Annotated in this window: 53 protein-coding genes and 1 riboswitch (1 of these 54 cut by a window edge); of the genes, 39 read left to right on the forward strand and 14 right to left on the reverse strand. The window is 69.8% G+C overall.

The genetic code is table 11. The annotated features are described in order from the left end of the window. Positions 1–225 precede the first annotated feature (225 nt). From Aple_RS23835 to Aple_RS23865, 7 genes are all read left to right on the forward strand, one after another. On the forward strand, positions 226–1542 hold the full coding sequence (locus Aple_RS23835; RefSeq protein WP_155346905.1) for an NYN domain-containing protein: 1317 nt from the start codon (positions 226–228) through the stop codon (positions 1540–1542). Between the two features lie 111 nt (positions 1543–1653). Continuing rightward, entirely contained in the window at positions 1654–2616 is a 963-nt protein-coding gene (locus Aple_RS23840; RefSeq protein ID WP_155346906.1) for a C40 family peptidase, read from the forward strand. Positions 2617–3005: 389 nt separating this feature from the next. After that, positions 3006–3168, forward strand: a riboswitch (cyclic di-AMP (ydaO/yuaA leader). Positions 3169–3274: 106 nt separating this feature from the next. Beyond that, complete coding sequence (locus Aple_RS23845; protein WP_246264734.1) at positions 3275–3790, forward strand: C40 family peptidase; 516 nt, start codon at positions 3275–3277, stop codon at positions 3788–3790. Between the two features lie 670 nt (positions 3791–4460). Next, positions 4461–4901, forward strand: coding sequence for a hypothetical protein (locus Aple_RS23850; protein WP_155346907.1), 441 nt, complete (start codon positions 4461–4463; stop codon positions 4899–4901). Between the two features lie 202 nt (positions 4902–5103). Next, positions 5104–5934, forward strand: a complete 831-nt coding sequence (locus tag Aple_RS23855; RefSeq protein ID WP_155346908.1) for a peptidase MA family metallohydrolase — start codon at positions 5104–5106, stop codon at positions 5932–5934. A gap of 264 nt (positions 5935–6198) precedes the next feature. Continuing rightward, complete coding sequence (locus Aple_RS23860; protein ID WP_246264735.1) at positions 6199–7452, forward strand: M48 family metallopeptidase; 1254 nt, start codon at positions 6199–6201, stop codon at positions 7450–7452. Positions 7453–7483: 31 nt separating this feature from the next. Continuing rightward, positions 7484–8608, forward strand: a complete 1125-nt coding sequence (locus tag Aple_RS23865; RefSeq protein ID WP_155346909.1) for a glycosyltransferase family 4 protein — start codon at positions 7484–7486, stop codon at positions 8606–8608. A gap of 2 nt (positions 8609–8610) precedes the next feature. Here the strand turns inward: Aple_RS23865 and Aple_RS23870 are convergent, their stop codons facing one another. After that, on the reverse strand, positions 8611–10359 hold the full coding sequence (locus tag Aple_RS23870) for an AMP-dependent synthetase/ligase (protein ID WP_155346910.1): 1749 nt from the start codon (positions 10357–10359) through the stop codon (positions 8611–8613). A gap of 195 nt (positions 10360–10554) precedes the next feature. Between Aple_RS23870 and Aple_RS23875 the strand changes: the two genes are divergently transcribed. From Aple_RS23875 to Aple_RS23905, 7 genes are all read left to right on the forward strand, one after another. Then, on the forward strand, positions 10555–11322 hold the full coding sequence (locus Aple_RS23875) for a metallophosphoesterase family protein (protein WP_155346911.1): 768 nt from the start codon (positions 10555–10557) through the stop codon (positions 11320–11322). Positions 11323–11336: 14 nt separating this feature from the next. Continuing rightward, positions 11337–11798: an SRPBCC family protein gene (locus Aple_RS23880; protein ID WP_155346912.1), complete on the forward strand. Its 462-nt coding sequence runs from the start codon at positions 11337–11339 to the stop codon at positions 11796–11798. Positions 11799–11859: 61 nt separating this feature from the next. After that, positions 11860–13008: an ArsA family ATPase gene (locus Aple_RS23885; RefSeq protein ID WP_155346913.1), complete on the forward strand. Its 1149-nt coding sequence runs from the start codon at positions 11860–11862 to the stop codon at positions 13006–13008. After that, entirely contained in the window at positions 13005–13418 is a 414-nt protein-coding gene (locus Aple_RS23890) for a DUF5304 family protein (protein ID WP_155346914.1), read from the forward strand. Before Aple_RS23885 ends, Aple_RS23890 begins: the two co-directional genes overlap by 4 nt. An 18-nt stretch (positions 13419–13436) precedes the next feature. Then, the gene (locus Aple_RS23895; protein ID WP_155346915.1) at positions 13437–14381 is read left to right on the forward strand and encodes an ROK family glucokinase; all 945 of its coding nucleotides are present in this window, start codon (positions 13437–13439) and stop codon (positions 14379–14381) included. Positions 14382–14451: 70 nt separating this feature from the next. After that, positions 14452–15147: an endonuclease/exonuclease/phosphatase family protein gene (locus tag Aple_RS23900; RefSeq protein WP_246264736.1), complete on the forward strand. Its 696-nt coding sequence runs from the start codon at positions 14452–14454 to the stop codon at positions 15145–15147. Between the two features lie 155 nt (positions 15148–15302). Further along, positions 15303–16433: a hypothetical protein gene (locus Aple_RS23905; protein ID WP_155346917.1), complete on the forward strand. Its 1131-nt coding sequence runs from the start codon at positions 15303–15305 to the stop codon at positions 16431–16433. Here the strand turns inward: Aple_RS23905 and Aple_RS23910 are convergent. Together Aple_RS23910 and Aple_RS23915 are read right to left on the reverse strand one after the other, a co-directional pair. Next, positions 16430–16891 carry a hypothetical protein gene (locus tag Aple_RS23910; RefSeq protein ID WP_155346918.1) on the reverse strand — a complete coding sequence of 154 codons (462 nt, stop codon included), beginning with the start codon at positions 16889–16891 and terminating at the stop codon, positions 16430–16432. The two genes, Aple_RS23905 and Aple_RS23910, sit on opposite strands and share 4 nt — an antisense overlap. A 12-nt stretch (positions 16892–16903) precedes the next feature. Beyond that, positions 16904–17668 (reverse strand): alpha/beta hydrolase, encoded by a 765-nt coding sequence (locus tag Aple_RS23915; RefSeq protein ID WP_155346919.1) that lies wholly within the window; start codon positions 17666–17668, stop codon positions 16904–16906. Between the two features lie 115 nt (positions 17669–17783). Here Aple_RS23915 and Aple_RS23920 point away from each other — a divergent pair, with 115 nt between their 5' ends. Further along, positions 17784–18485, forward strand: coding sequence for a lysophospholipid acyltransferase family protein (locus Aple_RS23920; protein WP_155346920.1), 702 nt, complete (start codon positions 17784–17786; stop codon positions 18483–18485). 159 nt (positions 18486–18644) lie between these two features. Here Aple_RS23920 and Aple_RS23925 read toward each other — a convergent pair whose 3' ends face one another. Continuing rightward, positions 18645–21128, reverse strand: coding sequence for a VIT domain-containing protein (locus Aple_RS23925; RefSeq protein WP_155346921.1), 2484 nt, complete (start codon positions 21126–21128; stop codon positions 18645–18647). Next, positions 21125–21766, reverse strand: coding sequence for a MerR family transcriptional regulator (locus Aple_RS23930; protein WP_155346922.1), 642 nt, complete (start codon positions 21764–21766; stop codon positions 21125–21127). The genes Aple_RS23925 and Aple_RS23930 overlap by 4 nt, the downstream gene beginning before the upstream one ends. Before the next feature lie 192 nt (positions 21767–21958). Here Aple_RS23930 and Aple_RS23935 point away from each other — a divergent pair, with 192 nt between their 5' ends. Then, entirely contained in the window at positions 21959–22426 is a 468-nt protein-coding gene (locus Aple_RS23935) for a Dps family protein (RefSeq protein WP_155346923.1), read from the forward strand. Here the strand turns inward: Aple_RS23935 and Aple_RS23940 are convergent. Then, on the reverse strand, positions 22423–25299 hold the full coding sequence (locus Aple_RS23940) for a KAP family P-loop NTPase fold protein (protein ID WP_155346924.1): 2877 nt from the start codon (positions 25297–25299) through the stop codon (positions 22423–22425). The genes Aple_RS23935 and Aple_RS23940 overlap by 4 nt on opposite strands. Positions 25300–25453: 154 nt before the next feature. Here Aple_RS23940 and Aple_RS23945 point away from each other — a divergent pair, with 154 nt between their 5' ends. Next, positions 25454–26629, forward strand: coding sequence for an alkaline phosphatase PhoX (locus Aple_RS23945; protein WP_155346925.1), 1176 nt, complete (start codon positions 25454–25456; stop codon positions 26627–26629). A 13-nt stretch (positions 26630–26642) separates the two neighbouring features. On the opposite strand, the gene Aple_RS55610 is transcribed toward Aple_RS23945, so the two are convergent. Further along, positions 26643–27536 (reverse strand): bifunctional helix-turn-helix transcriptional regulator/GNAT family N-acetyltransferase, encoded by an 894-nt coding sequence (locus tag Aple_RS55610; protein WP_281361606.1) that lies wholly within the window; start codon positions 27534–27536, stop codon positions 26643–26645. Between the two features lie 103 nt (positions 27537–27639). Here Aple_RS55610 and Aple_RS23955 point away from each other — a divergent pair, with 103 nt between their 5' ends. Further along, entirely contained in the window at positions 27640–28572 is a 933-nt protein-coding gene (locus Aple_RS23955) for a lactonase family protein (RefSeq protein WP_170321635.1), read from the forward strand. Here the strand turns inward: Aple_RS23955 and Aple_RS23960 are convergent. Then, positions 28555–29988: an FGGY family carbohydrate kinase gene (locus Aple_RS23960; RefSeq protein WP_155346928.1), complete on the reverse strand. Its 1434-nt coding sequence runs from the start codon at positions 29986–29988 to the stop codon at positions 28555–28557. The genes Aple_RS23955 and Aple_RS23960 overlap by 18 nt on opposite strands. Positions 29989–30096: 108 nt before the next feature. Between Aple_RS23960 and Aple_RS23965 the strand changes: the two genes are divergently transcribed. Continuing rightward, positions 30097–31122, forward strand: a complete 1026-nt coding sequence (locus Aple_RS23965; protein WP_155346929.1) for an ATP-dependent 6-phosphofructokinase — start codon at positions 30097–30099, stop codon at positions 31120–31122. A gap of 40 nt (positions 31123–31162) precedes the next feature. Here Aple_RS23965 and Aple_RS23970 read toward each other — a convergent pair whose 3' ends face one another. Then, entirely contained in the window at positions 31163–32005 is an 843-nt protein-coding gene (locus Aple_RS23970) for an MHYT domain-containing protein (protein WP_155346930.1), read from the reverse strand. Positions 32006–32180: 175 nt separating this feature from the next. Between Aple_RS23970 and macS the strand changes: the two genes are divergently transcribed. Genes macS through thiI form a run of 3 tightly spaced genes read left to right on the forward strand, consistent with a single transcriptional unit; the run spans position 32181 to position 35241 of the window. Next, the gene (gene macS, locus Aple_RS23975) at positions 32181–33356 is read left to right on the forward strand and encodes a MacS family sensor histidine kinase (RefSeq protein WP_155347010.1); all 1176 of its coding nucleotides are present in this window, start codon (positions 32181–32183) and stop codon (positions 33354–33356) included. A 5-nt stretch (positions 33357–33361) separates the two neighbouring features. After that, a complete protein-coding gene (locus tag Aple_RS23980) occupies positions 33362–34009 on the forward strand; it encodes a response regulator (protein WP_155346931.1) in 648 nt (215 codons plus the stop codon). Between the two features lie 35 nt (positions 34010–34044). Beyond that, complete coding sequence (thiI, locus tag Aple_RS23985) at positions 34045–35241, forward strand: tRNA uracil 4-sulfurtransferase ThiI (protein ID WP_155346932.1); 1197 nt, start codon at positions 34045–34047, stop codon at positions 35239–35241. 27 nt (positions 35242–35268) lie between these two features. On the opposite strand, the gene aroF is transcribed toward thiI, so the two are convergent. Then, complete coding sequence (aroF, locus tag Aple_RS23990) at positions 35269–36303, reverse strand: 3-deoxy-7-phosphoheptulonate synthase (protein ID WP_155346933.1); 1035 nt, start codon at positions 36301–36303, stop codon at positions 35269–35271. 254 nt (positions 36304–36557) lie between these two features. On the opposite strand from aroF, the gene Aple_RS23995 reads away from it, so the two are divergent. The 5 genes from Aple_RS23995 to Aple_RS24015 all read left to right on the forward strand — a co-directional run bounded on the left by Aple_RS23995 (position 36558) and on the right by Aple_RS24015 (position 40860). Then, positions 36558–37169, forward strand: a complete 612-nt coding sequence (locus tag Aple_RS23995; protein WP_155346934.1) for a sulfite oxidase-like oxidoreductase — start codon at positions 36558–36560, stop codon at positions 37167–37169. A 28-nt stretch (positions 37170–37197) separates the two neighbouring features. Beyond that, positions 37198–38298 (forward strand): sensor histidine kinase, encoded by a 1101-nt coding sequence (locus tag Aple_RS24000; RefSeq protein ID WP_218038492.1) that lies wholly within the window; start codon positions 37198–37200, stop codon positions 38296–38298. Positions 38299–38363: 65 nt separating this feature from the next. Further along, positions 38364–39110 (forward strand): LytR/AlgR family response regulator transcription factor, encoded by a 747-nt coding sequence (locus Aple_RS24005; protein ID WP_155346936.1) that lies wholly within the window; start codon positions 38364–38366, stop codon positions 39108–39110. Beyond that, on the forward strand, positions 39107–39358 hold the full coding sequence (locus Aple_RS24010) for a hypothetical protein (RefSeq protein ID WP_155346937.1): 252 nt from the start codon (positions 39107–39109) through the stop codon (positions 39356–39358). Before Aple_RS24005 ends, Aple_RS24010 begins: the two co-directional genes overlap by 4 nt. Next, the gene (locus tag Aple_RS24015) at positions 39358–40860 is read left to right on the forward strand and encodes a sodium:solute symporter family transporter (protein WP_155346938.1); all 1503 of its coding nucleotides are present in this window, start codon (positions 39358–39360) and stop codon (positions 40858–40860) included. Before Aple_RS24010 ends, Aple_RS24015 begins: the two co-directional genes overlap by 1 nt. Before the next feature lie 210 nt (positions 40861–41070). Here the strand turns inward: Aple_RS24015 and Aple_RS24020 are convergent, their stop codons facing one another. Beyond that, positions 41071–41904, reverse strand: a complete 834-nt coding sequence (locus Aple_RS24020) for a deoxyribonuclease IV (RefSeq protein WP_155346939.1) — start codon at positions 41902–41904, stop codon at positions 41071–41073. Between the two features lie 112 nt (positions 41905–42016). Between Aple_RS24020 and uraD the strand changes: the two genes are divergently transcribed. From uraD to Aple_RS24075, 11 genes are all read left to right on the forward strand, one after another. Then, on the forward strand, positions 42017–42490 hold the full coding sequence (uraD, locus tag Aple_RS24025; RefSeq protein ID WP_155346940.1) for a 2-oxo-4-hydroxy-4-carboxy-5-ureidoimidazoline decarboxylase: 474 nt from the start codon (positions 42017–42019) through the stop codon (positions 42488–42490). Further along, positions 42487–42828 carry a hydroxyisourate hydrolase gene (uraH, locus tag Aple_RS24030; protein ID WP_155335348.1) on the forward strand — a complete coding sequence of 114 codons (342 nt, stop codon included), beginning with the start codon at positions 42487–42489 and terminating at the stop codon, positions 42826–42828. Before uraD ends, uraH begins: the two co-directional genes overlap by 4 nt. A gap of 1 nt (position 42829) precedes the next feature. Continuing rightward, a complete protein-coding gene (gene pucL, locus Aple_RS24035; RefSeq protein ID WP_155346941.1) occupies positions 42830–43681 on the forward strand; it encodes a factor-independent urate hydroxylase in 852 nt (283 codons plus the stop codon). Positions 43682–43684: 3 nt separating this feature from the next. After that, complete coding sequence (locus tag Aple_RS24040; protein ID WP_155346942.1) at positions 43685–44539, forward strand: FAD binding domain-containing protein; 855 nt, start codon at positions 43685–43687, stop codon at positions 44537–44539. Further along, the gene (locus Aple_RS54640) at positions 44539–45012 is read left to right on the forward strand and encodes a (2Fe-2S)-binding protein (RefSeq protein WP_155346943.1); all 474 of its coding nucleotides are present in this window, start codon (positions 44539–44541) and stop codon (positions 45010–45012) included. Before Aple_RS24040 ends, Aple_RS54640 begins: the two co-directional genes overlap by 1 nt. Then, positions 45009–46337 (forward strand): 8-oxoguanine deaminase, encoded by a 1329-nt coding sequence (locus Aple_RS24050; protein WP_246264737.1) that lies wholly within the window; start codon positions 45009–45011, stop codon positions 46335–46337. The genes Aple_RS54640 and Aple_RS24050 overlap by 4 nt, the downstream gene beginning before the upstream one ends. A 332-nt stretch (positions 46338–46669) precedes the next feature. Next, positions 46670–47890, forward strand: coding sequence for a glycerate kinase (locus Aple_RS24055; RefSeq protein WP_155346945.1), 1221 nt, complete (start codon positions 46670–46672; stop codon positions 47888–47890). Between the two features lie 203 nt (positions 47891–48093). After that, positions 48094–49416, forward strand: coding sequence for an allantoinase AllB (gene allB, locus Aple_RS24060; RefSeq protein WP_155346946.1), 1323 nt, complete (start codon positions 48094–48096; stop codon positions 49414–49416). A gap of 423 nt (positions 49417–49839) precedes the next feature. Next, on the forward strand, positions 49840–50907 hold the full coding sequence (gene alc / locus Aple_RS24065; RefSeq protein WP_155346947.1) for an allantoicase: 1068 nt from the start codon (positions 49840–49842) through the stop codon (positions 50905–50907). A gap of 141 nt (positions 50908–51048) precedes the next feature. Then, positions 51049–52818, forward strand: coding sequence for a hypothetical protein (locus tag Aple_RS24070; protein WP_155346948.1), 1770 nt, complete (start codon positions 51049–51051; stop codon positions 52816–52818). A 4-nt stretch (positions 52819–52822) separates the two neighbouring features. Further along, complete coding sequence (locus tag Aple_RS24075; protein ID WP_155346949.1) at positions 52823–53113, forward strand: WXG100 family type VII secretion target; 291 nt, start codon at positions 52823–52825, stop codon at positions 53111–53113. Between the two features lie 27 nt (positions 53114–53140). Here Aple_RS24075 and Aple_RS24080 read toward each other — a convergent pair whose 3' ends face one another. Further along, positions 53141–53623 carry a hypothetical protein gene (locus tag Aple_RS24080; protein WP_155346950.1) on the reverse strand — a complete coding sequence of 161 codons (483 nt, stop codon included), beginning with the start codon at positions 53621–53623 and terminating at the stop codon, positions 53141–53143. Positions 53624–54116: 493 nt separating this feature from the next. Here Aple_RS24080 and Aple_RS24085 point away from each other — a divergent pair, with 493 nt between their 5' ends. Then, entirely contained in the window at positions 54117–54578 is a 462-nt protein-coding gene (locus Aple_RS24085; RefSeq protein WP_246264738.1) for a cupin domain-containing protein, read from the forward strand. Between the two features lie 155 nt (positions 54579–54733). On the opposite strand, the gene Aple_RS24090 is transcribed toward Aple_RS24085, so the two are convergent. Both Aple_RS24090 and Aple_RS24095 read right to left on the reverse strand, forming a co-directional pair. Beyond that, positions 54734–56569: an ABC transporter ATP-binding protein gene (locus tag Aple_RS24090; RefSeq protein ID WP_155346951.1), complete on the reverse strand. Its 1836-nt coding sequence runs from the start codon at positions 56567–56569 to the stop codon at positions 54734–54736. After that, a protein-coding gene (locus Aple_RS24095; protein ID WP_246264739.1) for an ABC transporter ATP-binding protein crosses the window boundary here: on the reverse strand, positions 56569–57671 show its 3' portion. Its footprint extends 721 nt past the window's final position; 1103 of the gene's 1824 nt are visible here — the last part of the coding sequence; its start codon lies off the right edge, out of view; it ends in the stop codon at positions 56569–56571. Before Aple_RS24095 ends, Aple_RS24090 begins: the two co-directional genes overlap by 1 nt.

Here is a 57671-nt window from a genome sequence, read left to right on the forward strand (position 1 = left end):
ATAGATCGTCCTAGTTGACGAAGGGGGTGGTGGTTAGCAGGGATTCGATGATCGCGCAGGTCATCGCGGGGATGGGCTGTTCCGCGGAGGAGGTCCCGCAGTGGGTGGTTACAGGTGGAATCCACTGATTCGGGCGGGGGAGGATGGCAAGGTCGCGGAAAGTGATGTGGTAGCGCCGCAGAGCCGTACCCTTGAATGAAAGACCAGAACGAGGAGCGACCAGGGATGAGTTCAGCCGGAGAGGGCCTGTCTCGTCCCCTGCCCGAGCAGGTTCGGGCGCATGTCGTCGAGTTGGCGGCCCAGGTGCTCGGCGCGATGCCGGGCGGGACGATTCCGCCGCCATTGCGGGGGATCGCGAAGTTCGATCCCCGGAAGCGGGCGCGGCTGGGCAGCGCGCCCATCGCCGCGCAGCTGGAGAACGACAAGGAGTTCCGCGAGCTCGTCGCGGAGGCGCTGACCGCCGCCTGGCCCGAGCTGGTGGCGGCGCTGGCCGAGGAGACCGTGCCGCCCGCGGCCGAGCCGGTGCTGGTGGCGGCGGCTGCCTACCTGACCAGGCCGCCCGGCTGGGCCGAGCTGGTCGAGCAGGCGCGCGAGGACATCGACCGGGCGGCGGCGCTGGGCAGCCAGCGGGAGCAGGCCGAGACCCGGCTGCGCGAGCAGCTCGCGGCCCAGCGCACGGCGGCCAAGGAGGAGATCGACCGGGTCAGGGAGCAGTTGCGTGCCGCGCGGTCGGAGAACGCCGATCTGCGGCGCAAGCTGCACGACGCCAGGGAGCGGGCCAAGGCCGCCGAGCTGCGGGCGCAGGAGCTGGACGCCGCCACCGCCGACGCGCGCAACCGCGTCGCGGGCGCCGGGGCCGCCGCCGAGGCGGAGATCCGCAAGCTGAAGGAGCGGCTGGCCGAGGCGGAACGCCATCTGGAGGCCAGCCGCCGGGCCGCCCGCGAGGGCCGCAGCGTCGAGGACGCGCGGATCCGGGTGCTCATGGACGCGCTGGAGGACGCCGCCAAGGGGCTGCGCAAGGAGCTGTCGCTGCCGACGTCGATCAGCAGGCCGGCCGACTACGTGACGGCCGTGACGCCGGGGCCGCCCAGCGTGCGGGCGGTTCCCGCGCGGGCGCTGGCCGACGACGATCCACAGCTGCTCGATCAGCTGCTGGCGATACCCAACCTGCATCTGGTCGTCGACGGTTACAACGTGACCAAGACCGGCTACGGATCGTTGACCCTCGTCGATCAGCGCAGTCGGCTGCTGACCGGGCTCGGCGGCCTGGCCGTGCAGGTCAAGGTGGAGATCACGTGTGTCTTCGACGGGGCCGAGCTGGACGGTCCCGTGCAGGTCTCCGCGCCGCGCGGGGTGCGGGTGGCGTTCAGCGCGCCCGGTCAGATCGCCGACGACCTGATCCGGCAGCTGGTACGGATCGAGCCGCCCGGGCGGGCCATCGCGGTGGTGTCCTCCGATCGGGAGGTGGCCGAGTCGGTGCGCCGGATGGGGGCCAGGCCGGTGCCGGCCACCTTGCTGCTCCGAAGACTTGGCCGTGCGTGATCAGTTGATCGCGATGGGTGATGAACTGGGCAAATAGCCCGAATCGGTTGAGCGGGCAAGATCGCTTCACTAGAGTTCCCGTCCAGGTCTGTCGGTCTGGAAGGGGTTCTTGTGCGTGGGCGAGCATCGGTCGCGGCGGGTTTGGCCGCAGCCGTCATCCTCCTGCCGGTCGTCGGCGCGCAGGCGGATCCCAAACCCACGCTCGCCGAGGCGCAGGCCAAGCTGAAGAAGCTCAACAAGCAGATGGACGACATCGTTGACGACTACAACGGCGCCAACGAGAAGTGGAAGAAGGCGAAGAAGCAGTACGACAAGGTCAACGCCGCCTTCAAGAAGCAGGACCTCCAGGTCCAGGCGTTACGGGCGGGTGTCGTCGGGGTCGCGGTGACCAACTACCAGACCGGCGACTTCCGGACGCTGAGCGGGCTGTTCACCGCCGACGATCCGGACACGATGCTCAACACGATGGCGCTGATGGATCAGCTCGCCGCCGGGCGCACCCAGTCGCTGACCGAGTTCGAGGTCGCGATCAAGGGGCTGCGGACCCAGCGTGAGGAAAAGAAGAAGACCTACGAGGACGCCGCGAAGGTCAAGGACGAGCTGGTCAAGAAGAAGAAAAAGGCCGACCGCATGGTGGCCGAACAGGTGAAGCTGCTGCGGGAGCTCGGTGCGTACAACCCGGGCAACACCAACAGTGCGGGGCAGGTCTACACCGGGCCCGCGTCCGGGAACGCGCTGGCGGCCCTTGAGTTCGCCTATGCGCAGATTGGGAAGCCCTACCGGTATGGGGGGACTGGTCCGGGCTCGTGGGACTGCTCAGGGCTTGTTCAGGCCGCCTGGGCGAAGGGCGGGGTCAGCCTGCCGCGGACGAGCTACGAGATGTGGGCCTGGGGGGCGAACCGGCGGGTGTCGGTGAACGCGCTGGAGCCAGGGGATCTGGTGTGGCACAGCGGGTTCGGGCATGTGGGGCTTTATGCCGGGGATGGGAAGGTCGTGCACTCGCCGCAGACGGGGGATGTGGTCAAGGTGACCCCCCTCAGTCAGTACAACCCGGACAAGGCTGTCCGCCCGTAGGCAAGGCTGTGCCCCTGTAGGCCCGTTCAGGCTGTCCGCCTGTCGGCACGCGTAGCGCGTTCAAGGCTGTAGGCATGGTGGCCGATTCGTCCCGGTGTTGGCCGGTTGGAACGATCTTACGGACCCGTGGGGCTGATGGGGCTTCTGGTGCCATGTTCAGCTTCTGATTCGTGAAGTGTGACCAGAGTCACATTAGGCATTGAAATGCCGGTGTATGCAGGGGTTTTACGAATAAAATCTAGTTATCTGATCTTTATCTTTGGAGAAAGCTTTGCGTAATCGTGGTGAAGCTCGGTAGTTTCTGGGCCGCGACGCACAAGCCATGGCGTCGCCACCATGTCAGCCGAATGTGCTGATGTCTCCATAAAGATCCATGTGTCGCATGTCACAAATGCGACCGGCCGAGTCCATGCAGTCAGGAGGCATGGAGCCGGGGACCCAAATGGCTCTGTACGCAGGAGCTAAGGGGTGAATCGGTGTGAATTTCCACCGTAGGGCGACTTCCCCGCCCGAATCCGTCAGCTAACCCGGTAGGCGTACGTGGAAGATCATAGGAGCGATCCTGTCAACCACCCCCGCATGTCTGTCCCGTCTTGCCCGTCTCTCCCTGGGCGGCGTCGCTCTCACGGCCTCGGTCGGAGTGTTCGCGGCGCAGCCCGTGGCGGCTGACACGACGACAGTCACCCTCACGAAGACCGAAACGGCCGACCAGGCCACCACCGGGAACGTTCCCATCTCCGATCTTCCGGCCGCCGGCCGGGCGAAGAGTTCGGTGAAGCAGCGCGCCACGATGAGCAAGGCCGCACGCCAGCGGTCCAAGGCTCGGCGGGCCGTCGCGGTGGCCAAGGAGCAGATCGGCGATCCGTACCGGTGGGGAGCCACCGGTCCCGGCGCGTTCGACTGTTCCGGTCTGGCCGTGTTCGCCTGGCGCAAGGCAGGCGTGAAGCTCCCGCGAACCACCTACTCCCAGCGTCGCGCGGTGAAGAAGAAGATCTCCTGGAAGAACCTCAAGCCCGGAGACCTGATCTTCACCAGCGGCGGCGGTCATGTGGGCATCTATGTCGGCAAGGGCAGGATGGTCCACTCCCCGCACAGCGGAGCCCGCGTTCGCATCGACAAGCTGAACTCCTACCGCAAGCGCACCTTCGTCGGTGCGGTACGACCCGGTCTCTGACCCTTTTCGCTCTCTCATCGGTACTTCGCCTGCTTTCGCGGTGCGAAGTACCGATGAGAGAGCCGCAGTCGCTCATGATCCTTGATCTTTGGTGGCAGCCTCGCAGCGGGAAGGGCGGGAAGCCGATCGCAAGCGTTTCGTCCGCGGGCCTGGCGGCTCCACGCACTCGCTGCGGCAGCTCCCAACTCAGTCCCTGGCGGCAGTCAATGTGGGGCGGCTCCGCGTGCTCGCCGCGGCAGCTCCCAACTCAGCCCCGGACGGCAGTCAATGTGGGGCGGCTCCGCGTGCTCGCCGCAGCAGCTCCCAACTCAGCCCCGGACGGCAGTCAATGTGGGGCGGCTCCGCGTGCTCGCCGCAGCAGCTCCCAACTCAGCCCCTGGCGACAGCCAATGTGCGGCGGCTCCACGCACTCGCTGCGGCAGCCGGATCGGCTCGCCCGTCCTGAATTGCGTGCCCGCCAGGAGGTGATGGTGATGACGAGCCGGAGGCAGGCCCTAGCATCCTGAGCAGGACAAATGGCGAGCCGGGCCAGGCGACAGGTCCCTTACCGTTTCGCTACTGCTACTAAGCGTGTTCATTTGATTACGCTGAGTAGCGAACGGATCGGTCCGGAATCTCATCCGATGCTGTCTGGCCGGGCCGGTCGTCCCCCACACCAGGAGGCCTCGTCATGCCGAGCCAAACTGCCGTCCTCACGCTGACCGCCGTCGCCGCCGCCATTGTGGGCATCGGCGCGGGCGTCGCCGCCCACGCCACGATCGGGGGCACCGAAACCCCCCAAGTCGCCGCCCGCATCACGACCGGGGGAGCCATTACCCCCCACGCCACCGCCGCCGCCGTCGTCAAGGCCAACGGCACCGTGGTGCGCTCCACCGGTGTCACCGCCGTACGAAAGATCGCCACCGGTCAGTACTGCGTCGACATCGAGCCCAATATCGACGCCACCAAGACGATCCCGGTCGCCACCAAGATGTGGGGCGCCCCCTGGAACTCCACCGTCCTGGCCTACTCCGGCCACAGCGCGTGCGGCGCCGGACGCCATATCTTCGTCGGCACCGGCTACACCACCGGCGGCGCCCACGACGTCCCCTTCCACCTGGTCGTGCCCTAACCGAACCTTCCGGCCCACAACCGCGTGGCCGAAGGACGTTCCGCTCCGCTCCCCGGTTGACCCGCGGAATCGTCGCGTGGCGGACAACCGCCCAGCTCCCTCGAGCTGGGCGGGGCCGTCCCATGTCCTGGCCGCGCATAACATGCCTCCCATGCGCGTACGGCTGACGTCTACCGATCCGGCTGATTGGTAGACAAGATCAATGCCTCCCCTGCGCGTACGGCTGACCGCCGCCCTCCTGGCGGCCACGCTGACGGCTTCCGCCTCCGCGCCCCCCGACGATCTACTCGCCCAGGCCCGCGCGATCGCCCGCGAACATCCCCGGTTCTGGACTGACGCAACGATCATTCGCACGGGCGGATCGCTTCTGCTGATCGCGCGGGGTGCCCCCGGCGCGGCGACGCTCGCTGGGGAGGTCGAGCGGGCCCGCCAGGCGGTCAACCGGGTGTGGAAGGTGGCGGGGGCGGTGATCCTGGTGCCGCGTTCGACGCAGGACGCGGCGGTGCTCGCCGAACCCGCCGGAGTACGGGGGATGGCCGCGCTGGCGGATGTGGATCACGTGATCATCGAGCCGGAGGGATTCGGGCGGCTTTCCGAAGTGGGTCGGCGGGTCGTGCTGGCGCACGAACTCACCCATGTCGCGACAGGGGCGGCGACGAGCGGGGATATGCCGATGTGGCTGGTGGAGGGATTCGCCGACTATGTCGGATATCTGGACAGCGGGCTCTCGCCGCGCGTGGCCGCGGCCGAACTAGCCGAGGAAGTGCGCTCGGGCGTCATGCCCCAGGAACTGCCGGGACGCGACGCCTTCGAGGCCGGTTCCACGCGGCTCGCGCAGGTGTATGAGGAAGCCTGGCTGGCCTGCCGTTACATCGCCGAGCGCTTCGGGCCGGAACGGCTGGTGGCGCTCTACCGGGCCGCGCTGGACGGAGATCCGGACACAGCGATGGCACGCACCCTTGGGGTGAGCACGGGGGATTTCACCGAGGGTTGGCGGCAGTACGTGCGGCAGCTGCTTGTTGGGCCGGTGTGATCGGGAGTTTCACCGAGGGTTGGCGGTAGTGCGTGTGGTGGCTGCTTGTTGGGCCGGTGTGATCGGGAGTTTCACCGAGGGTTGGCGGTAGTGCGTGTGGTGGCTGCTTGTTGGGCCGGTGTGATCGGGGATTTCACCGAGGGTCGGTGGCAGCTTGTCGGGCCGGTGTGGATGGGAGTTTCGCCGAGGGCTGCGTCGGTACATGCGGCGGCAGCTTGTCGGGGCGGTGTGATACGAAGGTCTGCGAGTCGGGGGAGGTGGCCGGTGGAACGGTCGGGGACGCGGGGGGCGGCCTTCGCGCTGGCGGGGCTGGGTGTCCTGCTGATCGTGGTGGTGGCGGTGACGACGCCGTGGCAGGTGCTCTCCGGCGCGCCCGCGGCGGAGCCGGATCCGGCGCGGGACTTCAGCGCTCAGGAGATCGCCCGCGCCCAGGCCTTCGACGTGGCGACCAGTGTTCCGTCCTACCTGTCGCTGGGCGTGACGCTGCTGGTGGCGGGCGTGCTGGTGCTCACGCCGTTCGGCACCCGGGCGCTGGCCCGGCTCAGGGGCCCGTGGTGGGTGCGGGTCCTGATCGGGGTGGTCGCCGTCTATGGCGTCTCGCTGGCGCTGAAATGGCCGCTCGGCATGTGGCTCGAGACCGTTCTCCGGGAGTATGGCCTGTCCACCCAGACGTGGGCGGCCTGGACGGGGGACCGGCTCAAGAACTTCGGCCTGCAGGTGGCGCTCTCGGCGATCATGATCCTTGTCGTGGTGGCGCTGGCCAGGAAGTGGCCCAGGCGCTGGTGGATTCCGGCCTCGGCGGGCGCCTTCGTGCTCACCGTCGGGCTGTCGTTCGCCTATCCGGTGCTGGTCGAGCCCGTGTTCAACGACTTCGCGCCACTCCCCGCCGGGCAGCTGCGCACCGATCTGCTCGCCATGGCGGAGCGGGACGGCGTTCCGGTGAACGATGTGCTCGTGGCGGACGCGTCCCGGCGGACCACCGCGCTCAACGCGTACGTGTCCGGGTTCGGGGCGACGCGCAGGATCGTGGTGTACGACAACCTGCTCAAGGAACCCGCGAAGGAGACCGAGCTGATCGTCGCTCACGAGCTCGGCCACGCCAAGAACGGTGACGTCCTCTACGGCACGCTGGTCGGAGGCCTCGGGGCGGCCCTCGGCACCTGCCTGCTGTTCCTGGTGGCCCAGGGCCTGGGCCGCCGGACGGAGGTCCCCACCCTCGGAGATCCCCGGGCAGTCGGCCTGCTGGTCGGACTCATCTCACTCGGCACGTTCCTATCCGGACCCGCGCAGAACCTGGTGAGCAGACACATCGAGGCCCGCGCTGACGCCCATGCCCTGGAACTGACCCGAGACCCGGTCACCTTCACCACCATGCAGAAACGCCTGGCCACCAGAAACATCTCCGACTTGTCCCCAGACATCGTCGAATATGTGCTCTACGTCTCACACCCGACGGCTCCCCAGCGCATCGCCATGGCGCGCTCCTGGGCCCTCCTGAACGGCGCCAACGAACCGTGACCCCGGCCAGGGCCACAGGACGGAGGCCCGCGTGGGTCGGACGCTGATTGTCACCAATGACTTTCCGCCGCGGCCTGGGGGTATTCAGTCGTTTGTGCATGCGCTCGCGTCTCGGCGGCCGCCTGGGTCGGTGGTGGTGTACGCGCCGCGGTGGCCGGGGGATGGGGAGTTCGATGCGCGGCAGCCGTACGAGGTGGTGCGGCATCCGGGGAAGTTGATGTTGCCGACGCGGGATGTCGCGCGGCGGGCGGCTCGGCTGGTGGAGCCGGGTACCACGGTGGTGTTCGGGGCCGCCGCCCCGCTCGGTCTGGTCAGTCCCGCGCTCCGGGCCGCTGGAGCCGAGCGGGTGATCATGTTGACGCATGGCCATGAGGCGTCCTGGGCTCGACTGCCGATCGCCCGTGATCTCCTGCGCCGGATCGGCGAGCATGCCGACATCGTCACCTATCTGGGTGCGTACACTCGCGCGCGGCTCAGGACGCAGATCCCCGGGGCCAAGCTGGTGCGGCTGGCGCCCGGTGTCGACACCGGCCTGTTCCGCCCGGGCGCGGGTGGCGCTCAGGTCCGGGCGAACCTCGGCCTGACCGGCCGCCCGGTCGTGGTCTGCGTCTCCCGCCTGGTCCCGCGCAAGGGCCAGGACATGCTGATCAAAGCCTGGCCCCACGTCCTGGCCCGGGTCCCGGACGCCGCCCTGCTGCTCGTCGGCGGCGGCCCCGCCCGCAAATCCCTGGATCGCGCCGCCGCCGTGCACCGCGACAGCGTCGTCATCACCGGAGCCGTGCCGTGGTCGGCGCTGCCCGCCCACTACGACGCCGGCGACGTCTTCGCCATGCCCTGCCGTACCCGCCTGGCGGGCATCGACGTCGAAGGCCTGGGCATCGTCTACCTGGAAGCCTCCGCCACCGGCCTCCCCGTGGTGGCCGGCTCCTCCGGCGGCGCCCCCGACGCCGTCCGCCACGGCGAGACCGGCCTCGTCGTCGACGGCACCGAACCCCACGCCATCGCCACCGCCCTGCTCACCCTGCTCCAGGACCCCGCCACCGCCCGCACCATGGGCGAACGCGGCCGCGCCTGGATCGAACGCGAATGGACCTGGAACCAGGTAGCCGCCCGCTTCGCCACCCTGCTCCTGGACCGCCGCTCGGGTGTCTCCTGACGTCAGGAGCCGTAGAGTTCGTCGATTTGTTTGGCGAAGTCGCGCATGACGAGGTTGCGCTTGACCTTGAGGGAGGGGGTGAGGTGGCCGGTTTCTTCGGTTATGTCGTTTTCTAGGATGACGAATTTTTTGATTTGTTCGGCTTTGGAGACCATGCGGTTGGCGTTGTCGATGGCGCTTTGGACCTCGGCGCGAAGTTCCTCGTCGGTGAGGGTGACCTGGGCGAGGGCCTCGGGGTCGAGGGTGACGAGGGCGCCGATGAAGGGCTTGTCGTCGCCTACCACCATGACCTGGCTGATCAGCCGGTGGGCGCGGATGCTGTCCTCGAGAGGAGCGGGCGCCACGTTCTTGCCCGCGGCGGTGACGAGGATCTCCTTCTTGCGGCCGGTGATCTTGAGGTAGCCGTCCTTGTCGAGCTCGCCCACGTCGCCGGTGTGGAACCAGCCGTCGGAGTCGATCACCTCGGCGGTGGCGCGCTCGTTGTTCCAGTAGCCGTCGAAGATGTGGCGGCCCTTGACCAGGATCTCGCCGTCCTCGGCGATGCCGATGGTGACCCCGGGGAAGGGCTTGCCCACCGTGCCGACCTTGTTGGCGCCGGGGATGTTGACCGTGGAGGGGGCGGAGGTCTCGGTCAGGCCCCAGCCTTCGAAGACCTCGATGCCGACGCCGCGGAAGAAGTTGCCCAGGCGCTCGCCGAGCGCGGAGCCGCCGGAGACGGCCGCGGTGAGCTTGCCGCCGGTGGCCGCGCGCAGCTTGGTGTAGACGAGCTTGTCGAAGGCGGTGTGCTTGAGCCGCAGGCCGAGACCGGCGCCGCCGGTGGCCTCGGCCTTGCTGTACTCGATGGCCACGTTCGCGGCGGCGTGGAAGATCTTGCCCTTGCCCTCCGCGGTGGCCTTCTGCTCGGCGGCGTTGTAGACCTTCTCGAACACGCGCGGCACGCCCAGCAGGAAGGTCGGCTTGAACCCCTGCAGGTCGGGGGCGACGTTCTTCATGTTCGGGGTGTGCGCGAGCACGGTCCCGGTCTCCAGCAGGACGATCTCCACCATCCGCGCGAAGCTGTGCGCCAGCGGCAGGAACAGCAGGGCGGCCCTGTCGTCCACGGTGAACATGCTCTCCAGCGGGCCGAACGCCACGTTCCGCGCCGTGAACAGCAGGTTGTCGTGGGTGATCCGGCAGCCCTTCGGCATGCCGGTGGTGCCCGAGGTGTAGATGATCGTGGCCAGGTCGTGGCCGCTCTGGCCGGTGCGGCGCTCGGTCAGCGTCTCGTCGCTGACGGACGCGCCGGACTCGATCAGCGACTCCAGGGCGCCGCCGTCGATGTTCCAGACCAGCGGAAGGTCGGGCGCGGCCTCCCGGACGGTGTCCTCGTGCGCGGCGGTCTCCACGAACGCGGCTTTGGCGCCGCTGTCGGAGATGATCCACTTGACCTGGTCGGCCGAGCTCGTCTCGTAGATCGGCACGCCGACGCCGCCCGCCGCCCAGATGGCGTAGTCGGCCACCGTCCACTCGTACCGGGTGCGGGACATGAGCGCGATCCGGTCGCCGGGCTCGACGCCCGCCGCGATCAGGCCCTTCGCCACGCCCGCGACCGTGTCGCGGAACTCCGCGGCGGTGACCGCGACCCAGTCCTCGCCGACCTTGCGCCGGATGGACACGGCGCCGGGCTCGTCCACCGCCCGCTGGAACACCGTGTCGGTGCAGTTGGCCGACAGTGGGACGTCCACCAGCACGGGAACGCTGTACTCGCGCACGGTCACTCCTTTGGGGCACCGCTGGGTAAGTTTTGCACCGGACGCTACCGCGAGAAGTTACGCGTTGGTAGGTCCGTCACCCAGGCGTTATCCGGGCGATTTCACGCTATCAGCCCGAATATGGATCATGGCTGCGACGCGCAGGCCCGAGCCGGGACCAGGCCCGGCGGCAGGTGTTTGGTTAGGATTGCGGGCATGCGGATCAACGTCGTCAGCGACGTCCACGGGCGGGCCGACGCGCTGGCCCGCGCGGGCGAGGGCGCCGACGCCCTGATCTGCCTGGGGGATCTGCTCCTGTTCGTCGACTACGCCGACCACTCGCAGGGCATCTTCCCCGACCTGTTCGGCGCGGACAGAGCCAGCGAATACGTCGGTCTTCGCACGGCCAGGCGGTTCGACGAGGCCAGGGCCCTGTCGGCCGCCCTGTGGGCGGAGCGGGGCGGCGACCCGCGCGAGCACATCGAGATCGCCGTCCGCGCGCAGTACGCGGAGATATTCGCCGCCATGCCCACCCCCGCCTACCTCACCTACGGCAACGTGGACCTGCCCCGTCTCTGGACTGAGTACGCCCGCCCGGGCCACCAGATCCTGGACGGGCAGACGGTCGAGATCGGCGGGCTGACCTTCGGGTTCGTCGGCGGCGGGCTGCGCACCACCTACCGCACGCCGTACGAGATCGACGACGAGGAGTATGCGCGCAAGGTCGACGCGCTCGGCCACGTGGACGTGCTCTGCAGCCACATCCCCCCGGCCGTCCCCGAGCTCCTGTACGACACCGTCGCCCGGCGGTTCGAACGCGGCAGCGAGGCCACCCTGGCGGCCATCCGCCGCATCCAGCCGAGGTTCGCGCTGTTCGGCCACGTGCACCAGCCACTGGCGCGCCGCACCAGAATCGGCCGCACCGAATGCGTAAATGTCGGGCATTTCCGGGGTCGTGGCACGCCGTTCACTCTCGAATGGTGAAGTACGGTTAGCCCATGGCTGATCGCACCACGTCGAGCATCACGATCGGCGCAAACCCGTCGACCATCATGACCGTGATCGCCGACTTCCCGGCATATCCCCAATGGGCCGGCCAGGTGAAGTCGGCGCAGGTCCTGAGCGACGACGCGGAGGGCCGGCCGCGGACCGTCAGGTTCGTCCTGGACGCGGGCGTGATCAGCGATGAGTACACGCTGGAATACGACTGGGACGACGCCGCCGTCAGCTGGCACATCGTCGACAGCGGCCGGATGGTGTCCGGCCTCACCGGCAGTTACCGCCTGGCCGAGCGGGGCGGCGGCACCGAGGTGACCTACGAGCTGGCGGTGGACCTCAAGGTGCCGATGATCGGCATGATCAAGCGCAAAGCCGAGAAGGTCATCATCGACACGGCCCTGAAGGGGCTGAAGAAACGCGTCGAGAGTGAAGGTAATTCAGAAGGAGCCCGGCGCCGTTGAAGCGAGTCACCTGCCTGGGGCGAAGCGATCGACGGGCGAGCTTTTGAATTACCTTCAGAGCATGAGGGTCCTGCTCTTCACGGGGAAGGGCGGCGTCGGCAAGACCACCGCCGCCGCGGCCACGGCGACGCTCGCCGCCAGGCGCGGCCTCAAGACGCTGGTCGTGTCCACCGACACCGCGCACTCCCTGGCCGACGCGCTGGCCGTGCCGCCCTCCGACGAACCGGTCGAAGCCGCGCCCGGCCTCTACCTGCAGCAGGTCGACACCCAGCGCTCGCTCGAACGGCACTGGGGCGAGCTGCAGGACTACGCCAGGGCGGCCTTCCACGAGCTCGGCCTGGACGAGATCACCTCCGAGGAGGTGACCGTGCTGCCGGGCGCCGAGGAGATCATCGCGCTGCTGGAACTGCGCGAGCAGGCCCGCACCGGCCGGTGGGACGTGATCGTCGTGGACTGCGCGCCGACCGCCGAGACGCTCCGCCTGCTGGCCCTGCCGGAGGCGCTGGACTGGCACGTCAGCCGCCTGCTGCCGGTCGGGCGGCGGCTGCTGAAGGCGCTCGGCCCGCTCGTTCGCCACGTCGCCAAGGTCAGCGCGCCCGAGGAGAGCGTGCTCTCGGCCGGCGAACGCCTGCACCGCGGCCTGATGGCCGTCCGCGAACTCCTCACCGGCGACAACACCTCCGTCCGCCTGGTGCTCACCCCCGAGGCCGTCGTCGTCGCCGAGGCCCGCCGCACCCTCACCTCCCTCAGCCTGTACGGCTACCGCGTGGACGCCGTCATCGCCAACCGCGTCTTCCCCGCCGGCGGCGCCGACGAATGGCGCTCCCGCTGGGTCGAAGCCCAGACCAGGCAGCTGGCCGACGTGCACGCCTCGTTCGCGCCGCTGCCCATCCTGACCGTGCCGTACCTGCCCGCGGAACCGGTCGGCATCGACGCCCTGGCCGAGGTCGGCGACGCCCTGTACGGCGAGCACGACCCCTTCGCCACCCCCACCGGCGAACCCCCGATGCGCATCGGCGCCGACGAACTCACCCTCTGGCTCCCCCTCGCCGACAAATCCGACATCGACCTGGCCCGCAAGCGCGACGAGCTCATCGTCACCGCGGGCTCCTACCGCCGGGTCATCGCGCTCCCGGCCGCCCTCGCCCGCCGGACGGTCGCCTCGGCGGCGCTCCAGGACGGCCACCTCCGGGTAACGTTCGAGATATGACGGAAAGCAATGATCGGCCGGATCCGCTGGGTTCCGCCGCTGAAGAGGCGATGAAGTTTCTCGACTCGCTGCAGCAGCGGGTGGGCCGGGAGCTCGGCAAAGGGTTCGTCAAGGGCGCCGGGAGCGGGCTCGGCAACGCGTTCGGCAGCGGCGGGAGCCGCGGCAGGCAACAGGATGTGTGGGGGGAGGCGGTTTCCGGGCATGATCACGAGGAGTACATCTGCCGGGCCTGCCCGGTCTGCCGGGTCATCGCCGCGCGGAAGGAGTCGGGCGGCGACGTCGCCGACCACCTGATCGCGGCGGGTGGCGAGCTCCTCGCCGCCTTCCGGCAGGCGGTCGACTCCCTGCAGCGCCCGGCCTCGTCCCGGCGGCACGATGACTCGCGGGTAGAGCACATCGATCTGGGCTGACACCGGAAGAGGGACGGCATGACGCTGAGCATCGGCATCGACATCGGCGGCACGAAGGTCGCGGCCGGGGTGGTGGACGACGACGGGAAGATCGTCGAAAGCCTGCTCCGGCCCACCCCCGCCGACAATCCCGAGCTGGTGGCGGGCGTCGTGGCGGAGGCGATCAAGGAGCTGGCCTCCCGGCACGAGGTCGAGGCGGTGGGCGTCGGCGCGGCCGGGTTCGTGGACGAGACCCGGTCGGTCGTCCGGTTCGCCCCCAACCTGGCCTGGCGCGAGGAGCCGCTGCAGAAGAAGGTCGCCGATCTGGTCGGGCTGCCGGTGGTGGTGGAGAACGACGCCAACGCGACCGCCTGGGGCGAATACCGCTTCGGGGCCGGGCGCGGCGAGACGCACGTCGTGTGCGTCACGGTCGGGACCGGCATCGGCGGCGGCGTCGTGGTCGGCGGCGCGCTGTATCGCGGCCGCTGGGGGATGGGCGGCGAGCTCGGCCACATCCAGAGCGTGCCCGACGGCAAACGCTGCGGCTGCGGCAACCTCGGCTGCTGGGAGCAGTACGCGAGCGGCAACGCCCTGGTCGGCGAGGCCCGCCGCCTGGCCACCACCGACCCCGGCCGCGCGTCCGTCCTGCTGGAGATCGCCGGCGGCACGCCCGAGCGGATCGAGGGTCCCGAGATCACCGAGGCGGCCCGGGCGGGCGACCCGGTCGCGCTCGAAGCCTACGCCTGGCTGGCCGGGTGGATCGGCCAGGGCCTCGCGGACCTGGCGGCGGTGCTGGATCCCGGCTGCTTCATCATGGGCGGCGGCGTCTCCGCGGCGGCCGACCTGTGGCTGGACGGCGTGAAGGAGTCCTTCACCGAACGCCTGACCGGCCGGGGGCATCGCCCGCTCGCCGACATCAGGACCGCCGAGCTCGGGCCGTCCGCCGGCTTGGTGGGGGCGGCCGACCTCGCTCGGATGCCGTGAACGCGGACGAGTCCGGCACCACCTCGCCTTCCGCGTCGCCTAGATTTGCCGGGTCTGTTGGTGTGAACTGGTGATCAGGGTCGCGTCCTACAACGTGCGCGCGCTGCGTGACGATCGCGGCGCGCTGGCCCGGGTCATCGCCGTCCTCCGATCCGACGTGCTGTGCGTTCAGGAAGTCCCGCCCTTCTACCTGTGGTGGCGGCGGCGCGCCCTGCCCAGGGTCACCGGAATGCGGCTGGCGGCGGGCGGCTGCACCAGCGGCGTGGCCGTCCTGGTCGGCCCCCGCGCCCGCGTCGCGCACGTCGAGCACCACCGGCTGCGGTGGTTCTTCGGGCTGGAATGGCGAGCGATGGCCATTGCCATCGTGGAGGTCGAGGGAACCCGCCTGGCCGTCGGTTCGGTCCATCTGGATCTCCACTCGGGCGCCCGGATGTGGCACATCACCGAGGTGGCCGCCCGGATCCAAGCCGTCGCCGCCGAGCATGACGCCTTCCCCGTGCTGGCCGGCGACTTCAACGAGCAGCCCACCGAACCGGCCTGGCGATACCTGTCCCGCCGTTTCACCGACGGCTACGCGGTCGCCCCGCGCGGGGACGGTTTCACCTTCACGGCAGGGAAGCCCGAGAAGCGCATCGACGCCATCTTCGCCGGTCCTGGCCTGACCGTGCACGCCTGCGGCGACGCCGACGAGATCCCCGCCTTCGAGGACCTGCGCGCCGCCACCGACCACCGGCCCGTGGCGGCGGAGATCTCCCGGTCCGTCTGACGCCGTGAAAGTGGATCTTGAGGGCGGGTGAAGGCCCGGCGGACGACGCTTCCCCCGGGTCGTTTGAGGATTCGGGCGGATAGAACTGTCGCGTTTTGGGGGCGGAAATGGCGTCTCTCGCCCCCGGACGGGCGGTCGGCCCGTACGATTCCCCTATGACCCGCTGCCTGACTCGGCGCGTGGTGCCGTTGTGTGGGCTTCTCACCGGGCTTCTGGCCGGGCAACTACCTCACGTAACATCGGTCGCGCACGCTCAGCCGTCTCCCACCCGCCCCAGGGCGGTCGCCGACGAGATCGTCCGGCAGGCCACGTCCGCGCGCCTGGGCAACGGGAGCTCGCTCTCCGACGTGGCCGCGCTGTCCGAAACCGACGTGTGGGCGGTCGGGCAGGAGGGCATCTGGGACGTCTGGCAGAACCGGGGCGTGGTGACCCGGTGGGACGGGCGATCCTGGACCGAGGTGGGGGCCCGGGGCGATGTCACCGGCGTCGGGCCGCTGCGGTCGATCAGTGCGGTGTCGGCCACCGAGTTGTGGGTGGTCGGGGACGGGCACGACGGGGTGCCGTACATCGGGAAAGGCGGGCGCGGCGGGTTCGATCGGGTGATCGTGCCGGCGGTGCGGGGCGGGGACTGGCTGCGGGCGGTGGCGGCGCAGCCGGGGCGGGTGGTCACGGTCGGAAGCCGGGGCGGGCGCAGCTTGATCGCGACCGGCGCGGGCAGCTGGACCGCCACGATCGGGCCCGCGGGCGCGCTGCACGGGGTGGCGCTGTCCGGCAAGGACGGCTGGGCGGTGGGCGACACCGGGTCGCGGCCGCTGGTGATGCGGCTGACCGGGAGCGGATGGAAGTCCGTGTCCGTGCCCGCGATCAAGGGCGGGTATCTCCGGGACGTCTACCTGCAGAGCGCCAAGCGGGCGGTCGCGGTCGGCGGGGTCTTCCACGGCGAGGAGGGCATCGAGCCGCTGATCCTGCGCTGGGACGGCAAACGCTGGACCAAGGACGAGCTCCCGATCGCCGAGGCCGAACTCTACGGCGTGACCGGCGACGGAGAAGGCGGCTTCTGGGCCTCCGGCTACGACCCGGCCCGCCCGGACGAGGCGTTCCTGGTCAAGTTCACCGGCCGCCGCTGGGAACCGCTGCGCGGCGAGCCCGCCACCAGCCAGCGCACGGTCCGGCTCCAGGCCGTGACCCGGATCGGCGACTTGACCATGGCCGTCGGCCACGTCCTGGACAAAGCCAACCGCTACGGCGACCTGGTCGAAACCTTCGGCCCGGCAGCTGAACGTTAGACGACGGCGCCGTCGTCCCAGCCGGAGTCGTTCGGCGGGCCGTCCCCCATCCGCACCACCAGCGCCACGAACCCGCCGATGAAGGCCGCGACCGCGGCGAACACGATCCACGGATCCATCGGCCAGCTCAGCAGCGCCGCCAGCAGCAGGTAGGCGGGGCCGCCGAACAGCGCCAGCCAGGACGCCTTCGTGAGCGCGTCCGCTTTGGGCAGCGGCGGCGGAGGAGGCGGGATGTAGTGGTCGTTGTCGTCATCGACCTGTGCGGGCTGAGCCTCCGCGGCGTCGTCCTCCGCGTCCTCGGAGTCCACCGCGCCGGCGGGCTCGCCGTCCGCCTCCACGGTCGCCGGCACGTTCTCCCGATCCGGCCATGGCTGATCGGCCGAGCCGTTGTCGGGTGTGTCGTTATATGAGGCGACGATCTGACGCCAGACCTCGTCCTCATCACTCTGTGGCGTCACATCGATCCCAGGTCAAGAGTCCTTCGTCAAGGGTACAGACGCGTAACGGCGGATGAAGTCGAGGCTCCCCGAGAAGATGGCCGGTGCGTCGTTGTCCAGGGTCGCGACGTGATAGCTGTCCACGCAATCCCGGACCTCCAGATTGTCCCCCATTCGCGTCTGGAGGAACTCCACGTTAGCCGGTTTCAGGACATGGTCCTGCGTGCTCCGGAAGACCAGCACCGGCTGGCCGATCCGGTCCAGCTCGGACTGGACCAGTTTCCAGAGCCGCGGCAGCGTGGCGGCGGCGCGCACGGGCGTGCGGTCGTACGCGAGTTCGACGCTGCCCGGCTTCTTGATGTCGCTGCTGAGCCCGGGCACCGACGGCAGCACCCACTTGAGCACCGGGGCCAGCAGCAGGGCCAGCGAGTCGTTCACCACGGACGGGTTGACGATCACCAGCCCGCGGATCGCCGGGCCGTGCACCTCGGCCAGGCGCAGGGCCATGCAGCCGCCCATGGACAGGCCCATCACGAAGACCTCGGCGCAGGTCGCCTTCAGTTCGGCGAAGGCGCGGTCGAGCTCGGCGTACCAGTCCTCCCAGCGGGTGCGGTTCATCTCCTGCCAGGTGGTGCCGTGCCCGGGCAGCCGGGGCAGCGAGACGGTGATCCCGGCCTCGGCCAGGAACTCCCCCCAGGGCCGCAGTGACTGCGGCGTTCCGGTGAAACCATGGCAGAGCAGCACACCGATCTGACCGCCTTCGTGGTGGTACGGCTCAGCGCCCGGCAGCAGCGGCATGGCTCCTCCAAAATCGGAAAGATTGCCCGAATAGTCGCACGTTACGCATCAGTCGTGCGAGAGGGTCAGCCGTGCGAAGATGACTCCACTGCAAACAACCGAAGGAGAGCCCCGAGTGTTCTACTGGGTGGTGAAGGCCATCCTCTGGCCTTTCCTCCATTTCGTGTTCCGTCCGTGGGCGGAAGGGGTGGAGAACGTGCCGAAGGAGGGGCCGGTCATCCTGGCCGGGAACCACCTCTCGTTCGCCGACCACTTCTTCGGGGCGCTCTTCCTGCCGCGCAAGGTCATCTCGCTCGGCAAGTCTGACTATTTTACCGGTAGCGGTATAAAAGGCCTGGTCAGCCGGGCGTTCTTCTCGGGTGTCGGGACCGTTCCGATCGACCGTTCCGGCGGGAAGGCCAGCGAGGCCGCGCTCCGGACCGGCCTGCGCGTCCTCGGCGAGGGCAGCGTGCTGGGCATCTACCCGGAGGGCACCCGCTCGCCCGACGGCCGTCTCTACAAGGGCAAGACGGGCGTCGCCCGCCTCGCCCTGGAGTCGCGCGCGCCCGTCATCCCCTGGGCCATGATCAACACTTTCGAGATGATGCCGCCGGGCCGCCCGATCCCCAAGTTCGGCATCCGCCCGGGCGTCAAATACGGCAAACCTCTGGACTTCTCCCGCTACTACGGCATGGAGAACGACTTCCTGGTCCTGCGCGCGGTCACCGACGAGATCATGTACGCGCTGATGGAGCTCTCCGGCCAGGAATATGTCGATAAATACGCCGCCAGCGCCAAGATCGAAATGATCCGCGCCGCCCGCGAAGTCCACGGCTAGAACCCCAGAGCCCTCAATCGGCCGCCGGGCGGCGACGTGGTGGGCCGGTGCGGTATTTCGTGCGAGTGATGCCCTGAGGTCGCCCCCGTCGCCAGGGGGCAGGGCCTGGCCATATGGCCTACCCCGGAACCCCTGGCGCGGCATGGTCATGATCGCAGTCTACGTGCGCTTCCAGAACGGGCGGCGGGCGCGGGTCGAATCCGGCGGCGCGGGAGCGTCGGCCGCGCCCCCGGTGAGGCGGCCGAGCAGGTCGACGGCGCGTTGCCAGAGCCGGGCCAGGTCGGCGTCGGCACGCTCGGCCCCTTCCAGCTCGGCGGCCAGCGACGCCAGGTCGGCGTGGCCGCCCGCCATCTGGTCGATCACCCGCAGGCGGCTGGCCAGGTCGGACAGGTAGCGCCGGCGCTCCTGGTCCGGCCGTCCGGCCGCCGCGCGCAGCCGGACCAGCTCCTCGGCGAGCAGGGCGCGCACGCTGTCCAGGCTGGGCTGCCGCTCCCGGCCCGGGTGGGGCTTCATCGGTCCCGGCGCCACGCTCCGTCCGCCGGCCCGGGGTCCCACGCCCGGACCGGGGGACGGGATCGGCGCCGGCGGCGCGCCGGGCGCCTGGGCGAACGGCTGGGACGGCGTGTCCGGAGCGGGCGTCCGCCGCATCATGCGCGGAGCGGGCGGCGGCGGAGGCGTGGGCGCGCCCGCGCCTCCGCCGCCGAAGGCCTCGTCGAGGGCGAAGGAGGCCTTCTCCATCCGGAGTGGCGCGGCGGCCGCGACGGCGGACATGTTCATCGGCATCTCCCAGCCGCTGGGCTGCTCGACCGGCTGGATCACGTGATGCTGCGGCTTGCCGTCGGCGACCACCCGCGAGTCGACCGCGACGAACGCGGTGAACCGGCACAGCACGCCGAACCGCAGCGAGGTCGCCACGATCCGGGCCTCCAGGTCCCGCTCGCCGATCGTGTACCGATCCTCCAGGCGGCGCAGCTCGGCCCGCGCCCAGACCGCCCGCGCGGCGGGCGCGTCGGCCCCGCGCCCCTCGACCGCGCGCTCCCACGGCTTGCCGTCGGCCATTCCCCGTACGGCGATCGCCGGGTTCTCCCCACGACCCCGGAACCGCCCGGAGACGACCAGCGGCACCCCCGGGAAGAGGGAGCCCACATGGGTGAGCGTGTCCTCGACCAGATCGAGGTCCGCGGCGCTCAGGGTGAGGTCGGTGACCAGCGGGGAGCCGATGCGGCGGTGGATGTGCTCCATCGCCTCGTCCAGCCGGTCCTCCGACTCGACCAGCTCGCACCGGCCGGAGCCGAGCAGGGCCAGCCGCCCGAGGAACCCCGCGTTGACCGCCCGGTCGATGCCGACGGCGTGGATCCGGATCCCCGAGTCGACGGTGATTTTCGCGCCGACCCGTTCGACGATCTCGTCCTCGTTGCCGACCTGCCCGTCGGTCACCAGGACCATGACCCGGTCCCGGTTCGGATCCCTTTCCGTGTCGCCGAGCAGCCGGAGCGCTTCCTCCATCGGAGCGAGGATCTCGGTGCCGCCGCGCGCGTCCAGCCGCGACAGGTGCTCGACCGCGCGGTAACGGTTCCGGTCGGTCGCCGCCACCAGGCCGCCGGTGAACGCCCGGCTGACGTCGTGGTCGAAGGCCAGCACGGCCAGCCGGTCGTGCGCGGTCAGCGTGTCCACGATCCGGGCGGCGGCGCGCCGGGCGGCGACCATCTTCCAGCCGGTCATGCTGCCGGAACGGTCGAGCAGCAGCACCACGTCCCGAGGGGCCGGTGCGGCGGCCACGTCCGCCGGGGGAGTCAGGGTGAGCGTGAAGGTGCCCTCCTGGCCCTCGTCGTCCGGGGTCAGGGCCAGCGACGTGGACGCGTCGAAGGCCAGGCGGAGGATGAAGTCCCGGTCCAGGCGCTCGCCCGGCCGGAGTTCGACGGTGATGGTCTCGCCGCTGGTCGTGTCCACGGTGTGCAGGCTGGAGCGGATCTCGCGCAGGTCCAGGCCGGCCGGGTCGATGGTGGTGGCCAGCGACAGCCGTACGGGATTGGGGAAGCCCGGGAGCAGGACCGGCGGGGTGATGCGGGACGCGTCGGGGACGGCGTCGGTGTCAGGGGCCACGCCGCCGCCGGACTGGGCGCCCTCCAGGGGCACGCCAGGGATGTAGCGGGGAGCGACCACCAGCGGGAAGCGGAATTCGGCCGCGCCGTCCTCGTAGGGCAGCGGCTGGCTGAGCGTCAGCCGGACGGTGACCCGCTCGCCGGGCACGATGTTGCCGACCCGGATGGTGAACACGTCCGGCCGGTCCTCTTCGGCGATCGCCGCCCGCTGACCCTGCGCCAGCGCCTGGTCGTAGGCGACCCTGGCCTCGCCACGCTCCTTGAGCAGCCCTTCGACCACCCGGTCGTCGGCCTCCAGGGTGAACTTGGTGACCGCGGCCCGGGGCGGGAGCGGGAACACGTAGGTGGCCTCAAGCGAGACGTCGTAGGGATTGCGGAAACCCTGCGCCACCTCCACGCCCGCGGTCAGGCCGCTGAGGTGCGCGGTCACCGCCACGCTCGCCAGCGGCAGGTTGCCCTTCTCGGTCTCCAGGGCGCCGAACCCGGAGTCGGGCACCGGCGTGTACTCCTCCGGCCGAAGCGGAGTGATGGGAACGGTCATGACGGTGTCCCTTCCGAATTCATGGTGATCAGGCCGAGTTCGCTCAGCGCCGCCAGCAAGGGCTGGGCTGCCGCCGCCAGCGCGACCAGGTCCGCGTCCGACGGTGCCCGGTCGGCGGCGTCCAGCACCAGAGCCACTCCCGGGGCGATCCGCACGCCGTGAACGCGCGCGGCGGGCGGCCGTTCGGCGGGAATGCGCTCGACGGGCGGCGGCTCGGCGGGTGGCGCCGGGTCGGAGCGTTCGCCGACGGCGGCCCAGAAGCGGGCGCGGGCGGGCTCGGGGGAGGAATGTTCAGGCTCGGGGGAGGAATGTTCGGGTTCAGCTGGGTATGGGGAGATGAGGGCGATGCTCTGGAGGGCCGAGTCGGGGGCTCCGGCCAGCTCGATCTGGATGTCCGCGATCGAGCGACCGGCGGCCTGGCGGCGCTTGATCGCGACGAGTTGCAGCAGGTGACGCGGCCCGTACAGAGCGACTCGGCCGCGCCGGGCCAGGGGCGGGTCGAGGAGGCCGATCGTCGCGTACCACCGGATGAGGCGCTCGTTCGGGATGTCCCTGACCCGCCCGTTGACGCGCGCGTCGGAACCGAGCGCGCCGGCCGCGCGCTCGGCCAGCTCGCCGATGGTCCAGGTCTCGCTCATGGTTCAACAGTGACACTGTCACGATGACAGTGTCAACTTCGGAACAGGGTCAGCCCTTTTCGGGTTGACCGTTATAGGTCAATGAGGGTTATTCGAAAGTTCGCCCTCGTGGCGTCCCAGCGGTCGGAGCGACTCGTCGAACCGCGCCGGGCTCCTTTCGAATAACCCTCAATCTCGATGGAAGGAACAAGCATGGCTCCAATTACCAGCCTTCTGACCGCCGAGAACAAGAAGATCACCGGGGAGGCGTTGCAGGGTGCCCTGCTCGACCTCCTCGACTTGTCGCTCGTGGGCAAGCAGGCGCACTGGAACCTCACCGGGCGCTTCTTCCGCCCGATCCACCTGCAGCTCGACGACATCGTCAAGATGGCCAGGAAGACGGCCGACCTCGTCGCCGAGCGGGCCGTCGCCATCGGCGTCAGCCCGGACGGGCGCGCCACCACGATCGCCAACGACAGCCAGGTGCCGCACCTGGACGCCGGGCCGATCGAGGACGGCAAGGTCATCGCCGCGATGACCGACATCCTGGAGTCGATCATCCGGCGGATGCGGAAGCGGATCGACGCCACCGAGCGGCCCGACCCGGTCAGCCAGGATCTCCTCATCGGTCTCACCCGGGACCTGGAGAAGCACCACTGGATGATCCAGGCCCAGCGTTAGAGCAGGCGCCTGGCCAGATCGGCGACCGGAGGGCCGGAGGCGAGCAGCGCCCGGAGAGACGCGCTCGCCTCCGCCGGTACGCCGACCAGCTGGGCGGTTTCCGCCCACTCGTCCGAGCGTGCGGCCTGTTCCAGCAGGTCGAGCGTAGTCTCCCGGGTCAGCAGGGAGAGCAGTTGCGGCCAGCGCACGGTGAGCGCCGCCAGCTTGGCCACCTCGGCGTCGCTCGCCGGGCGCTCCCCGGCCAGGCGCTGGCGGTAGGTCACGAACGAGTAGAAGCGGAACACGTTGACGTAGCGCTTGAGCTCGCGCGGGTTGCTCGCCGACAGGGCGGGCAGCGCCACTTCGATCGCGCGGTAGGCGTTCTCGTCGCTGTACAGGTCGTCGAAGACCCGGTCGGCGGCGGCGCGCGTCTCCCGCCACAGCCCGCCCAGCGTCCCCGCGGTCTCGGCGGGCGCGCCGACCACGTGCTGGGTGGCCCTGGCGATCGAGTCGAGGGTGTCGGCCTGGGGCCGCCGGGCGCGGATCGCGTGCTCGAGCCGGGCCACCAGCTCCTGGTCGAGGTTCTGCGGCTGCTGCTGCGGCATCCGCATTTCGGACATGCGTGGTGTGTCCGAAATTCCCATCAAGGATCGGACATATGCCGGTAGGCGGGTGTCGTCGGCGAGGAGCGGCACTGACAGCGGGAGCTGCACGATCTTCTCCAGGAACCGCCAGCCGATGCCCTGGCGGAGGCTCTCCGGCATCGACTCCGTGAGGTCGCGGTAGGCCAGCTCGACGTGGGCGGCCACCACCTCGGGCTCCATGGCCAGCACGAAGACGCAGTCGGGGAACTCCCCGGCCAGGAACAGGTTGATCGCCTCGATCACCTGGGCCACGGTGCCGGACGAGCACCGATCCAGGTCGTCCACGAACACCACCAGCGGGCGTTCCTCCGTCGCCACCAGGCCGAGCACGTGGCGCATGTCGGTCTGGACCAGGTGCAGGAAGCCGGTCCTGGCGCTGTATCCGGGCTCGGCGAGCAGGTCGCCGGTCTCCGGTGGGGGCGCGAACAGGTCGGGCGGGCGTACCAGGGCGGTGAAGGCGGTGTCGGCGGATTCGGTGAAGAAACGCGCGAGCCGTACCCAGCCGGTGGCCACCGCGGCCAGCGCGCCCGCCGAGGAGATCGCGGCCGCCGTGCCCTCCAGGGCCGGGAGCAGCGGCGTGGCCAGCTGGGACGCGCCCGCCAGCAGCAGCGCCATGGCCAGGCCGAGCGCGGCGGGCACCAGGCGCAGCGCCGCCAGCCGGTAGGCGCGCCGTCGGACCGCCTCCCGATCGATCCTGGCCAGGTTGAGCCGCAGCCAGAAACGTTCCCGCTCGGCCCGGGGCAGCCGCGCGGTGACCTGGGTGATGATCTCGTGCGCGAGACCGGCCCACACCTGCTCCCCGTTCTGGTACATCCACGGGTTGAACCACACCGTCGGCCGCCACCCGCTCGCCCCGGACACCGCCTCGGGCGGCGGCTCCGGCGGCCGTTTCGCCCAGTTCCGGACTTCGGCATTGGTCACCCGGTCGGGGCCGGGCCACAGCCGTCCCACCAGCCTGAACAGTCGCGACGGTGGCCGGGCCGGCAGCGGCCGGGGCAGCTGGATCGGCCCCGGGTTCCCGGTCGCGGCCCCCGGGTCCAGATCGTTCTGGATCATCCGCATCAGCGAGGTCTTGCCGGTGCCCCACGGCCCCTTGATGCCGATCGTCAGCGGCGGCCTGGTCTCCGGATGGCGGACGAACGCGGCGATCGCCTCCGCGTACACCCGATGCCCGAGGTCGTCGTCGATGGTCCAGCGGTCGGGGGTGAGCCGGGCCCGGGGCTGCACGGTCCGGCGGCCGGCCCGCCACCGGCGCAGCACGCCGGGCACCTCGTCGAGCTCGGCCGCCGTGAGCCGGGCCCGCCCGGCCTCCGCCACGCTCGGATGCGCGAACGGCGTGCCCGTGCCGAGCAGCCGCCACTCGGCCAGTTCGGCCCGCGCCTCCGGGCGGCCGGTCAGCAGCCCGGCCACCTCCGGCGTCAGCTCCTCGTCGTCGGCCAGCAGCGAGCCGCGCCGCAGCAGCGCCTGGGCGTCCGCGCCCAGATACTCGTCGTACACCATGCCGACCAGCCGCTCGGCGGACGGGGGATGGCCGCCCACCCGGTCGCGGGCGGGCGCGAGCTCGGGCGGGATGCCGGAGCCGGGGGCGGGCGGGGTGAGCGCGACCGCGATCTCCAGGCCCTCGGCCGAGGTGAGCAGGTGCGGCTGGAACTCGGCGTGCTCGCCGAACACGGCCAGCGCGTGCGCCAGCAGGTCGCCGACCGAGATCACCCCGTCCCGGTCCAGGTCGGTGGCGCCGTCGAGCAGGCCGGTGGCCACCACCTCGGTCAGCGAGAGGCCGCCGGGCCGCACCTCCGCGCCGATGGCGAGGCCCGTGGTGAGGGCGGCGGCGGCCACGCCCGGCGGGGTGAGCAGGGTGCTGACCGTGGAATCGTCCGCGGCGGCGCCGCCGATCCAGCCGAAGTCGACCACCATCAGCAGTGCCGAAGCCGCCGAATCCCCGGCCCTGGCGCCGAAGCCGCGGATCAGCGTGGTGAAGTCGCTGCCGCTCCACAGCGCCGTGCGCGGCCAGCGCACCAGCAGCAGGTCGCCGGGCGCGCCCTCGGCCAGGAAGGTGCTCAGCCGCTGGTGGTCCCGGCTGTCCAGGCTCTGCGGCGCGTCCACCTCGAACCCGCAGGAGCGCAGCGCGCTCACCAGTCGCCGCGCCGGTTCCGGGGCACGCCGGCCGGGCTCGTCGGGGTCGAGGAAGACCAGCGCCTTCCGCCTGGTGATGGTGGGCGCGCTGGTCCTGTCGGTGATGGCGCTAGTCATCTCGGCGATCACTGTAGGGGCCGTTCACCAGGGGGGCGGCCACGGTTTGCGCAAAGTTTGGGTCCGAGAACCGTGCGGATTCCCCGGGCGTTCATGCGGGTTCGATCGACTGGCGGGACCCGTCGCGCGTAGCGTGCCGTAGTGGGAGGAGATTATGTTGCGCCGCACGTTCGTCCGCTCGGGGGCCCTGGCCGCGCTCACCGGCTCACTCTGGCGGTCCGCCTGCGCGGCGCCCGCCCCCGCCGCCACGCCTTCGGCCGTCCCGACGCCCACTCCCTCGGCGGCGGCTCGCGCGGCCGTACGCGGCAAGGGGCCTTACGGCGCGCTGGCCAAACCCGACAAGAACGCCATCGCCCTGGCGGAAGGTTTCACCAGCCGGGTGGTCGGCCGTTCCGGGCAGCGCGTCGGCGGCCTGACCTGGCATCCCGCCCCCGACGGCGGGGCCTGCTTCGCCGACGGCGACGGCTGGATCTACGTCTCCAACTCCGAGGTCCCCGTGGTCGGCGGCGTCTCCGCGCTCCGCTTCGGGCCCGACGGCACGATCAAGACGGGCTATCGCATCCTGTCCGGCACCGACCGGAACTGCGCCGGGGGCGCGACCCCGTGGAACACCTGGCTGTCCTGCGAGGAGACCGTCCGCGGGCGCGTCTTCGAATGCGATCCGTACGGCTACCGCGCCGCCGCCCCCCGCCTCGCCATGGGCCGCTTCAAGCACGAGGCCGCCGCCTGCGACCCCGACCGTGAGGTCGTCTACCTGACCGAGGACGAGCCGGACGGCTGCTTCTACCGGTTCCGCCCGGAGGACTGGGGCGATCTGACCACCGGCGTCCTGGAGGTCATGGTCGGCGACGGCCCAGGGTCTGTCCGGTGGCGGCGCATCCCCAACCCGTCCGCGTCGTACGAACCCACCCGCGACCAGGTCGAGGACGCGATCCGCTTCAACGGCGGCGAAGGCTGCTACTACTCGGGCGGCTTCTGCTACTTCACCACCAAAGGCGACAACCGCGTCTGGGCCTACGACGCCGCCGCCCGCGAGCTCTCCATCCTCTACGACGCCAACGCCCCCCTCAAAGGCGTCGACAACGTGTACGTCTCCCGCTCCGGCGACCTGTTCGTGGCCGAGGACGGCGGCAACATGGAGATCAACATCATCACCGCCGACGGCGAGGTCGCCCCGTTCCTCCGTCTGGTCGGCCACGGCAGATCCGAGATCACCGGCCTGGCCTTCGCCCCGGACGGCGACCGCCTCTACTTCTCCTCCCAGCGCGGCACCACCGGCTCCAACCGCTCCGGCGTCACCTACGAGGTCACCGGCCCGTTCCGCACCTGAGCCGCTCCTCCCATCAGAGCGGGCGCTCCCAGAACTGCTCCATGAAACCTTTGCCGGGCTCCTCGCCCGTGAGTTTGAAGCCCGCGGATTCGTAGATCTTGCGGGCGGAGGTGAGGGGGTCGCGGGTCCAGAGCATGATGGACTGGTAGCCGGTGTCGTGGGCGAAGCGGAGGCATTCCTCGACCAGGCGGGAGCCGATGCCGAGGCCGCGGGCCGAGGGTTCGACCAGGAGCAGGCGGAGCTGGGCGGTGGTGGCGTCCTTGCGCACGCAGAAGACGCAGCCCGCGCGGTGGCCGTCGACTTCGGCGATCCAGCCCGCCTGGCCGGGGTCGGTCTGGTTGTCGAGGAAGTCGGCGCAGATGCGGGCGACCAGGGCCTCGAAGTCGGGACCCCAGCCGTACTCGCGGGCGTAGACGGCGCCGTGGCGGGAGACCACCCAGCCGAGGTCGCCGGGGCGCGGAGGTCTGATGACATAGGGGGCTTTGTCGGGTTTTTCGCCGAGGATCTCGCGGATCGTGCCCATGCTGGCCACCAGGCGGGTCCGGTCGCGCTCGGGGAGGGCGTCGAGCAGGGCGCTGACTTCGGCGTCGGAACGTTCGTCCAGGTGGGCGTAGGTATCGCGGCCCTGGGCGGTGAGGGTGACCACCTGGCGGCGGGCGTCGGCCGCCGACCGTTCGCGCCGGATCAGGCCGTCGCCTTCGAGCCGGGCCAGCACCCGGCTGAGGTAGCCGCCGTCCAGCTCGAGCAGACGCTTGATCTCGCCCACCTCGACCTCCGCGGCGGATCGGTTGAGCTCGAACAGCACCCGCGCCTCGGTGAGCGAGTAGGGCGAATCGTGCATCCCCGAACGGAGCATCCCGATCACTGCCGTGTAGAAGCGATTGAAGGCCCGGACCTCGGCGATCATATTCATTGCTCTCCCCAACGAATTCGTTGCTTGAAGCAACGATAGCCTGGATTGCCGCGGTGGGCTAATGTGCGGGCCTGTCGGCCGAAACAAGGAGCTCTGCGTGGGTGTGTATGTCGGTGGTTATGAGTCGAAGGTCTCCATGGTGGACGGCGAGCTCGCCGTAGTCGGGGAGATCCCGGTGACCGCTCCCTCGTTCCTGGCCGCGCATCCGAAACTGCCCGTGCTGTACGTGGTGAGCGAGATCGACGACGGCCGGATCTCCATCGTCCAGGATTTCGAGACCGTCGAATCGCGGTCCAGCGGCGGCGCCTCCCCCTGCCACGCCGCCGTCGACCCCGCAGGCGCCTGGCTGGCGGTGTCCAACTACATGGACGGCGTGCTCAGCCTGCACCGCCTCGACGCCGAGGGCCGCTTCGCCGGCCCCGCCCTGGAGTTCCCGCACCACGGCTCCGGCCCCGACCAGGACCGGCAGCTCGGCCCGCACGCCCACCAGGCCGTCTTCGACCCCGACAACATCCTGCACGTCAGCGACCTGGGCACCGACGAGATCCGGCGCTACCGGGTGGACGACGAGGTCGAGGTCCTGCCGCCGGTGCGGCTCACCCCCGGCTCAGGCCCCCGGCACATGGACTGCCGTGACGACCGGTGGTATGTCGTGGGGGAGCTGGACGGGATGGTCAGGGCGTACGACACGGACTGGAAAGAGCTCGCGCGGACCCCCGCGACCCGGACGGACCTCCAGAATTACCCCTCGCACCTGGAGCTGCACGGCGAGCACCTCTACGTCGGCAACCGGGGGCCGAACACGATCTCCGTGTTCGATCCGGAGACCCTGGAGCTGCTCGCCGAGGTGCCGAGCGGAGGAACCTGGCCCCGGCACTTCGCGTTCGCGGACGGAAAGCTGTATGTCGCCAACCAGCACTCCGGCGAGGTCGCCGAGTTCCGGCTGGCCGACGGCGTGCCCGAGCCGACCGGCGCGGTGATCGCCCTCGGTTCGCCGAGTTGCGTGGTGGGGTCAGGCCCAGCCGCGTGAGCGGTCCACGGCGCGCCGCCAGCGGGCGTAGGCCGTGCCGTCGTCGGCGCCGGGGTCGAAACGCCGATCCAGGTGCCAGGTCTTGCGGAGCTCCTCGGGGGAGGCCCACACGCCGACCCCGAGCCCGGCCAGGAAGGCCGCGCCGAGCGCGGTCGTCTCCTGGATGACCGGGCGTTCGACCGGGATGCCCAGCTGGTCGGCCTGCAGCTGCATGAGCAGGTCGTTGGCGCTGGCCCCGCCGTCGGCCTTCATGACCCTGACGTCCATGGTCGCCACGATGTCGCGCACCTCGAACGCGATCGCCTCCAGGGTGGCGCGGACCAGGTGCGCCCGCGTCGTCCCCCGGGTCAGGCCGAAGATCGTGCCACGCGCCTCCGGGTCCCAGTGCGGCGCGCCGAGGCCGGTCAGCGCGGGCACGAAGACCACCCCGCCGGAATCCGGCACCGACCCCGCCACGGCCTCCGACGCGGCCGCCGTGTCCAGGATGCCGAGCCCGTCCCTGAGCCACTGGATCGCCGAACCGGTGACGAAGATCGAGCCCTCCAGGGCGTACGTCCGGTTGCCGGAAGGGTCCTCCCAGGCGACCGTCGTGAGCAGTCCCGCGTCCGACCTGACCACCTGGTCGCCGGTGTTGACCAGGATGAACGAGCCCGTGCCGTAGGTGCACTTCACGTCGCCTGGGGTGAAGCACGTCTGCCCGAACAGGGCCGCCTGCTGGTCGCCCGCAAGCCCGCTGATCGGCAGGTCGAGCCCCAGGAACGAATCCGGATCGGTCCGCCCGATCTCCCCGTAGTTGGGGACCAGCTCCGGCAGCGCATCCATCGGCACCCCGAACAGCTCGCACAGCTCGGGCGACCAGGCGCCGGCGACGATGTCGTACAGCAGGGTCCTGGACGCGTTCGAGGGATCGGTCACATGCCGCGCGCCGCCCGTGAGCCGGGCGATCAGGTAGGAATCCACCGTCCCGATCGCCGGGTCCCCGTCCACCGGATCGTTCTCCGCCAGCCACGTCAGCTTGGTCCCCGTGAAGTACGGATCGAGCCGCAGCCCCGTGAGTTCCGTCACACGCGGCTCGTGCCCGGCCTCCCGCAGCCGCGCGCAGATCGCCGAAGATCGCCGGTCCTGCCACACGATCGCCCGCCGCGGCGCGGCCAGCGAACGCCGGTCCCAGAGCACCGCCGTCTCCCGCTGGTTGGTGATTCCGACGCACCGAAGCGGGGTACTTGCCTGGTCAAGCGCGGTACGGCAGGCTGCGAGCGTCGCCTGCCAGATCTCCTCGGGGGCGTGTTCCACCCACCCGGGTTCCGGGAAGTGCTGAGCGAACTCCGCGTACCCGCGGGCGTCGATTCGCCCGTCCTCGGTCACCACGAGGGCGGTGACCCCGGTCGTACCAGCGTCTATCGCCAAAACACCCACGGAGCCTCACTTTTTGGTCTAGACCATTGTTGTCACCAGGAGGCAGAATGCCTCCCGTCAGCGTCCCGACTCAGTCTGGCCGCGTAAACCCATATGGAGGAACCCGACATGCGTATTGGAGTGCTCACCGGTGGTGGGGACTGTCCCGGCCTGAACGCGGTGATCCGCGCGGTGGTGCGGAAGGGCGCCGGCGTCTACGGTCACGAGTTCGTCGGATTCCGGGACGGCTGGAGAGGTCCCCTGGAAGGCGAGACGATGACGCTGGACGTCCAGGCGGTGCGTGGCATCCTGCCGCGCGGTGGCACGATCCTGGGGTCGTCGCGGACCAACCCGATCAAGATCGAGGGTGGCGTCGAGCGGATCAAGGAAAACCTTGAGACCCACGGAGTGGACGCGCTGATCGCCATCGGAGGTGAGGACACGCTCGGCGTCGCCAAGCAGCTCTTCGACCGGGGCGTGAACGTCGTCGGCGTGCCCAAGACGATCGACAACGACCTGAACGCGACCGACTACACCTTCGGTTTCGACACGGCCGTCAACATCGCGATGGAGGCCATCGACCGCCTGCACACCACCGCCGAGTCCCACCACCGCGCGCTGATCTGCGAGGTCATGGGCCGGCACGCGGGCTGGATCGCGCTGCACGCCGGCATGGCCGCCGGGGCGAACGTGATCCTCATCCCCGAGAAGCCGTTCGACATCGACAAGGTCTGCGAGTACGTGGAGTCCCGCTTCAAGACCCGCTACTCGCCGATCATCGTGGTGGCCGAGGGCGCGCACCCGATCGAGGGGCAGATGGCGGTCCAGACCGGCGACCTCGACGCGTTCGGGCACGTCCGGCTGGGCGGCGTCGGCGAGCGGCTGGCCCAGGAGATCGAGCGCCGCACCGGCAAGGAGGCCAGGACCACGGTGCTCGGCCACATCCAGCGCGGCGGCACGCCCACCGCGTACGACCGGGTGCTGGCCACCCGCTTCGGCCTGGCCGCGATCACCGCCGTGCACGACGGCGACTACGGCAAGATGGTCGGCCTGCAGGGCACCGAGATCGTCCGGGTGGGCCTGGACGCCGCGACGGCCGAGCTCAAGACGGTTCCGCCGCACCGCTACGAGGAGGCCGAGGTCTTCTTCGGCTAGATCGAACTTACGGCTCGCGCCCGGTTTCACGGGCGCGGGCCTACTGGTTTCTGGGGGTGAAGAGCGAGTCGTCGCGCGCGGGTTCCCGGACCGGCGGCGGCAGGGTCCGGTTCTGGCGGCGGCTCTCCAGCCGGGCCAGGATGGCGGCGTCCTCGCGCAGCTCCGCCGCCGACGGGGACAGCAGCACCGCCAGCAGCAGGCCCACGGTCAGCAGGCTGATCCCCACCAGGAGCGGCAGCAGGAAGTCGATCGCCTCGGCGCCGCCGGTGGACAGGCCGTCCTGGAGGCGGACGCTCATCGCGTACATGCCGGTGAAGTGCATGCCGTTCACCGCGACGCCCATGATCAGAGCCGCGCCGATGGTGGCCAGCGCCCCCTCGACGCGCAGGGTGAACCAGAGGGCGACGGTCGCGGCCACGATGGCGATCAGCACGGAGATCGCCACGACCAGGATGTCGTAGTTCACCTGGCCGGACATGTTCATCGCGAACATGCCCGTGTAGTGCATGCCGGCCACGCCGACGCCGGTGATCAGGCCGCCCAGCAGCAGCGGGAGCGGCTGGCCGCCGCCGCGCGAGACCACCAGCAGGCCGCCGAAGACGACCGCGACGGCGATCACGAAGGATCCGATCGTGAGCGGCACGTCATAGCGGATCAGGGTGCCGGGGACGTCGAAGCCCATCATCGCGATGAAATGCATGACCCAGATCCCGGTGCCGCCGATCGAGAGCGCGCCGCCGACGAGCCAGCGCACCCGCGCCGGACCCTCGGCCGATCGGGCCCGCGAGGTCAGCAGGAGTCCGAGGAACGATCCAACCACGGACATCAGGTAGGCGAGTACCGGCGTCACCCAACCATGTGCGAAGTGGTTGATATGGGACATACATGCTCCTTTTTTACGGTTGAATTTTGGATTATGGCAGCCGAAAGTGCCCAATGTCGCTGTGATTGATTACGTTTTGTCATACTTCTCGGCGACAAATGATGTCCGCGGCTTTATGTGATCATTGTCCATTTGTTTGGATGATCTGTCGGAGCCGTACATTGGGAGCGTGGCGATGGGGATCGAAGGGCCTTTCTGGCGGGCCATCGCGGTCTTCCGGATCGCGTCGCTGGGATACGCGGCGATCCTGCTGGTGCAGTCGGGCGGATACGCCCACCCGGTGACCGGGTGGATCGTCATCGGGGTGATGGCCGTCTGGACCGCCGTCACCACCTACGCCTATTCCACCGAGGCTCTGCGCGGCTGGCCGCTGCTCACGTTCGACCTGCTGCTCAGCGCCGCCTGCCTGCTGTCCACCGTGTACGTCCAGGGGCCCCAGGCCACCGCGAACACCATGCCGATCACCGCCACCTGGGTGGCCGCTCCGGTCCTGGCCTGGGGCGTGTACTCCGGGCGTCGCGCCGGCGGCGTCGCGGCGGCCGTGATGTCGGTGGCCGACCTGTGGCTGCGCGGCGTGCGCGGCTTCGACCTGGCCGCGGTGCCGGTCAACGGCGCGGTGCTGCTGTTCATGGCCGGGATCGTGATCGGGCACGTGGCCCGGCTGGCCAAGCAGGCCGAGGAGCGCATGCAGCGGGCCATCGAGATCGAGGCCGCCGGAAGAGAGCGGGAGCGCCTGGCCCGGGGCATCCACGATTCGGTGCTCCAGGTGCTGGCGCTGGTCCAGCGGCGCGGCGCCGAGATCGGCGGCGAGGCGGCCGACCTGGGCCGCCTGGCCGGGGAGCAGGAGGCCGTGCTGCGCGAGCTCGTCCGCTCAGGCCCGCGCCCCGACCGCTCGCTGCGCTCGCGCCGCCGTTTCGTTCCCGCCCGCCGCGCGCCGGCCGCCCGCTCCGACCAGGGCTCCGACCAGGGCTCCGACCTGGGTGACGCCCTGCGCCGGTACGGCTCGGCCCAGGTCACCGTGGCCACCCCCGCCGACCCGGTGCCGCTCTCCCCGCGCGCCGTGGACGAGCTCACCGCCGCCGTCGGCAACGCGCTGGACAACGTGCGCCGCCACTGCGGCGAGCACGCCCGCGCCTGGATCCTGGTGGAGAGCGAACCGGACCGGGTGATCGTGACCGTCCGCGACGACGGGCCCGGCATCCCCGACGGGCGGCTGGCGGAGGCGGCGAAGGACGGGCGGCTCGGGGTCTCGCAGTCGATCCGGGGCCGGGTCGCCGACCTCGGCGGGAACGTCACCATCCTTTCCTCACCGGACGGGACCGAGATCGAGATGTCGGTGCCATTATCGTGACGGATATGAGGGTCATGGTGGTGGACGATCATCCGATGTGGCGTGAGGGCGTGGCCCGGGATCTCGGCGAGGCCGGCTATGAGATCGTCGCGACCACGGGGGAGGGGCGGCAGGCCCTGCGCATCGCGGCGGCGGTCCGGCCGGAGCTGGTGATCCTCGATCTGCAGCTGCCCGACCTGCCCGGGGTCGAGGTGGCGCGCGGGCTGGGGGCCTCCGAACATCCGCCCCGGGTCCTGGTGCTGTCGGCCAGCGGCGAGCAGGACGACGTCCTCGAAGCCGTCAAAGCAGGCGCGTCCGGATATTTGGTGAAATCGGCGAGTCGGGAGGAGTTCCTGGACGCGGTCAAGCGGACCGCGGACGGGGACGCGGTGTTCACGCCCGGCCTGGCCGGGCTGGTGCTGGGCGAATATCGGCGGCTGGCCGCGCAGCCCAAGGCCGCCGAGGACGACGGGCCGCGCCTCACCGACCGGGAGACCGAGATCCTGCGGCTGGTCGCGAAAGGGCTCTCCTACCGGCAGATCGCCGAACGCCTGGTGCTCTCCCACCGGACCGTCCAGAACCACGTGCAGAACACGCTGAGCAAGCTCCAGCTGCACAACCGGGTGGAGCTGGTGCGATACGCGATCGAAAAGGGCCTGGCCGACCTGGACTAAAGTAGGAAGGTCGCACCCTCCGGAGGAACGCAGCAATGACCATGACCGCGCTGGGCGAGCCCTGTGTGCTCCTCAAGCTTGGCGAAATCATCCTCAAGGGCCGGAATCGCGAGGTCTTCGAGCAGCGGCTGCGGGCCAACATCAAATACGCCCTGAAGGACTACCAGGTCGACATCCGCCAGCGCCACGGCGTGGTCGCGCTCTTCCTGCCGGAGGGCACCGGCGTCGAGATCGCCGAGGCGGTCGCGGCCAGGGTCAGCGAGGTCCCCGGCATCGTCCTGGTCCACCTGGCCTGGCGTGTCGCCAAGGACCCCTCCGTGGTCACCAAAGCCGCGCTCGAACTGGTCAGGGACACCCCCGAGGTGGCCCGCCGGGCCCGCTTCGCGGTCCGCTCCCGCCGTCGCGACAAACGCTTCCCGCTGCGCTCCAGCGAGCTCGACCGCCTCGTCGGCGGCGAACTCCACGACGCGTACGGGCTGCCCGTCGACCTCAGCCACCCCGAGCTGACCGTCTCCATCGAGGTCGACCGCGACGAGGTCTTCCTCTACACCAACGGCCGCCCCGGCCAGGGCGGGCTCCCGGTCGGCTCCAGCGGCCGCGGCCTGGTCCTGATGTCCGGCGGCATCGACTCCCCGGTGGCCGCCTACCGGATGATGCGCCGCGGCCTGCGGGTGGACTTCCTGCACTTCTCCGGCATCCCGTTCACCACCTCGGAGTCGATCTACAAGGCGTATGCCCTGGTCCGCCGCCTGGACGCCTTCCAGGGCAAGTCCCGCCTCTGGGTGGTCCCGTTCGGCAAGGCCCAGCAGTCGATCCGCGCCTCGGGCCAGGACCGCCTGGCCATGATCGCCCAGCGCCGCCTGATGCTCAAGACGGCCGCCGAGGTGGCCCGCCGCCACAAGGCCAGCGCCCTGATCACGGGCGACTCCCTCGGCCAGGTCTCCTCCCAGACGATGGCCAACATCGTCGCCCAGGAGAGCGCGGTGGACCTGCCCATCCTGCGCCCGCTCATCGGCCTGGACAAAGCCGAGGTGATCGCCGAGGCCCGCCGCATCGGCACCCTGGAGATCTCCGAACTCCCGGACGAGGACTGCTGCACCCTCCTGGCCGCCAGGAACCCGGAACTCGCCGCGAAGATCGAAGACCTCAAGCTCATCGAACGCCGCCTGGACGCCGAAGAACTCGCCTCCCAGCTCGCCGATTCCATCCAGGCGTACAAGCTCGACGCCTGAGCCCCGCCGAAGCGGGGCCAGGGATCGTCAAGCGGGCAGCACGTGCGAGACCTGGGTGCGGCCCAGCAGCGGCGGGAACGTGCGCATGATCTCGGCGAGCTCGTCCAGGTCGCCGTCGACCAGCGCCTGCGGGCCGTCCACCAGCGCCTGCTCCGGGTGCGGGTGCACGTCGATGATGACGCCGTCGGCCCCGACCGCGATGGCGGCGCGGGTGAGGGGGAGGACCAGGTCGCGGCGGCCGCCGGAGTGTGACGGGTCGATGACGACCGGCAGGTGGGACAGGCGCTGGGCGACCGGGACCGCGGAGACGTCCAGGGTGTTGCGGGTGGCGGTCTCGAAGGTGCGGATGCCGCGCTCGCACAGGACGATGTCGAGGTTGCCGCGCTGGGCGATGTACTCGGCGGACATCAGCCATTCCTCGATCGTGCCGCTCATGCCGCGCTTGAGCATGACGGGCTTCCCGGCCTTGCCGACGGCCTGCAGCAGCGCGAAGTTCTGCGTGTTGCGGGTGCCGACCTGGAGCATGTCCGCGTAGGAGGCCACCAGCGGCACGTCGTGGGCGTCCATCACCTCGGTCACGATGGGCAACCCGGTCTGCTCCCGCACGTCCGCCAGGATGCGCAGGCCCGCCTCGCCCAGCCCTTGGAACGCGTACGGCGAGGTCCGCGGCTTGTACGCGCCCCCGCGCAGCAGAGACGCCCCCGCCGCCTTCGCCATCTGGGCGGCCTCAAGCGTCTGCTGCGGCGTCTCCACCGCGCACGGCCCCGCGATCAGCGTGACCGTGTCAGGACCGATCGGCACCCCGCCCACCCGGATCGTCGACCGTTCCGGATGGTTCTCCCGGCTCACCAGCTTGAACGGCGTCGACACCCGCATCACCTCGGCGACCCCGCGTTGCCCGCCCAGGTTGAGCGCCAAGAACCGCTCGACATCCCCGATGAGCCCGATGATGGTACGGCTCACGCCGCGCGACACGAACGCCTCACCCCCCGCCGTGCCGACCAGCGAGACGATCTCCTCGATGTCCTCGGCGGTGGCCGTGGGGGCCATGACGATGACCATGATTTCTCTCCTCATACGCGGAAAGCCCCGAGTCCGATCCGGACCCGGGGCTTTCGTTCGCCGTTGGCTGCTAGCGCAACACGCGGTGGCGACCGGTCCTCACGGGTCCGTCGCCATACCAAAACGCGAAAACGCTATGCATGGGAGAAATATATCGCACCCCCTCCGGCCCGGACCAGTGAGTGATCACCGTGTGAGATGGCGGGAAATGACCCGGTGGGCGGGAGCTTTCCGGTGGATGGCAGGATGGGCGGGTGCCGGAGTTTCCTGAGGAGGAGAGCCGCCTGCCCCCCGGGCAGTACATTCCGCGCGGCAGGCCGGTCATCCATTACGGCAGAGTGCCGGCGTTCCGGCCGCAGACGTGGCGCTTCCAGGTCTTCGGCGCCACGGCCGGCGGACAGACGCCCGCGTACACGTGGGAGGAGTTCTCAGCCCTGCCGCGAACTACCGTGATGGCCGACTTCCACTGCGTGACCAAGTTCTCGATCATGGGGTATGAGTGGGCGGGCATCCCGGCGCGCGCCCTGCTGGAGGCGGTGCCCCCCGCGCCCGGCGTGCGGCATGTCATGGTCTGGGCGGAGTACGGCTACAGCGCCAACCTCCGCATGAGCGACTTCGACCGCGAGACCACCCTGTTCGCCACCGACCTGGACGACAAGCCGCTGACCCCCGAGCGGGGGTTCCCGGTCCGGGTGGTCGTGCCGCACCTGTACGCGTGGAAGAGCGTCAAATGGGTGCGCGGCATCGAATACCTGACCGAGGACCGGCGCGGCTTCTGGGAGGAGCGCGGCTACCACAACATCGCCGACCCCTGGCGGGAGCAGCGGTACTCATATCAGGAGGACCCGGGCGAGGGACCGCCCTAGCGGGCCGCCTGCCGCTACGGTGGCCCGCGTGTTCGTCACCGTGTGGTTACTCGTGTGCGCGCTCTGTGGCCTGTCCGGGTTCTGGGTCTCCCGGCGCAGGCCCCCGGCGGGCGGGCCGGCCGCGTTCGCCACGTTGCGCGTCGCGGGGCGGGCCGCGCCCTCGTTGCGTACGGGTCTGAGCCGGGAGTCGGCGCGCAAGGCCGTCCGGCATCTGCGGTGCCTGCTGGGGACGGCGTCGCTGGTGGTGACCTCGACCGACCAGGTGCTCGCGGGGGCGGGGGAGCGGCGCCCGGGTGACGCGCAGGCGCTGGCCGGGGCGCGGGCGGTGCTGGCGAGCGGGCGGACCCACCTGGTGGACGGCGGCGTGGTGGTGCCGCTGGTGGTGGCCGGGCGGGTGGTGGGCGCGCTGGTCGCGTCCGACGCGGAGGTCACCGCGCCCCTGGTGCGGACGGTGATCGAGGTCGGGCGGTGGGTGTCGGGGCAGCTGGAGCTGGCCGAGCTGGATCAGTCGCGGCGGCGGGCGGTGGCTGCGGAGACCCGGGCGTTGCGGGCGCAGATCTCCCCGCATTTCGTGTACAACTCGCTGACGACGATCGCGTCGTTCGTCCGTACGGATCCGGAGCGGGCGCGGGAGCTGCTGGTGGACTTCGCGGATTTCGCGCGGTATTCGCTGCGCCGGGCCCGCGATTTCACCACCCTGGCGGACGAGCTGACCTGCGTGGACCGTTACCTGCTGCTGGAGCGGGCCAGGTTCGGCGACCGGCTGCGGTTCAGCGTGCAGGTCGCGCCTGAGGTGCTGGCGGTGCCGGTGCCGTTCCTGTGCCTGCAGCCGCTGGTGGAGAACGCGATCAAGCATGGCATGCCGGGCGAGGTGCGGGTGGTGATCAGGGACGCCGGGCCTGAGGCGCACATCTCGATCGAGGACGACGGGGTGGGCATGGAGCCGGGCCGCGTGCAGGCCGTGCTGGCCGAGGACCACGAGGGCGGGATCGGGCTCAGCAACGTGGACTCGCGGCTGCGGCAGATCTACGGCCAGGCCTACGGGCTCGTGGTCGAGACCGCGCCGGGGAAGGGCACCAGGATCCGGCTGCGGGTGCCGAAATACCGCCCGGCCCATGGCTCGTTGTAGTCAAATGATTACCGAATGTTGGCGTGTCGCTTGCGCGCGCGCCGCGCGCGCGGCACGGTGTGCAGATGCTGCGTGTTCTGGCCGTTGACGACGAGGCGCCGGCGCTGTCGGAGCTGTCCTATCTGCTCCGCGAGGACGCGCGGGTGGGGCATGTGGCCACGGCCCCCGACGGCGTGAAGGCGCTGCAGGACATGGTCCAGATGATCGGCGCGGGGGAGCGGCTGGACGGCGTCTTCCTGGACGTCCGCATGCCGGGCCTGAACGGCCTCGACCTGGCCCGCCTGATCGGCGGCTTCCCCGCGCCGCCCCGGCTGGTGTTCGTGACCGCGCACGACGACTGCGCGGTGCAGGCGTTCGAGCTCGAAGCGGTGGACTACCTGCTCAAACCGGTGCGTCCTGAGCGCCTGACCGAAGCGGTCCGCCGCCTGTCGGCGTCCATCGCCGCGCCCGGCGCCGACGAGGGGGCCATGGACGTGATCCCCGTCGAGCTGGGCGGCAGGACCCGCTTCATCCCCCAGCAGGCGGTCTGGTATGCCGAGGCGCAGGGCGACTACGTGCGGCTGCACACCGCCGACGGCGGCTTCCTGGTGCGGATGTCGCTGAGCGCGCTGGAACGCCGCTGGGCCGGTTCCGGCTTCATCCGCGCCCACCGCAGCACGCTGGTCAACGCCCGGCACGTCAGCGAGCTCCGCTTCGACGCGGGCCGGGCGCTGCTCCGGGTGGGCACCGAGACCCTGCCGGTCAGCCGCCGCCACACCCGCCAGGTCCGCGAGCAGCTCGTCCGCCAGTACCGCGGCGGGGACGGGCAGTGACTCGCGCCGAGCGCGACGACGCCCTGACGGCTTCGATCATGCGCCGCCAGCTCCGCGAGGCGCTGCGCACGCTGGCGGTGGTGGCGGGCGTCTTCGCGGCCCTGCCCGTGTTGCTGGCGGTGCTTCCGCGCGGGTCCGCCGCGACCTGGGTGATCCTGGGGGCGGGCGTGCCGCCGATCTGGGTGGCGGTGGCCTGGTGGCATGTCCGCCGCGCGGAGCGCGCCGAGGCCCTGGAGCGGGAGGGCTGATGGGGGCGGCCGTGGTGGCGACGCTGGCCGGGGTGGTGTGCGTGCTGCTGGCGTCGGCGGCGGTTGGCACGATACGACCCCGGCGGTATTCGACCCCGGCGGACTTCTACGTCGCCGCCCGCGCGGTCCGGCCGTGGTGGAACGCGTCGGCGATCAGCTCGGAGTACACCTCCGCCGCCGTGTATCTCGGCCTGGTCGGGCTGATCGCGGCGCACGGCCGGCCGATGCTCTGGTATTCGGTGGGGGCAGCGGCCGGGTTCGTCGTGCTGCTCGTGCTGGTGGTGGCGCCGCTGCGCAGGTCCGGGACGTACACGCTGGCCGACTTCGCCCAGTGGCGGCTGGGTTCGGTGCACGTGCGGCGGGTGGTGACCGTGCTCGTGCTGTTCATCGGTCTTGTCCACCTGGTGGCTCAGTTGCACGCGGCCGGGCTGGTGTTGCGGCTGCTGACCGGGCTGCCGCCGTGGACCGGCTGGCTGGCCGTTACCGTCGTCGTGCTGGTGGTCGCGCTGGCGGGCGGGATGGGCAGCAGCACCGGCGTGCAGGCGCTGCAGTTCTGGTTCAAGCTGGGTTCGCTGGCCGGGGTGGCGGCCGTGCTCGGGGTGATCTGGTGGAACCGTCCGAGCCATCCGCCGTCGGGCCCGGTGTATGTCACGCAGACGCTGGCCGGGGCCGGTGATCCGTCCACGCTGGGCCTGGTGACCGTGCTGACGGCCTCCGCGCTGGGGGTGATGGGGTTGCCGCACATCGTGGTGCGCTTCTATGCCAATCCGGACGGGCGGGCGGCTCGCCGTACCGTGGTGGGGGTGCTGGCCATGCTGAGCGTGTTCTCCGTGATGCCCGCCGTGTACGGCCTGCTGGGCCGCTGGTACGCGCCGCCCCGGATCCCCACCGACCAGGTGCTCCTGCTGCTGCCCTCGCTGATGGCCCCAGGATGGCTCGGGGACGTGCTGACCGGGCTGCTGGCGGCGGGAGCCTTCGCGGCGTTCCTGGCGACCTCCTGCGGGGTGCTGGTGGCCGTCGGCGGCACGCTCTCCACCAGCCTGTTCAACGGTGGCGTGGGCGGCTTCCGGCGCGGGGTTCTGCTGGTCGCGGGCGGCGCGCTGGTGCTCGTCTGGGCCAGCCCGCCGGGGGCGTCGATCCTGCTGGTGCTGCTGGCCTTCGGGCTGTCGGCGGCCACGCTGTGCCCGCTGCTGGTGCTGGGCGTGTGGTGGCGTGGCCTGTCCGTGCCGGGCGCGCTGGCCGGGCTGCTCACCGGGGCGGGGGTGACGGCCGTGCTGGTGGCGGTGCGATTCGCCAGCCCCTCTTTCACGCCCCTCTGGCGTTATCCCGCGCTGGTCGCGGTGCCCGCCGCGTTCGCGGTCATGGTGGCGATCTCGCTGGTCACGCGGCATCGGGTGCCCGCCGGCACGGCCGCGCTGCTGGCCAGGATGCACCTGCCGGAGGAACTCTCGACTCCGGAAATCGACCGCTCGTCGCTCACCGGAAGCCGCTCGTCGTGGTAGCCGGACCCGCAGAACGCGAACTTCCGACCACTCGTCCGAAGCGGGTTTCACCCCTCTGATCACTCGCCGTAATGTTTCGCCTCGCGAGTCCGCGCCGCCGGCCTCACTCGGGGGGGTAGGGCGGCGGCGCGAAGGACGGGAGCGCCCGCGGCGGCGGCCCCGATCCGGCCATACGGGGGGAGGCCGGATCGGGGGCCGCGGGCGTTCCCGTCACCCGCGCAGCTTCTTCAGCAGGTCGATGTCCTCGCGGTGCTTGTCGGCCTTGCCGGGCGTCTCGATGCAGAGCGGCACCCCGTCCGCGACCGGATGGCGCATCAGGTCGGCGAACGGCTGCGCGCCGATGTGACCGGCCCCGATGCTCTCGTGCCTGTCCTTCTTGGATCCGCACACGTCTTTGCAGTCGTTGGCGTGGATCAGCTTCAACCGGCCGGGCGCCACCCGGTTCAGCTCCTCCAGCATCTTCGCCACCCCGCCGGGCGCGGCCAGGTCGTGACCGGCGGCGAACATGTGGCAGGTGTCCAGGCAGATGCAGGCCCGCGGATGGAAGTCCAGCGCCTCCAGGTAGGGCTCCAGATCCTGGACGGTCGCGCACAACATCTGCCCCTGCCCGGCCATCGGCTCGAGCAGCAGGTCGGGCCCGTCGTCCGGGATCTCGTCCAGCAGCGGCAGCAGCTGCTCGCGCACCTGCCGCAGCGCCGCCTCCCGGGTCTGGCTGACCGCCGACCCGGTGTGCACGACCACCCCCCGCGCGCCGATCTCCGCGCCCCGCCGCAGCGTGTGCCGGACCAGCGTCACCGAGCCCGTCATGGTGGCCTCGGTCGGCGAACCGAAATTCACCATGTACGGCGTGTGCGCGAAAACCGGCAGCCCCGCCTCCCGGAGCTTGGCGTCCTCGGCGGGAATGCCCTCGTTCACCGCCCACGCGCGCGGGTTGGTGACGAAGACCTGGATCATCTCGGCGCCGATCTCGGCCGCGTACCGCAGGCCGCCGGTGGCCAGCCCGCCCGCGACGGACACGTGCCCGCCAATGGGATTGTTCGTCATAGTGGGCTCCAGCGTAGTTGGAGCAAGCTACAAAACCGGCCAGGCGACAGGGCCGCAGGCTCGGAGTTCTGGTTCCTAGCCCTGGCCGCCCGGCCGGTGTCTACTTGCTCCCATGCGCGAATTCGGCCGCCCTGACCTGCTCGCCTGCTGCGCGTCCCCGCGGTGGGCCGACGCGGTGCTGGCGCTCGCGCCGTACCGGACGGTGGGGGACCTGACGGCGGCGGGGGAGGCGGCGCTGGCCGGGCTGGGCTGGGATGACATCCTGGAGGCGCTGGCCGCGCATCCCAGGATCGGGGACCGCGCCGCCGGGGCCGATCGCGAGGCGTCCTGGTCCCGCTCGGAACAGGCCGGTACGGCACACGCCGACGCCGCCATCCTGGGCGCGCTCCGCCAGGGCAACGAGGCGTACGAGCGGCGGTTCGGCCACGTCTACCTGATCTGCGCCACCGGCCGCCCCGCCGAGGAGATGCTCGACCTGCTGCTGGCCCGCCTCGCCAACGACCCGGACGTGGAACGGAAGATCGTCAGAGACGAGCTCGGCAAGATCGTCAAGCTCCGGCTGGCCAAGCTGTGGGTGGGCCGATGACACTCTCGACACACGTGCTCGACACCGCGCGCGGATGTCCCGCCAAGGATGTGTTCGTCCGCCTGTCCTGCCGGGCCGCGCACGGGTTCGTGCCGCTGGCGGAGGGCCGCACCGACGAGGACGGCCGGATCAGGGAGTGGTCGCCGCTCGGCCGGGAGTGGACCGGCAAGCTGGACGAGGCCACCTACCGGCTGGTCTTCGACACGGCCGGCTACCTCGGCGAGGACGCGTTCTTCCCCGAGGTCAGCATCGTCTTCACGATCGGCGACGCCACCGCCCACCACCACGTCCCGCTGCTGCTGAGCCCGTTCGGCTACTCGACATATCGGGGGAGTTAGTTTGTTCGTCCTGGGCCCGAACCGGTACGGCAAGGCCGAGACCCGGGTTGTCCGCGTCACCAAGCACGGCGACGCCCACCACATCAAGGACCTCAACGTCAGCACGTCGCTGTCCGGCGACATGACCGAGGTGCACCTGTCCGGCGACAACGCCGCCATCCTGGCCACCGACACGCAGAAGAACACCGTGTTCGCCTTCGCCAAGAAGCACGGCATCGGCGCGGCCGAGGACTTCGCGCTGCTGCTGGCCCGGCACTTCGTCGACTCCCAGCCCACCATCCACCGGGCGCGGGTGGCCATCGACGAGTACGGCTGGGACCGCCGCGGCGGCCACTCCTTCGCCCGCAACGGCCGCGAGACCCGCACCTGCGTCGTGCACTACGACGGCGAGCAGGCGTGGGTGGTCTCCGGGCTGAAGGATCTGGTCCTGCTCAACACCACCAACTCCGAGTTCTGGGGTTTCGTCCGGGACGAGTACACGACCCTGCCGGAGACCAGGGACCGCATCCTGGCGACGGCTGTGACGGCGACGTGGCGGCATTCCGGCACCTCGGACTGGGACAAGTCCTACGAGAAAGCACGCCAAGCCCTGATGGCGGCCTTCGCCGACACCTACAGCCTGTCCCTGCAGCAGACCCTGTACGCGATGGGCTCCCGCGTCCTCACCGAATGCCCCGAGATCGCCGAAGTCCGGCTCGAACTGCCGAACAAACACCACTTCCTGGCTGACCTGTCGCCGTTCGGGCTCGACAACGACGGTGAGGTGTTCATCGCGGCCGACCGTCCGTACGGGCTGATCGAGGGCGCGGTGCTGCGCGAGGGCGCGCCCGGCGCCGGACCGGCCTGGGACTAGATCATGGACTTTCTGCGACCCACCACCTGGGCGGAGGCGCTGGCCGTCAAGGCCGGCCGCCCGGAGGCCACGCCCATCCAGGGCGGCACCGACGTCATGGTCGAGATCAATCTGGACAAGGGGCGTCCGGCCGCGCTGCTGGACCTCAACCCGATCGCCGAACTCCGGGACTGGACGTCCGAGGACGGCTGGCTGCGGATCGGGGCCGGGGTCAGCTATACGCGGCTCATCGACGAGTTGGGCGGCTGGCTGCCGGGGCTCGCCCAGGCGTCCCGGACGGTCGGCTCGCCGCAGATCCGCAACCGGGGGACGGTGGCGGGCAACCTGGGCGCGGCCTCCCCGGCGGGGGACAGCCATCCGCCGTTGCTCGCTTCGGACGCGATCGTCGAAGCCGAGTCGGTGCGCGGTGTCCGGATGATTCAGATCGGCGACTTCTACACGGGGGTCAAGCGCAACGCGCTCGAACCGGATGAGCTGATCCGCGCCGTGCGGGTGCCGTACGCGGACGGGCCGCAGTACTTCTCCAAGATCGGCACCAGGAACGCGATGGTGATCGCCGTTTGCTCGTTCGCGATCGCCCTGCGTCCGGGCAGGCGCGCGGTCGGGACCGGCATCGGCTCGGCCGCGCCGACCCCGCGCCGGGCCCGTGAAGCCGAGGAGTTCCTGGCAGGCGAGTTGGACTGGGAGGGGCGGTCTTCCGTGCCGCCGGAGACCGTGCGCCGGTTCGGCGAGCTGGTCGCCCAAGCCGCGTCGCCGATCGACGACGTGCGGGGGACCCGCGACTACCGGGTGCACGCGCTGGCCGTGATGGCGCGGCGCACGCTTGGCTGGGCCTGGACGGAATACAGGGGGACCTGATGCGGGTGAACGTGACCGTCAACGGTGAGGCGATGACCGCCGACGACGTGTGGGAGGGCGAGAGCCTGCTGTACGCGCTGCGTGAGCGGCTGGGGCTTCCTGGGGCGAAGAACGCTTGTGAGCAGGGCGAATGCGGGTCCTGCACGGTATATCTGGACGGTGTGCCGGTGTGTGCCTGCCTGGTCGCCGTCGGGCAGGCCGAGGGGCGTTCCGTGGTCACCGTGGAAGGGCTGGCCGACGGGGACGATCTAGATCAGGTGCAGAGCGCGTTCGTCGAGTGCGGGGCCGTGCAGTGCGGGTTCTGCACGCCGGGGCTGATCGTGCAGGCGCACTCGCTGATCGCGTCGTCGGACGGGGTGCCGGAGGACGCGGAGATCAGGGAGGCGCTGGCGGGGAACCTGTGCCGGTGCACCGGGTACGAGAAGATCCTCGACGCGGTACGGCTGGCGGCCGCCAGGAAGGCCGCGTCGTGATCGTCATCGAGAACGTGTACGTCGTGCCGGTGATCGGGGCCGAGATTCCGTCCGGATATATCGCCATTGATGGGGATCGGATCGTGGCGGTGGGGTCAGGGGCGTACCCCGGGGAAGGGGAGCGGATCGACGGGCGGGGGTGTCTGGCGACGCCGGGGCTGGTCAACACGCACCACCATCTGTACCAGTGGGCCTCGCAGGGGGTCGCGCCGGACGGGACGTTGTTCGAGTGGCTGGTGGCCAGCTACCGGCTGTGGGCGCGGATGGACGCCGAGGTCGTGCACGGGGCGGCGACGGCGGGGCTGGGGTGGCTGGCGAAGTCGGGGTGCACGACGGCGTCCGATCATCACTACATTTTTCCGAAGGGGCGCGGGGACCTCTTCGACGCGGAGATCCAGGCGGCCCGGGAGGTCGGGCTGCGGTTCCACCCCGGGCGCGGGTCCATGGACCGCGGGGAGTCCCAGGGTGGCCTGCCGCCGGACGAGGTCGTCGAGACGCGTGACGAGATCCTGGCCGAGACCGAAGCCGCTGTCCGGAAATATCACGACCCCTCCTTCGGGTCGATGGTGCGGATCGCGGTCGCCCCCTGCTCGCCCTTCTCCGTGAGCGGGCGGTTGATGGTGGAGTCCGCCGAACTCGCCCGGTCGCTCGGGGTACGGCTGCACACGCACGGCGCGGAGACGGCCGACGAGGACGAGCACTGCCGGGAGCAGTTCGGGATGCTGCCGGTGGAGTATCTGGAGTCGCTCGGCTGGCTCGGGCCGGACGTGTGGCTGGCCCACTGCGTGCACCTCACCGACGCGGACATCCGGCGTTTCGCGGCGACCGGGACGGGGACGGCGCACTGCCCCTCGTCCAACGGGCGGCTGGGGGCCGGGATCGCGCGGATCAGCGAGTTGCTGCGGGCGGGCGCACCAGTGGGACTCGGCGTGGACGGCGCGGCGTCCAGCGAGATGACGCCGTTGGCCGGGGAGATCCGGATGGCGATGCTGCTCCAGCGGGCCCGGTACGGGCCGGCCGCGCTGACCGCGCGGCAGGCGCTGGAGATGGCGACGATGGGCGGAGCCCGCTGCCTCGGACGGGCCGACGAGATCGGCTCATTGGAGCCCGGCAAACTCGCTGATATCGCGTTGTGGCGGGTGGATGGCTTCTATTCGGCGATCGACGATCCGGTCGTCGCCTTCGCCTACGGTCAGACACCGCCGCTGGCCCGCCTTTTCGTCGGAGGGCGGACCGTGGTCGAGGACGGAGAACTGCGCACAGTGAGCGACCAAGCCGCTGCTGAGGGGGGAGCCATGGCACATCAGCGGCTGCTCCGAAGCTGAACCCGGGCGGCTTCGTCGTTGATCTACTTTGTAAAGCTAGGCATGGTCGAATCGTGGGGCGGTGACGCGTCGGTGAGTGCTGGTAGAAGCGCTGGAGTATCGGTTGTAACCGCTGCGCCGATCGTGGTGGCTGGTTGGAGTCGGGTTCTAGCTGGAGCGCCGGCGGGGTCGCGTCCGTGTGACCGTCGTTTCAAAGCCGATCGTGGTGACTGAATGGCGGGTTTGCGCATCGGCGGGCGCGTCAGGACCGATTCTGGTGGGCTGCGTCAGGGCTGTTATGGCAGGGGCGGGATGATGAGGCGTCACCCGCTGCCGAGTCTGAGGTCGCCGTCATGAGAGATCACGTCGTCATCGCGCCGGACAAGTTCAAGGGGTCGCTGACCGCGCCGGAGGTGGCGGAGCACGTCGCCGCCGGGCTGGGGGTTCCGGCGGTGTCGCTGCCGGTGGCGGATGGGGGCGATGGGACCGTGGACGCCGTGGTGGCGTGCGGGTTCGAACGCGTGGAGGTCGAGGTCACGGGGCCCACGGGGGAGCGGGTCGCCGCTTCGTACGCGATTCAGGGGGAGACGGCTGTCATCGAGATGGCCGACGCGTCCGGGCTGCGGAGGCTGTCCGGAGGGCTCGCGTCGCTGACGGCGACGAGTTACGGGACGGGGGAGCTGATCGCGCACGCGGTTCGGGGTGGGGCGCGGCGGATCGTGCTCGGGCTCGGGGGGAGCGCGTGCACGGACGGAGGCGTCGGGCTGGCCCAGGCGCTTGGTGCGCGATTCCTGGACGAAGCGGGCAACGATCTCCCATTCGGGGGAGGGGCACTCCGCAACCTCACCCGAATCGACATTTCCGGATTTATGGCGGGAATTCGCGAAATTTCGGGACATGAGGATGAGGCTGGGAGTGGGCATCATCATGCGAGCGATGCCGTCGCCGGGTTGGAGTTCGTGGTCGCCAGCGATGTGGACAATCCCCTGCTCGGGCCGTTCGGGGCCGCCGCCGTCTACGGGCCGCAGAAGGGGGCGGATCCGGACCAGGTGAAGCTCCTGGAGGCCGGGCTGGCCCGATTGGCTGCCGTCGCCGCGCACACGCATGGGCTCGCCGGGGCGATCGAGCATGACGGCGTCGTCCGCAGCATGGGCGTGGCCGGGCAGCCCGGAGCGGGAGCCGCCGGCGGCGTCGGATTCGCGGCGCTCGCCTTCCTGCACGCCGAGATCCGCCCAGGCATCGAGTACCTGCTCGACCTGCTGGACTTCGACCGCCACGTCCAAGGCGCCCGCCTGGTGATCACCGGCGAGGGCTCCCTCGACGACCAGTCCCTGCGCGGCAAGGCCCCCATCGGCGTCGCCAACGCCGCCGCCCGCCACGGCGTCCCCGTCGTCGCCGTCTGCGGCCGCCGCACCATCTCAGACGAGGCCCTCCGCAAGGCCGGCATCGATGAGGCATACGCCCTGACCGACATCGAACCCGATGTCCAGGTCTGCATGACCACGCCGGGCCCGCTGCTGGAACGCCTCGCTGTACGCATCGCCGCGACCCGCTTGGAGGACATTGGTGAGTGAGTTCGACCTGGTCGCACGGTCTCGGCGGGCGGTTGGGGGATATTGGTGAGTGAGTCCCGGCTGGTCGTACGGTCTCGGCGGTCGTCCCGCGTGGGGAGCGGGCGCTGGCGGTTGGGGGATATCGGTGAGCGAGTCCGGCCTGGTCGTGCGGTTTCGGCGGTTGTCCCGGGTGGGGAGCGATTGCTGGCGGTTGGGGGATATCGGTGAGTGAGTTCGACCTGGTTGTGCGGTCTCGGCGCGTGGTTGTGCCGGATGGGGAGCGGGCGCTGGCGGTAGCCGTACGGGATGGGCGGATCGCGGCCCTCGCGGACTACGACGAGCCGCCGCCCGCGCGGGAGACGGTGGATCTCGGCGAGGTCGCGCTGCTGCCCGGCCTGGTGGACACGCACGTGCATGTGAACGAACCCGGGCGTACCCACTGGGAGGGCTTCGCGTCCGCGACCCGGGCGGCGGCGGCCGGGGGAGTGACCACGATCGTCGACATGCCGCTCAACTCGCTGCCGCCCACGACCACGGTGTCCGCCCTGGAGATCAAGAAGAAGGCCGCCGAGGGCCAGTGCCACGTGGACGTCGGCTTCTGGGGCGGCGCGATCCCCACGAACCTCGACGACCTCGAACCCCTCCTCGCCGCCGGCGTCTTCGGAGTCAAATGTTTCCTCTCACCATCCGGCGTCGACGAGTTCCCCGCCCTCGACCCCGGCCGGCTCATCGAGGCGATGCGCCGCCTGGCCACCCTCGACGGCCTGCTGATCGTGCACGCGGAGGACCCCGCCACCCTCACCGACCCTCTCGGCCCGACATATCCGGAATTCCTGGATTCGCGCACCCAAGACGCCGAACTCCGCGCGGTCGAACGCGTGATCGACGCGGCGGCCCTGACCGGCTGTCGCGCCCACATCGTTCACATCTCAGCGGGATCCTGCGTCGAGCCCCTCCGCCGCGCCCAGCAGTCCGGGATCCGCGTCACCGCCGAAACCTGCCCCCACTACCTCACCCTCAGCGCCGAGGACGTCACCAGCCCCGCCTTCAAATGCTGCCCTCCCATCAGGGAGTCCACCAACCGCGACACCCTCTGGCACGGCCTCGCCACCGGCACCCTCATGGGCATCGTCTCCGACCACTCCCCCTGCCCCGCCGACCTCAAAGGCCTGACCACCCACGACTACACCTCCGCCTGGGGTGGCATCGCCTCCCTCCAACTCGGCCTCCCCATCATCTGGACCGAAGCCCTCTCCCGCGGGTACGGCCTCCCAGACGTCGCCAAGTGGATGTCCGCCGCCCCCGCCGCCCTCATCGGCCTCCCCACCAAGGGCACGATCACCATCGGCAACGACGCCGACCTGGTCGCCTTCAACCCCACCGGCCAATTCACCGTGAACGCCACCAAACTCCACCACAAGAACCCCATCACCCCCTACGACGGCCACAACCTCACAGGCCTCGTCCAAACCACCTGGCTACGCGGCCAAACCCTCAACGACCATGCCCAGGGCCAATTCCTCTTCGCCCCACACCAACAATCATGATCACGCGAACTTACGACCCGTCACTGGTATCCGGACGCACCACGCCATTCGCGACGCTCCCGCTCCGGACGGACACCATGATCACGACGGACCGTGCTCGTCGTTCGCGCTCGGGTACAGCACTCCACTCGCGACGGTCTCGCTCAGGGCCAGCCAACGTGGTCACCCGGGATCGTGCCTGTTGTTTGTGTTCGGGCGCAGCGCTTCATTCGCGATGGTCTCGCTTAGGGCCAATCAACGTGGTCACCCGGGATCGTGCCTGTTGTTTGTGTTCGGGCGCAGCGCTCCATTCGCGATGGTCTCGCTCAGGGCCAGCCAACATGATCACGCAGGACTGTCACTCGGCCCGCCGTTGTGCCGGGCACAGCGCACTAATCACGACCGCATTTGGTTGGGCGGACATGACCAACCTTGGAGGCACCAATGGCTGATTTCACGAAATTTCCAGACTTGGCGTTGCGGACATATGGGGGTGCCGTCATCGCCGCCAACGACGAATCCTTCGCCGAACGTGAAGCTCTCATCCGCCCCGGAAACCCGCTCTTCCAAGCCCACACCTTCGGCCCCAAAGGCCAGGTCTACGACGGCTGGGAAACCCGCCGCCGCCGCGCCCCCGGCTTCGACTGGGCGATCATCCGCCTCGGCCTCCCCGGAGTGATCAAAGGCATAGTGATCGACACCGCCTGGTTCAAGGGCAACTACCCGCCGTACGCCTCCGTCGAAGCCTGCGCCGCCGACGGCCACCTCGCCCCCGTCGAACTCACCGACTGGGTGGAAATCGTCCCCAAAGTCGCCCTGGACGGCGACGCAGCCCACGAGTTCGAGGTCGCCGACCCCCGCCGTTTCACCCACGTCCGCCTGAACATTTTCCCCGACGGCGGCATCGCCCGCCTCCGCGTCCACGGCGAGGTCGTCCCCGACCCCCGTTTCCTCACCGGCCTCACCATCGACCTGGCCGCCCTCCAGAACGGCGCCACCATCGTCGCCTGCTCCAACGAGTTCTACTCCACCCCCGCCAACGTCATCGCCCCCGGCCTGGCCCGCAACCAGTCAGAAGGCTGGGAAACCGCCCGCCGCCGCGACAACGCCAACGACTGGCTGATCGTTCGCCTCCCCGCCCCCGGCCGCGTCGCCATCGCCGAACTCGACACCACCAACCTCCTCTTCAACGCCCCCGGCTGGGCCGCCATCACCGCCACCGACTCCCGCGCCGAAATCCCCCCCACCACCGCGAAATGGTTCCCCCTCCTCCCCAAAACCCGCCTCCAACCCGACACCCCCCACCGCTTCCGCCTCGACAGCCCCCGCAAAATCACCCACGCCCGCCTCGACATCTACCCCGACGGGGGCCTATCCCGCCTCCGCCTCCTCGGCACCCTCACCGAAAAAGCCGAACGCGACCTAACCACCCGCTACACCACCCTGACCAGAACCCACGCTCCCGGCCAGGTTGACGGAGCTCCTCGGACACTGAGACGCACAGGTACTTGATCCCAAGCGTTGAAGGTGATCAGACCAGCACAAATTCACGCATGTAGCTCCATAGCAACTCTTTAAGTACCTGGGGCTCCATGTCGTTGGTCTGGCGGACCACCTGGGCTGGGCTGATTAGTCTCTGGTGCGGGAGGCGCAGTGGCCGAGTTCATGGGGATGGACCCAGCCGGGGTGCACGCGTTGATCCGGCGGTTGGAATCGGGGAAGAGCATTCTGGCGGGGATACGGCCGGGGCTGGAGGCCGCGATCGCCGAGGCGGGCGCGGATTGGGCCGGTGCAGGCGGGATCACGGCGATGCACCGGGCATGGGCGTTCTTTCATGACTCGCAAGCGGACCTGCGATGGCGTCTTGAAGTGCTGCAGCAGGTGCTGCCCGATCGGCCACTCGGCCTGACGACGGTGAGCCTGCCGTTCGTGAGCCAGGAGCAGGCGGCCGCGGCGGGGAAGCGCGCGGGCATGACGTTGGCCGACGCGCTAGCCGCTCACCAGACGGAGGACACGCCGCAGTCCTGGGCGAAGGTGGATGCGGCGCTGGCCGCCGCAGGCCTCGACGAGACGCGCGATCCCGCCTACGCGGCAGCGTTCCTACGCGCGCTGGGCGGAGTCGAGACCGTGCACACGATCTTCGGGAAGTGGATGGATTTCCACACCGCCGGCCCACGCCGCGGTCTCCGCGCGGAGATCTGGGCCACGGCACAAGAGTCGCTGGGCGCGTTGGCAACCGCCTTCACCGCCGCGGAGGCATCCGACCGCCTTCCGGCGGGCTGGCGGGAAAACGTCCTGGCGCGCGCCGATCCGGCCACCCTGTCGGCCATAGTGGCGCTCGCCCGCCCTTCCGGGCCCTTCCTCAACGAGGTCGGCGTCCGCCAGTTCGGCTCGCGTGCCACCGGTTCGGCCCCCCTAATGATGGGCCCGGACTGGAACAGCGTCCTGGTGGCCCGCGCCTACACCGCCAACCCCGGGGCCCTGCAGAAGCTCCTGGCCGAGCACGAGGAGATCGCCGGGAAGTTGCTCCGGCCCCAACTGGTCAAGGGCACCGGGACCAGTGAATTCCCTGCCCTGCTCGCCACGGCTCTGGGCCGCGCGCTGGATTCTGGCATCGGTTCGGCGGCGACGCGCGAACGCGCCTGGATCAATCTGATCAACGCAGTCGGCTATGACGGCACGGAGAATCCGTCCGGCCACTTCGCCTCTTTTGAGAACTCACCTATCAACAAAGCCTTAGCCAAGAACCTGACACCGTACCTGGGCGAGTTGGCACGCGGCCAAATTTACGCCGATTCTCCGGAACTGGGCCTGGTCCCGTCCGGTCCTTGGAAGGACTTACACGAGGATGTGGCGGCCCGGTTCGTGGGCGCCCTCATGCAGGACCCGGAAACCGCCAAGACGTTGCAGTCTGACTTCCACGCGTATGTCCGGGGTCTGGACATCGGCCAGGCCCATCCCTTCAGTTCTGATCCGGCCGAACGCGCCGACTACACCCGGCTGAGCGCGGAGGCAGGCGGGCTGTCGAATCTGCTGCTGGGCGGTTCCACCTACGCCGAGTTCAACGACGACGAGTTCAACGACCTGATCGCTGATGCCGCTCTTCTGCCGGTGACCTTCGGCCTCAACCGGCTCTTCAAGGATGCCAGCCCACTGGACAGCACTGCGGTCGACTACTACACCAACGGCCCGAAAGACGCGGTGGGTGACCTCCTCAAAGGTCGCCTCGACGCGGGAACCCCCGAAACGGCCGGAGTGGTGGCTGAGAGGATTATCGACTTTGAGGTCAGGGAATTGGAGAAGTCACTGTCACGCCACGGGCATGATGCACTCACACTTGAAGATCGAGAGCAGCTCTGGCAGGCATTTCGAGGCCGCCTCTACCCTGCGCTGGTAAAGGCGCTTGAGGCCCGAGGAGGATAAAGCCGTGGCAGGTAATCCGCACCGGATTCTTCAGGAAGCGATGGAGAAGGAGGCTTTGGCCAGGATATTTGAGAGCCGCGCAGGAGAGCTTGAGGTGGTGTTCAAGGGTATTCTCATGGGTCCCGGCCGTAGCGGCGGGTATTGGACAGGAGGCGCCGCGGACAGGTTCGCTGACGCGTCACATCACCTCGACAAGGGGATGGCCGAACTTGTCGAAACATGCAGGATGACCGCGCGGAATCTTCGGCGAACAGCCGAGCAGCTTCGCGGGACCGCGATGCTGCCCACGTCGTGAGAGTAGACCGTCACTCTCCAGAGACCGTCACTCGCCAGGCTTGATGCAATCGGTCTTACCGACGATCAGGATGTGTGGTTCAGTAATCCGTGCTGCGACCATGAATGTCACCGCGGATTCGGGCTTATGGAAGACGACCACTGACAAGTCGTTGTCCCAAAAATCGAGATTGTCAACGAGTTTGTCGTAGTTCATTACGAGAAGTGCGCCTTGAGCCGCTCCCGCCGCGAGGCCAGGATCTGGCCGTTCTGGATTGAGGAAGGTCCCTTGCGCGCGAAAGAATCGTTGTTTCGACCCGGGGACGCAGGCGGTATCCGAATCCTTTTCGGCTTTTTCGGTTATCCGAAACCGTCCCACACGCTGGACCAGATAAGACGCGAGAAGTTTTTCGCCATCGGTCACCAAATTGTGGGTCGCCATCGCGAGTGTCGGTGGTGGTGGTTCGGAGGAGCACCCCGTCAGCGTGACGAAACAGACTCCGGCAGCGGCGATTCGGGAAGCCAGCTTCACAGTCCGGACATTACCTGAATCGCCGCGTGTGCTGGATGAGTTAGCGGAACGTGCACGGCTCCGCGAAGGCAGGCGGGAGCCGTACGGATGAATGAGAACCATCCACGATGACTCAAGGCTTGGTCGGCTTGGCTGAGCGGTTCCAGCCTGCGGGGAATCTCTACCTGATCACCGTATTCATGTTTCGCAGCGGCATGCTGTCCCTCCCGAAGCGCTCGGGTGAGCGACGGTCTCCGAAGTGGCCCGTCGGCGCCCTCGCTGGCCCTGTAGGTGATCCTTAATCCCGGTAGATAGACTGAACGAGACGATCATGAGGGTGCGGACGTGGCGGCGCTGTCCTGCGATCGTCGCCACCATACCGATGGTGCGGGCGTCAGCGCGGTGAGCACCTGTCGCCCCGGCGGGTATCCATCGGGCTAAAGGATCTATTTCATGGCAGCGAGAGCGTGGCCTCGGTGTCGTACCGTTGGCGCGCTGTCGAAGGAGGCCGCACGTGAGTGTCTCAGAAGACGGATTCCATCGCAGTCTGTACCAGGTGAAGCGCACGTCCCTGTCTGGGCATACGGCGCAGACCGATGGCATGCGGCGACTGGAGGCGGTGTCGGGAAGGACCGTTGGCTCGGAGAACCTGTGGATGGGGCAGACCCATGTCGCACCGGCCACCGCATCCGCCAACCACCATCACGGCCGCTCCGAGACAGGGATCTATGTGGTCAGCGGCCATCCGCAGTTCGTCTTCCTCGACGAGACCGGCGACGGTGAGCCACGCGAGACCACGCTGCGCACCGGTCCCGGCGACTACATCTATGTTCCGCCGTGGGTGCCGCACCGTGAGGAGAACCCCGACTCCGAAGAGGAGGCCGTGGTCGTCATCGCGCGCACCACGCAGGAGGCGATCGTCGTCAACCTGCCGGACCTGCGCTGGGTCGGCCCCGTCGGGACGACCTCGCTCTGACGTCGGCAAATCATGATCGAGCTTTTCCGTCGCATCACAGGCGAACCAAGGATGTCCAGTTTCCGCCACACGAGCCGCTTGTCTCACCTTTAACTGGATCTAACTGGATCGGTGGGTAGGTGCCAGTCCATGGTCATCATCGGCGGTGCTACCCGCTATCGCGGCGGCGTTGGGTTGCCGACGGGGACGAATCCGGTGCCGGCCCGGTAGTTAGGGGACTGGTGGCGGAAGTAGGTGTTGTAGACCTGGCAGTAGCGGCCTCCGCGAGCCAGGAGGGTCGCGTGGTCGCCTTCCTCCACGATCTGGCCGTGGTCCAGCACGATGATGCGGTCGACGTGCTCGATCGTGGACAGCCGGTGCGCGATGACGATTGAGGTCCGGCCGGCCAGCACGAGGTCGAGTCCTTCCTGGATCTGGGCCTCGGTCAATGGGTCGACGCTGGCTGTGGCTTCGTCGAGGACCACGATCGCCGGATCCTGGATCAGCAGGCGGGCCAGGGCGACGAGCTGGCGCTGGCCCATGGACAGGGCACGGCCGTGTTCGCCGACGTCGGTGAGCAAGCCGTGGGGCAGGGCGTCGAGCCAGTCGCCGCCCCCGACGGCCGCCGCGGCGGCGAGCACCTCCTCGTCGTCGGCCTCGGGTCTCGGGTAGCGGATGTTGTCGGCGACCGTGCCGCTGAACAGGAAGGGGACCTGCGGGACCGCGCCGATCTGCCGGCGGTAACCGGCCAGGTCCAGGGTGCGGACGTCGTGATCGTCGATCAGCAGGCGGCCTTCCTGGAACTCGTAGAACCGGGTGATCAGCTTGCTGAGCGTCGACTTGCCCGCACCGGTGTGTCCGACGAGCGCCACGGTCTCACCGGCTTCGATGATCAGGTTGAAATCCCGGAGCACGGGACTGGCCGGGTCGTAGCCGAAGGTGACGTCCTGGAACTCGATGCGGCCCGCCAGCGTCCCGGCGGGCTCCGCGGCGGTTTGCACCACGCGGGGCGGGGCGTCGATCAACGCGAAGACCCGCTCCGAAGCGGACAGGCCCTGCTGGAATTGGGACCAGAAGGCGGCGATGGACGTCAGCGGGAACCAGAAGAGCGCCACCCCTTGAAGGAAGAGATACCAGTCACCGGCGGACAGGCCGCCCGCTAGCACCGCTGTGCCGCCCAGGTGCACGAGCGCGACCGTCGCCAGCCCGGCCACCAGGAAGAGCACCGGGAAGATGGTGGAGAAGACGAACCCCTGCCTGAGCGTCACCTGGTAGCTCTGCCGGTTGATGGGCCGGAACTCGTCGTAGACCTGCTGTTCCTGGCGGAAGTTCTTGGCGACCGCGATGCCGCCCATGGTCTCCTGCAGGTTCGCGTTGACCCGGCTCAGCGAGCGCTGCGCTCTGCGGGTGCTGGCCCTGGCCAGGCGCCGGAAGAGCAGCGCCAGGCCCATCACGACCGGCACCACCAGCAGGGTCAGCAGGGCGAGCTCGATGCTGCGCAGGAACAGCAGAACGGTGACGAAGCCCACCATCAGGACCTGGCTGATCAGGTCCATCGTCAGCGTGGACACCGTGGCGAAGTCGTCGGTGTCGGACGTCACCCGGCTGACGATCCTGCCTGACGGCGTCTCGTCGTAGAACGAGAGATCGCGCTCCAGCACCGCGTCGAACGCGTCTTCGCGCAGGCCGAGGACGACGTCGCCGGTGACTCTCGCGCTGTACGCCTGCCGCACGAAGTTGAACACCCAGCCGAGCGCGCCGGCGAGCAGGAGCGCCGCCGTGAGCTGCCAGCCCACCTCGCCGATCGTGCCGTCCTCGATCGCGTCCACACCCCAGCTGGCCACCAGCGGCATGGCCGCCTGGCTCGTCGAGGCCAGCACGATCATGACGGCCACCAGGAACATCGCACCCAGCTTCGGCCGGAAGTACGACGCGATTCGGCGGAGCAGGTCACGGTCGCGGTAGCCGCGGTCGTAATCTTCGGCGTCGAGGCCGTCCATGAGGAAGCCCATCAGCGCGCCCCTCCCTGCTCGCTCGCCAGGACCGGCGCTCCGGTCGTGTCCGTGACCTCGTCGTAGTGGGCGAAGATGCGCCGGTAGAGGCGGCTGCGCGCCAGCAGTTCGTCGTGTGTGCCGTAGTCGACCAGCTCGCCGCGCCTGAGCAGCAGGACCTTGTCCGCCCAGCGGATCTGGGAGAGACGATGGGTGATCATGAGCGTGGTACGGCCGTCGAGAACGCGGCCGATCGCCTGCTGGATCTTGTCTTCGGTGGCGGAGTCGATGGCGCTGGTCGAGTCGTCGAGCACAAGGATGGCCGGGTCGGTCAACAGCGCCCGCGCGATGGCCAGGCGCTGGCGCTGACCTCCCGAAAGGGTGACGCCGCGCTCGCCGATGACCGTGTCGTAGCCGTCGTCGAGCTCGGCGACGAACTCGGCGGCCTGGGCGTCCTCCGCCGCCCTGACGACGGACTCGCGATCGGCCCGCTGGCCCTGGCTGAAAGCGATGTTCTCGGCCACCGACCGGGAGAAGAGCACGATGTCCTGCTCGATGGTGGAGATCTGGGAACGCAGCGAATCTAGATCCCAGTCGCGCACGTCGACGCCGTCCACGAGGATCCGGCCCGAGGTGACGTCGTAGATCCGGGGGACGAGCTTCGTCAGCGTGCTCTTGCCCGAGCCGGTCTCGCCGACGATCGCCACCGTCTCGCCCGGGCGCACGGTGAACGTCACCCCGCGCAGCACCGGCTCCCCCTCCTCGTGGCCGAACGTCACGTCCTCGAAGACGATCTCCCCGCTGATGGGCGCGGTGTGGCCGTCGGCCCGCTGCTCCAGCTCCATCTCGGAGTTGATGATGCTCAGGATCCTGCGAGAGGACACGATGCCGATCTGGAGCATCGAGAAGGTGAAGATCGACATCTGGGTCGGGAAGGCCAGCATGCTCATGAGCCCCATGAAGGCGACCAGCTCGCCGATAGTGATGGCTCCCGCGGCCTGAAGGGAGAGGGCATGCCACAACGCCCCGGCCATCGCGAAGGCGAACAGGAGAGTCGGCAGGTAGCGGGCCTGGACCAGACCGTTGCGGACGAAAGAGTCACGGTAGAGGCGCGCCTGGGACC

The sequence above is a fragment of the Acrocarpospora pleiomorpha genome (assembly GCF_009687885.1).
GTDB classification, from domain to species: Bacteria; Actinomycetota; Actinomycetes; order Streptosporangiales; family Streptosporangiaceae; genus Acrocarpospora; species Acrocarpospora pleiomorpha.

What these genes read in the sequence shown, in the direction of transcription:
- Aple_RS23835 (WP_155346905.1), top strand. Translation starts at nt 226, where the DNA reads ATGAGTTCAGCCGGAGAGGGCCTGTCTCGTCCCCTGCCCGAGCAGGTT.
- Aple_RS23850 (WP_155346907.1), top strand. Translation starts at nt 4,461, where the DNA reads ATGCCGAGCCAAACTGCCGTCCTCACGCTGACCGCCGTCGCCGCCGCC.
- Aple_RS23855 (WP_155346908.1), top strand. Translation starts at nt 5,104, where the DNA reads ATGCCTCCCCTGCGCGTACGGCTGACCGCCGCCCTCCTGGCGGCCACG.
- Aple_RS23875 (WP_155346911.1), top strand. Translation starts at nt 10,555, where the DNA reads ATGCGGATCAACGTCGTCAGCGACGTCCACGGGCGGGCCGACGCGCTG.
- Aple_RS23880 (WP_155346912.1), top strand. Translation starts at nt 11,337, where the DNA reads ATGGCTGATCGCACCACGTCGAGCATCACGATCGGCGCAAACCCGTCG.
- Aple_RS23885 (WP_155346913.1), top strand. Translation starts at nt 11,860, where the DNA reads ATGAGGGTCCTGCTCTTCACGGGGAAGGGCGGCGTCGGCAAGACCACC.
- Aple_RS23890 (WP_155346914.1), top strand. Translation starts at nt 13,005, where the DNA reads ATGACGGAAAGCAATGATCGGCCGGATCCGCTGGGTTCCGCCGCTGAA.
- Aple_RS23895 (WP_155346915.1), top strand. Translation starts at nt 13,437, where the DNA reads ATGACGCTGAGCATCGGCATCGACATCGGCGGCACGAAGGTCGCGGCC.
- Aple_RS23905 (WP_155346917.1), top strand. Translation starts at nt 15,303, where the DNA reads ATGACCCGCTGCCTGACTCGGCGCGTGGTGCCGTTGTGTGGGCTTCTC.
- Aple_RS23915 (WP_155346919.1), bottom strand. Translation starts at nt 17,668, where the DNA reads ATGCCGCTGCTGCCGGGCGCTGAGCCGTACCACCACGAAGGCGGTCAG.
- Aple_RS23925 (WP_155346921.1), bottom strand. Translation starts at nt 21,128, where the DNA reads ATGACCGTTCCCATCACTCCGCTTCGGCCGGAGGAGTACACGCCGGTG.
- Aple_RS23930 (WP_155346922.1), bottom strand. Translation starts at nt 21,766, where the DNA reads ATGAGCGAGACCTGGACCATCGGCGAGCTGGCCGAGCGCGCGGCCGGC.
- Aple_RS23935 (WP_155346923.1), top strand. Translation starts at nt 21,959, where the DNA reads ATGGCTCCAATTACCAGCCTTCTGACCGCCGAGAACAAGAAGATCACC.
- Aple_RS23940 (WP_155346924.1), bottom strand. Translation starts at nt 25,299, where the DNA reads ATGACTAGCGCCATCACCGACAGGACCAGCGCGCCCACCATCACCAGG.
- Aple_RS23945 (WP_155346925.1), top strand. Translation starts at nt 25,454, where the DNA reads ATGTTGCGCCGCACGTTCGTCCGCTCGGGGGCCCTGGCCGCGCTCACC.
- Aple_RS55610 (WP_281361606.1), bottom strand. Translation starts at nt 27,536, where the DNA reads ATGATCGCCGAGGTCCGGGCCTTCAATCGCTTCTACACGGCAGTGATC.
- Aple_RS23965 (WP_155346929.1), top strand. Translation starts at nt 30,097, where the DNA reads ATGCGTATTGGAGTGCTCACCGGTGGTGGGGACTGTCCCGGCCTGAAC.
- Aple_RS23970 (WP_155346930.1), bottom strand. Translation starts at nt 32,005, where the DNA reads ATGTCCCATATCAACCACTTCGCACATGGTTGGGTGACGCCGGTACTC.
- macS (WP_155347010.1), top strand. Translation starts at nt 32,181, where the DNA reads ATGGGGATCGAAGGGCCTTTCTGGCGGGCCATCGCGGTCTTCCGGATC.
- Aple_RS23980 (WP_155346931.1), top strand. Translation starts at nt 33,362, where the DNA reads ATGAGGGTCATGGTGGTGGACGATCATCCGATGTGGCGTGAGGGCGTG.
- thiI (WP_155346932.1), top strand. Translation starts at nt 34,045, where the DNA reads ATGACCATGACCGCGCTGGGCGAGCCCTGTGTGCTCCTCAAGCTTGGC.
- aroF (WP_155346933.1), bottom strand. Translation starts at nt 36,303, where the DNA reads ATGGTCATCGTCATGGCCCCCACGGCCACCGCCGAGGACATCGAGGAG.
- Aple_RS24005 (WP_155346936.1), top strand. Translation starts at nt 38,364, where the DNA reads ATGCTGCGTGTTCTGGCCGTTGACGACGAGGCGCCGGCGCTGTCGGAG.
- Aple_RS24015 (WP_155346938.1), top strand. Translation starts at nt 39,358, where the DNA reads ATGGGGGCGGCCGTGGTGGCGACGCTGGCCGGGGTGGTGTGCGTGCTG.
- Aple_RS24020 (WP_155346939.1), bottom strand. Translation starts at nt 41,904, where the DNA reads ATGACGAACAATCCCATTGGCGGGCACGTGTCCGTCGCGGGCGGGCTG.
- uraD (WP_155346940.1), top strand. Translation starts at nt 42,017, where the DNA reads ATGCGCGAATTCGGCCGCCCTGACCTGCTCGCCTGCTGCGCGTCCCCG.
- uraH (WP_155335348.1), top strand. Translation starts at nt 42,487, where the DNA reads ATGACACTCTCGACACACGTGCTCGACACCGCGCGCGGATGTCCCGCC.
- Aple_RS24040 (WP_155346942.1), top strand. Translation starts at nt 43,685, where the DNA reads ATGGACTTTCTGCGACCCACCACCTGGGCGGAGGCGCTGGCCGTCAAG.
- Aple_RS54640 (WP_155346943.1), top strand. Translation starts at nt 44,539, where the DNA reads ATGCGGGTGAACGTGACCGTCAACGGTGAGGCGATGACCGCCGACGAC.
- Aple_RS24055 (WP_155346945.1), top strand. Translation starts at nt 46,670, where the DNA reads ATGAGAGATCACGTCGTCATCGCGCCGGACAAGTTCAAGGGGTCGCTG.
- alc (WP_155346947.1), top strand. Translation starts at nt 49,840, where the DNA reads ATGGCTGATTTCACGAAATTTCCAGACTTGGCGTTGCGGACATATGGG.
- Aple_RS24090 (WP_155346951.1), bottom strand. Translation starts at nt 56,569, where the DNA reads ATGGGCTTCCTCATGGACGGCCTCGACGCCGAAGATTACGACCGCGGC.